Origin of the sequence: Streptomyces sp. NPDC093795, assembly GCF_044764665.1 — a bacterium.
Taxonomy (GTDB): domain Bacteria; phylum Actinomycetota; class Actinomycetes; order Streptomycetales; family Streptomycetaceae; genus Streptomyces.
In genome coordinates this window covers 235875-290735 of record NZ_JBIWIO010000006.1, presented here as the reverse complement: position 1 = coordinate 290735, position 54861 = coordinate 235875, and the positions used below count along the sequence as shown (strand labels likewise).

The 54861-nt window shown below is 70.1% G+C and carries 55 protein-coding genes, 1 tRNA gene and 5 pseudogenes (2 of these 61 running past the window's edge); 19 read left to right on the top strand and 42 right to left on the bottom strand.

Going from position 1 to position 54861, the window contains the following annotated elements; genetic code table 11:
- Positions 1-778, top strand: the 3' portion of a protein-coding gene (locus ACIRB7_RS18775; protein ID WP_403599516.1) for a LysR family transcriptional regulator. Its footprint begins 107 nt before the window's first position; only the last 778 of its 885 coding nucleotides appear in the window; its start codon lies beyond the left edge, outside the window; it ends in the stop codon at positions 776-778.
- Positions 779-788: 10 nt separating this feature from the next.
- On the opposite strand, the gene ACIRB7_RS18770 is transcribed toward ACIRB7_RS18775, so the two are convergent.
- The 5 genes from ACIRB7_RS18770 to ACIRB7_RS18750 form a co-directional block, all read right to left on the bottom strand.
- Positions 789-1304: a DinB family protein gene (locus ACIRB7_RS18770; RefSeq protein ID WP_403599514.1), complete on the bottom strand. Its 516-nt coding sequence runs from the start codon at positions 1302-1304 to the stop codon at positions 789-791.
- Positions 1305-1531: 227 nt separating this feature from the next.
- Complete coding sequence (locus ACIRB7_RS18765; RefSeq protein ID WP_403599511.1) at positions 1532-1870, bottom strand: MerR family transcriptional regulator; 339 nt, start codon at positions 1868-1870, stop codon at positions 1532-1534.
- Positions 1871-2041: 171 nt separating this feature from the next.
- Positions 2042-2377 carry an SCO5918 family protein gene (locus ACIRB7_RS18760; protein ID WP_403599507.1) on the bottom strand — a complete coding sequence of 112 codons (336 nt, stop codon included), beginning with the start codon at positions 2375-2377 and terminating at the stop codon, positions 2042-2044.
- A gap of 168 nt (positions 2378-2545) precedes the next feature.
- Positions 2546-4039: a DEAD/DEAH box helicase gene (locus ACIRB7_RS18755; protein WP_403599504.1), complete on the bottom strand. Its 1494-nt coding sequence runs from the start codon at positions 4037-4039 to the stop codon at positions 2546-2548.
- Between the two features lie 265 nt (positions 4040-4304).
- Positions 4305-4508: a cold-shock protein gene (locus ACIRB7_RS18750; protein WP_351210659.1), complete on the bottom strand. Its 204-nt coding sequence runs from the start codon at positions 4506-4508 to the stop codon at positions 4305-4307.
- A 475-nt stretch (positions 4509-4983) separates the two neighbouring features.
- On the opposite strand from ACIRB7_RS18750, the gene ACIRB7_RS18745 reads away from it, so the two are divergent.
- The gene (locus ACIRB7_RS18745; RefSeq protein ID WP_403599501.1) at positions 4984-5199 is read left to right on the top strand and encodes a DUF6243 family protein; all 216 of its coding nucleotides are present in this window, start codon (positions 4984-4986) and stop codon (positions 5197-5199) included.
- 119 nt (positions 5200-5318) lie between these two features.
- Here ACIRB7_RS18745 and ACIRB7_RS18740 read toward each other — a convergent pair whose 3' ends face one another.
- Positions 5319-6563, bottom strand: coding sequence for a PE-PGRS family protein (locus ACIRB7_RS18740; protein WP_403599499.1), 1245 nt, complete (start codon positions 6561-6563; stop codon positions 5319-5321).
- A 31-nt stretch (positions 6564-6594) separates the two neighbouring features.
- Complete coding sequence (locus ACIRB7_RS18735) at positions 6595-8745, bottom strand: McrB family protein (RefSeq protein WP_403599496.1); 2151 nt, start codon at positions 8743-8745, stop codon at positions 6595-6597.
- A gap of 330 nt (positions 8746-9075) precedes the next feature.
- Between ACIRB7_RS18735 and ACIRB7_RS18730 the strand changes: the two genes are divergently transcribed.
- Positions 9076-9942, top strand: a complete 867-nt coding sequence (locus ACIRB7_RS18730) for a M23 family metallopeptidase (RefSeq protein WP_403599493.1) — start codon at positions 9076-9078, stop codon at positions 9940-9942.
- 105 nt (positions 9943-10047) lie between these two features.
- Here ACIRB7_RS18730 and ACIRB7_RS18725 read toward each other — a convergent pair whose 3' ends face one another.
- From ACIRB7_RS18725 to ACIRB7_RS18715, 3 genes are all read right to left on the bottom strand, one after another.
- Positions 10048-10203, bottom strand: a complete 156-nt coding sequence (locus ACIRB7_RS18725) for a DUF6131 family protein (RefSeq protein WP_403599490.1) — start codon at positions 10201-10203, stop codon at positions 10048-10050.
- A gap of 155 nt (positions 10204-10358) precedes the next feature.
- On the bottom strand, positions 10359-10703 hold the full coding sequence (locus tag ACIRB7_RS18720; protein WP_403599487.1) for a MerR family transcriptional regulator: 345 nt from the start codon (positions 10701-10703) through the stop codon (positions 10359-10361).
- A gap of 822 nt (positions 10704-11525) precedes the next feature.
- Positions 11526-12209 (bottom strand): TetR/AcrR family transcriptional regulator C-terminal domain-containing protein, encoded by a 684-nt coding sequence (locus ACIRB7_RS18715; protein WP_403599484.1) that lies wholly within the window; start codon positions 12207-12209, stop codon positions 11526-11528.
- A gap of 118 nt (positions 12210-12327) precedes the next feature.
- Between ACIRB7_RS18715 and ACIRB7_RS18710 the strand changes: the two genes are divergently transcribed.
- Positions 12328-13017 (top strand): DUF4386 domain-containing protein, encoded by a 690-nt coding sequence (locus ACIRB7_RS18710; RefSeq protein WP_403599481.1) that lies wholly within the window; start codon positions 12328-12330, stop codon positions 13015-13017.
- Positions 13018-13178: 161 nt separating this feature from the next.
- Here ACIRB7_RS18710 and ACIRB7_RS18705 read toward each other — a convergent pair whose 3' ends face one another.
- The 5 genes from ACIRB7_RS18705 to ACIRB7_RS18685 form a co-directional block, all read right to left on the bottom strand.
- Positions 13179-15953, bottom strand: coding sequence for a S8 family serine peptidase (locus tag ACIRB7_RS18705; RefSeq protein WP_403599478.1), 2775 nt, complete (start codon positions 15951-15953; stop codon positions 13179-13181).
- Positions 15954-16244: 291 nt separating this feature from the next.
- On the bottom strand, positions 16245-17834 hold the full coding sequence (locus ACIRB7_RS18700; RefSeq protein ID WP_403599475.1) for a phospholipase A2: 1590 nt from the start codon (positions 17832-17834) through the stop codon (positions 16245-16247).
- Positions 17835-18001: 167 nt separating this feature from the next.
- Positions 18002-18490: a transposase gene (locus tag ACIRB7_RS18695; RefSeq protein WP_403599472.1), complete on the bottom strand. Its 489-nt coding sequence runs from the start codon at positions 18488-18490 to the stop codon at positions 18002-18004.
- A 44-nt stretch (positions 18491-18534) separates the two neighbouring features.
- Positions 18535-18705, bottom strand: a complete 171-nt coding sequence (locus ACIRB7_RS18690; RefSeq protein WP_403599469.1) for a hypothetical protein — start codon at positions 18703-18705, stop codon at positions 18535-18537.
- Positions 18706-18855: 150 nt separating this feature from the next.
- Positions 18856-19146: a hypothetical protein gene (locus ACIRB7_RS18685; RefSeq protein ID WP_403599466.1), complete on the bottom strand. Its 291-nt coding sequence runs from the start codon at positions 19144-19146 to the stop codon at positions 18856-18858.
- A 279-nt stretch (positions 19147-19425) separates the two neighbouring features.
- Here ACIRB7_RS18685 and ACIRB7_RS18680 point away from each other — a divergent pair, with 279 nt between their 5' ends.
- A complete protein-coding gene (locus ACIRB7_RS18680; protein ID WP_403599462.1) occupies positions 19426-20400 on the top strand; it encodes a LuxR C-terminal-related transcriptional regulator in 975 nt (324 codons plus the stop codon).
- 297 nt (positions 20401-20697) lie between these two features.
- On the opposite strand, the gene ACIRB7_RS18675 is transcribed toward ACIRB7_RS18680, so the two are convergent.
- The 9 genes and pseudogenes from ACIRB7_RS18675 to ACIRB7_RS18635 form a co-directional block, all read right to left on the bottom strand.
- Entirely contained in the window at positions 20698-21018 is a 321-nt protein-coding gene (locus ACIRB7_RS18675; RefSeq protein ID WP_403599459.1) for a hypothetical protein, read from the bottom strand.
- Positions 21018-22409 (bottom strand): hypothetical protein, encoded by a 1392-nt coding sequence (locus ACIRB7_RS18670; RefSeq protein ID WP_403599456.1) that lies wholly within the window; start codon positions 22407-22409, stop codon positions 21018-21020. The genes ACIRB7_RS18675 and ACIRB7_RS18670 overlap by 1 nt, the downstream gene beginning before the upstream one ends.
- Positions 22406-22846, bottom strand: coding sequence for a hypothetical protein (locus ACIRB7_RS18665; protein ID WP_403599453.1), 441 nt, complete (start codon positions 22844-22846; stop codon positions 22406-22408). Before ACIRB7_RS18665 ends, ACIRB7_RS18670 begins: the two co-directional genes overlap by 4 nt.
- 240 nt (positions 22847-23086) lie before the next feature.
- A complete protein-coding gene (locus ACIRB7_RS18660; RefSeq protein ID WP_403599985.1) occupies positions 23087-24172 on the bottom strand; it encodes a carboxylesterase family protein in 1086 nt (361 codons plus the stop codon).
- 49 nt (positions 24173-24221) lie between these two features.
- Positions 24222-26846: an RICIN domain-containing protein gene (locus ACIRB7_RS18655; RefSeq protein ID WP_403599450.1), complete on the bottom strand. Its 2625-nt coding sequence runs from the start codon at positions 26844-26846 to the stop codon at positions 24222-24224.
- Positions 26847-26886: 40 nt separating this feature from the next.
- Entirely contained in the window at positions 26887-28269 is a 1383-nt protein-coding gene (locus tag ACIRB7_RS18650; protein ID WP_403599982.1) for a non-reducing end alpha-L-arabinofuranosidase family hydrolase, read from the bottom strand.
- Positions 28270-28320: 51 nt separating this feature from the next.
- A pseudogene (locus tag ACIRB7_RS18645) lies at positions 28321-29265 on the bottom strand (endo-1,4-beta-xylanase); the annotation flags it as partial.
- Between the two features lie 332 nt (positions 29266-29597).
- A complete protein-coding gene (locus ACIRB7_RS18640; RefSeq protein ID WP_403599446.1) occupies positions 29598-31154 on the bottom strand; it encodes a sigma-70 family RNA polymerase sigma factor in 1557 nt (518 codons plus the stop codon).
- Between the two features lie 640 nt (positions 31155-31794).
- Positions 31795-32016, bottom strand: a complete 222-nt coding sequence (locus ACIRB7_RS18635) for a hypothetical protein (RefSeq protein ID WP_403599443.1) — start codon at positions 32014-32016, stop codon at positions 31795-31797.
- Positions 32017-32200: 184 nt separating this feature from the next.
- Here ACIRB7_RS18635 and ACIRB7_RS18630 point away from each other — a divergent pair.
- Positions 32201-32347 (top strand): annotated as a pseudogene (locus ACIRB7_RS18630) (pyridine nucleotide-disulfide oxidoreductase); the annotation flags it as partial.
- Positions 32348-32380: 33 nt separating this feature from the next.
- Here ACIRB7_RS18630 and ACIRB7_RS18625 read toward each other — a convergent pair.
- The gene (locus ACIRB7_RS18625; protein WP_403599440.1) at positions 32381-32740 is read right to left on the bottom strand and encodes an ArsR/SmtB family transcription factor; all 360 of its coding nucleotides are present in this window, start codon (positions 32738-32740) and stop codon (positions 32381-32383) included.
- 187 nt (positions 32741-32927) lie between these two features.
- Between ACIRB7_RS18625 and ACIRB7_RS18620 the strand changes: the two genes are divergently transcribed.
- Positions 32928-34304 (top strand): NAD(P)-binding domain-containing protein, encoded by a 1377-nt coding sequence (locus tag ACIRB7_RS18620; RefSeq protein WP_403599437.1) that lies wholly within the window; start codon positions 32928-32930, stop codon positions 34302-34304.
- Positions 34301-35542, top strand: a complete 1242-nt coding sequence (locus tag ACIRB7_RS18615; RefSeq protein WP_403599434.1) for an MFS transporter — start codon at positions 34301-34303, stop codon at positions 35540-35542. The genes ACIRB7_RS18620 and ACIRB7_RS18615 overlap by 4 nt, the downstream gene beginning before the upstream one ends.
- Before the next feature lie 206 nt (positions 35543-35748).
- Here ACIRB7_RS18615 and ACIRB7_RS18610 read toward each other — a convergent pair whose 3' ends face one another.
- The 5 genes and pseudogenes from ACIRB7_RS18610 to ACIRB7_RS18590 all read right to left on the bottom strand — a co-directional run bounded on the left by ACIRB7_RS18610 (position 35749) and on the right by ACIRB7_RS18590 (position 38009).
- The gene (locus ACIRB7_RS18610; protein ID WP_403599979.1) at positions 35749-36579 is read right to left on the bottom strand and encodes an alkyl sulfatase C-terminal domain-containing protein; all 831 of its coding nucleotides are present in this window, start codon (positions 36577-36579) and stop codon (positions 35749-35751) included.
- A pseudogene (locus ACIRB7_RS18605) lies at positions 36568-36822 on the bottom strand (hypothetical protein); the annotation flags it as partial. The pseudogene ACIRB7_RS18605 and the gene ACIRB7_RS18610, both read right to left, overlap by 12 nt.
- A gap of 36 nt (positions 36823-36858) precedes the next feature.
- A complete protein-coding gene (locus tag ACIRB7_RS18600) occupies positions 36859-37122 on the bottom strand; it encodes a hypothetical protein (RefSeq protein WP_403599431.1) in 264 nt (87 codons plus the stop codon).
- Between the two features lie 106 nt (positions 37123-37228).
- Complete coding sequence (locus ACIRB7_RS18595; protein WP_403599428.1) at positions 37229-37438, bottom strand: hypothetical protein; 210 nt, start codon at positions 37436-37438, stop codon at positions 37229-37231.
- A 4-nt stretch (positions 37439-37442) separates the two neighbouring features.
- Entirely contained in the window at positions 37443-38009 is a 567-nt protein-coding gene (locus tag ACIRB7_RS18590; RefSeq protein ID WP_403599426.1) for a DUF5994 family protein, read from the bottom strand.
- Positions 38010-38315: 306 nt separating this feature from the next.
- Between ACIRB7_RS18590 and ACIRB7_RS18585 the strand changes: the two are divergent.
- From ACIRB7_RS18585 to ACIRB7_RS18575, 3 genes and pseudogenes are all read left to right on the top strand, one after another.
- Positions 38316-38612 (top strand): annotated as a pseudogene (locus ACIRB7_RS18585) (DUF5994 family protein); the annotation flags it as partial.
- Between the two features lie 16 nt (positions 38613-38628).
- Positions 38629-38781, top strand: coding sequence for a hypothetical protein (locus tag ACIRB7_RS18580; RefSeq protein ID WP_403599423.1), 153 nt, complete (start codon positions 38629-38631; stop codon positions 38779-38781).
- Positions 38782-38898: 117 nt separating this feature from the next.
- Positions 38899-40434, top strand: a complete 1536-nt coding sequence (locus ACIRB7_RS18575; RefSeq protein WP_403599420.1) for a UDP-N-acetylmuramoyl-L-alanyl-D-glutamate--2,6-diaminopimelate ligase — start codon at positions 38899-38901, stop codon at positions 40432-40434.
- Here ACIRB7_RS18575 and ACIRB7_RS18570 read toward each other — a convergent pair.
- Positions 40340-40891, bottom strand: coding sequence for a DUF1206 domain-containing protein (locus ACIRB7_RS18570; RefSeq protein ID WP_403599417.1), 552 nt, complete (start codon positions 40889-40891; stop codon positions 40340-40342). The genes ACIRB7_RS18575 and ACIRB7_RS18570 overlap by 95 nt on opposite strands.
- 225 nt (positions 40892-41116) lie before the next feature.
- Between ACIRB7_RS18570 and ACIRB7_RS18565 the strand changes: the two genes are divergently transcribed.
- From ACIRB7_RS18565 to ACIRB7_RS18545, 5 genes are all read left to right on the top strand, one after another.
- Positions 41117-41971 (top strand): helix-turn-helix domain-containing protein, encoded by an 855-nt coding sequence (locus tag ACIRB7_RS18565; protein ID WP_403599415.1) that lies wholly within the window; start codon positions 41117-41119, stop codon positions 41969-41971.
- 456 nt (positions 41972-42427) lie between these two features.
- On the top strand, positions 42428-43762 hold the full coding sequence (locus tag ACIRB7_RS18560; RefSeq protein ID WP_403599412.1) for an ice-binding family protein: 1335 nt from the start codon (positions 42428-42430) through the stop codon (positions 43760-43762).
- Between the two features lie 248 nt (positions 43763-44010).
- Positions 44011-44622: a DUF5819 family protein gene (locus ACIRB7_RS18555; protein ID WP_403599976.1), complete on the top strand. Its 612-nt coding sequence runs from the start codon at positions 44011-44013 to the stop codon at positions 44620-44622.
- Entirely contained in the window at positions 44612-45793 is a 1182-nt protein-coding gene (locus tag ACIRB7_RS18550) for an HTTM domain-containing protein (protein WP_403599410.1), read from the top strand. Before ACIRB7_RS18555 ends, ACIRB7_RS18550 begins: the two co-directional genes overlap by 11 nt.
- Before the next feature lie 624 nt (positions 45794-46417).
- Complete coding sequence (locus tag ACIRB7_RS18545) at positions 46418-46756, top strand: hypothetical protein (protein ID WP_403599408.1); 339 nt, start codon at positions 46418-46420, stop codon at positions 46754-46756.
- A 428-nt stretch (positions 46757-47184) separates the two neighbouring features.
- Here the strand turns inward: ACIRB7_RS18545 and ACIRB7_RS18540 are convergent, their stop codons facing one another.
- Together ACIRB7_RS18540 and ACIRB7_RS18535 are read right to left on the bottom strand one after the other, a co-directional pair.
- Positions 47185-47751, bottom strand: a complete 567-nt coding sequence (locus ACIRB7_RS18540; RefSeq protein ID WP_403599405.1) for a DUF1206 domain-containing protein — start codon at positions 47749-47751, stop codon at positions 47185-47187.
- Positions 47730-48098: a DUF1206 domain-containing protein gene (locus tag ACIRB7_RS18535; RefSeq protein WP_403599402.1), complete on the bottom strand. Its 369-nt coding sequence runs from the start codon at positions 48096-48098 to the stop codon at positions 47730-47732. The genes ACIRB7_RS18540 and ACIRB7_RS18535 overlap by 22 nt, the downstream gene beginning before the upstream one ends.
- A gap of 458 nt (positions 48099-48556) precedes the next feature.
- Here ACIRB7_RS18535 and ACIRB7_RS18530 point away from each other — a divergent pair.
- Positions 48557-48988, top strand: a pseudogene (locus tag ACIRB7_RS18530) (hemolysin III family protein); the annotation flags it as partial.
- Positions 48989-49194: 206 nt separating this feature from the next.
- Here the strand turns inward: ACIRB7_RS18530 and ACIRB7_RS18525 are convergent.
- The 7 genes from ACIRB7_RS18525 to ACIRB7_RS18495 form a co-directional block, all read right to left on the bottom strand.
- Positions 49195-49371, bottom strand: coding sequence for a hypothetical protein (locus tag ACIRB7_RS18525; RefSeq protein WP_403599399.1), 177 nt, complete (start codon positions 49369-49371; stop codon positions 49195-49197).
- 77 nt (positions 49372-49448) lie between these two features.
- Complete coding sequence (locus tag ACIRB7_RS18520) at positions 49449-49604, bottom strand: DUF6131 family protein (RefSeq protein ID WP_327159851.1); 156 nt, start codon at positions 49602-49604, stop codon at positions 49449-49451.
- Positions 49605-49805: 201 nt separating this feature from the next.
- A complete protein-coding gene (amaP, locus tag ACIRB7_RS18515; RefSeq protein WP_403599396.1) occupies positions 49806-50402 on the bottom strand; it encodes an alkaline shock response membrane anchor protein AmaP in 597 nt (198 codons plus the stop codon).
- An 11-nt stretch (positions 50403-50413) separates the two neighbouring features.
- On the bottom strand, positions 50414-51082 hold the full coding sequence (locus ACIRB7_RS18510) for a DUF6286 domain-containing protein (protein WP_403599394.1): 669 nt from the start codon (positions 51080-51082) through the stop codon (positions 50414-50416).
- Positions 51079-51504, bottom strand: coding sequence for an Asp23/Gls24 family envelope stress response protein (locus ACIRB7_RS18505; protein ID WP_403599973.1), 426 nt, complete (start codon positions 51502-51504; stop codon positions 51079-51081). Before ACIRB7_RS18505 ends, ACIRB7_RS18510 begins: the two co-directional genes overlap by 4 nt.
- 14 nt (positions 51505-51518) lie before the next feature.
- Positions 51519-51746: a DUF2273 domain-containing protein gene (locus ACIRB7_RS18500; protein ID WP_403599391.1), complete on the bottom strand. Its 228-nt coding sequence runs from the start codon at positions 51744-51746 to the stop codon at positions 51519-51521.
- 36 nt (positions 51747-51782) lie between these two features.
- Positions 51783-52232, bottom strand: coding sequence for an Asp23/Gls24 family envelope stress response protein (locus ACIRB7_RS18495; protein ID WP_403599388.1), 450 nt, complete (start codon positions 52230-52232; stop codon positions 51783-51785).
- 97 nt (positions 52233-52329) lie between these two features.
- Between ACIRB7_RS18495 and ACIRB7_RS18490 the strand changes: the two genes are divergently transcribed.
- Complete coding sequence (locus ACIRB7_RS18490) at positions 52330-53106, top strand: hypothetical protein (RefSeq protein ID WP_403599385.1); 777 nt, start codon at positions 52330-52332, stop codon at positions 53104-53106.
- 241 nt (positions 53107-53347) lie between these two features.
- Here the strand turns inward: ACIRB7_RS18490 and ACIRB7_RS18485 are convergent, their stop codons facing one another.
- Positions 53348-53629 (bottom strand): hypothetical protein, encoded by a 282-nt coding sequence (locus ACIRB7_RS18485; RefSeq protein ID WP_403599382.1) that lies wholly within the window; start codon positions 53627-53629, stop codon positions 53348-53350.
- 380 nt (positions 53630-54009) lie between these two features.
- Positions 54010-54080 (bottom strand) — tRNA-Gly (locus ACIRB7_RS18480).
- 402 nt (positions 54081-54482) lie between these two features.
- Between ACIRB7_RS18480 and dcd the strand changes: the two genes are divergently transcribed.
- Positions 54483-54861, top strand: the 5' portion of a protein-coding gene (gene dcd / locus ACIRB7_RS18475) for a dCTP deaminase (RefSeq protein WP_403599379.1). Its footprint extends 197 nt past the window's final position; only the first 379 of its 576 coding nucleotides appear in the window; it begins with the start codon at positions 54483-54485; its stop codon lies off the right edge, out of view.

Sequence of the window (54861 nt, the reverse complement as noted above, 5' to 3'; positions counted from 1 at the left end):
CAGGGCGCTGGAGCGGGAGCTGCGGGCGCCGCTGTTCGTACGGACCACCCGCCGGGTGACGCTGACGGAGGCCGGGCGGGCGCTGCTGGTGGAGGCGGAGCGGATCCTGGCGCAGGTGCGGGCGGCGCACGAGGCGGTGGCCGCCGTGCAGGGCGTGCTGCGCGGCACGCTCGCGCTCGGTACCGAGCAGTGCATCGCGGGGGTGCGTACGCCCGGGCTGCTCGCGGCGTTCCGGCGGAGGCATCCGGACGTGGAGATCCGGCTGCGGCAGTCGGGCTCGCCCGATCTGGCCGAGGAGGTCGTGGCCGGTCGCCTCGACCTGGCGTTCGCGTACCGCACCCGGGCCGACTCCGACCAGCTGCGTTCGGTGTCGCTGGCGGCCGAACCGATGACCCTCCTGTGCCACCCCGAGCACCCGCTCGCGACGGCCGGTCCCGCGCTCTCGCCGGAGGACGTCGCAGGCGAGGTCTTCGTCGACTTCCACCCGGACTGGGGGCCGCGCCAGGCCACGGACGCGGCGTTCGCCGCGGCGGGGGTACGCCGTACGGTCGCCCTGGAGGTGAACGACGTGCACAGTCTCCTGGACCTGGTCGACGAGAACCTCGGCGTCGCCGCCGTCCCCCACCACTTCCGCCACAAGCGCGAGGCCCTGAGCGCCATCCCCCTGAAGGGCACGGGCCCGGCGGTGTACGAGACGGTGGCCCTGCTCCCACCCCCGGGGACCACCAGCCCGGCGGCCCGCGCCCTGATGACCCTGCTCCAGACGGGCGGGTACTGACGGGGGGCGGCTAGTAGTAGCCCTTCGTGCCGTCGAGCAGCTCGCGGACGATGTCCGCGTGGCCCGCGTGGCGCCCGGTCTCCTCGACGAGATGGATCAGCATCCAGCGGAGGTTGGCGCCGCCGGAGTAGAAGTCGGAGTTGCGGCCGACGTCGTCCAGGGAGGCCGCGGCGACGATCTCGTCACTGCGCGCGCACTGGGCCTCGTACTCCGCGAGGAGCTCGGCGAGCGGACGGCCGCCGGTGTCCCAGTCGGCGCCCTCGCCCGACTTGGCGAGCGCCGGGTTCAGCTTCGGGTCGCCGCCGAGGAACAGGACCTCCAGCCAGGTGTGCTCGGTCCAGCGCATATGGGAGACGAGACCGGCCATCGTCATGGCGGGCGAGTCAGGAAGGACCGAGCGGTGCGCGTCCTCGTCGCTCAGCCCCTCGCACTTCCAGCGCAGTATCTTCCGCTGAAGTTCCAACCAGCCGAGGATCGCGGTGCGTTCGTCCGCTTGGAGCGGGGGCCGTTCCAGGTTCGAGGTCATGCCCGCGGACGCTACCGGAGAAGCCCCGTCGACCGCCTTCCCGATTCCCGCATGCCCGCATGCCCGCCCGGCGGCCGCAGCGAGCCGGAGCCCGGGAAGCCGACTCCGCAACTCACCGTTTCGTGACGGCCCGTCGGTTCACTCCGGCGGGCCGTCAAGCGTCCTGGGGGAGGGGCTGGGCACCCGTGCGATACCTGCCCGGCGGGGTGACCGCGGGCGGACCGACCTCAAACCGAGGCGGGTGGCGCGTCGGGTTCGGCGGCGCGGCGGTATTCGGCGTTGATGCGCTGGGCTTCTTCGAGCTGGTCTTCGAGGACGATGATGCGGCAGGCGGCTTCGATGGGTGTGCCTTGGTCGACGAGTTCGCGGGCGCGTGCGGCGATGCGCAGTTGGTAGCGGGAGTAGCGTCGGTGGCCGCCGGCTGAGCGGAGCGGGGTGATGAGGCGGGCTTCTCCGATGGCGCGGAGGAAGCCCTGGGTGGTGCCGAGCATCTCGGCAGCCCGGCCCATGGTGTAGGCGGGGTAGTCGTCGTCGTCGAGACGGCCGTACGAGTCATCTGCTGTCATTTGCACCTCTTTGTGGAACGCGTGGAGGGGCCCTGGCGCCGTACGGCACCAGGGCCCCGAAGGAACTACTACACCACTCCTGCGAATACCGCTCACGGGGAGACCCGCCCATGGATACGCGAGAGGGCCCGACCGGCGGGTGCCGGTCGGGCCCTCTCGGGTGTCCGAGTGTCAGCTCACGTTCGCGGGGGCCATGGTCAGGCCCGCCGGTGCGCCGAGCATCGCGGAGGCGTGCTGGAGGGGGTTGAGGGCGCGGGCGGGCGCGGTGTTCTGGGCAACGCCGCGGCAGGTGAAGCCGAGCTTGGTCATGGCCCGGAGGACCTCACCGGCGCTGAAGTCGCGACGGTCCTGGCGGGTGATGACCTGACCGACCTGCATGACCGGGTAGGTCCGGCGGCCGATGATCACGGAGTCGCCGACGACCTCCTCGGGCTTGACGCCCTTCATGGAGTCCAGGACGCCGTTCTTGGTGAGGTCGAAGGGGAAGCGGGCGATGACACAGCGCACGATGCCTCACAGGGAGAGAAGGGGGATGGTTCCGCCGTGGTGACGCGGTTCACGCGAGGGCGAGGGCGAGGGCGAGGGCGAGGACGAGAGCGAGGGTGGGGCTGGGCGCGAGGGGCGCCCGGGGCCACGGCGCCCGACGCCCGCGGGCGTCCTCTGCTCACGTACGGCTCAGGCCGCCGCGCCGGTGGCGGGGCGCCGTCCGCCGGCACGCCGAGCGGCCGAGGCGGTACCGCGTCGACCTCGGGAGGTCGTGCTGCGCTTGCGCTGCTCGGTGGGCGGCGCGGTGATCGTCACGGGGATGCCGGAGGGGGTCCGCGCGCCGGTGATCCGGGTGAGGGCCTCCTCGCCGGAGCGGACCTGGGTGGTCTGGGGCACGATGCCGGCGGTCGCCATGAGGCGGGTCATGTCGCGGCGCTGGTTGGCGGTGACCAGGGTGACGACGCTGCCGGACTCGCCGGCCCGGGCGGTACGGCCGCCGCGGTGGAGGTAGTCCTTGTGGTCGGTCGGCGGGTCTACGTTGACGACGAGGTCGAGGTTGTCGACGTGGATGCCGCGCGCGGCGACGTTGGTCGCGACGAGGACGGTGACGTGCCCGGTCTTGAACCGGGCGAGAGTACGGGTGCGCTGCGGCTGCGTCTTCCCGCCGTGCAGGGCGGCCGCCCGGACACCGCAGTTGAGGAGGTCCTCGGTGAGGCGGTCCACGGCGTGCTTGGTGTCCAGGAACATGATGACCCGGCCGTCGCGCGCGGCGATCTCGGTCGTCAGCCGCTGCTTGTCGGCACCGTGCACGTGCAGGACGTGGTGCTCCATGGTGGTGACCGCGCCCTGGGAGGGGTCCACGGAGTGGACGACGGGGTCGGTGAGGTAGCGGCGGACCAGGAGGTCGACGTTACGGTCCAGGGTCGCGGAGAACAGCATGCGCTGGCCCTCGGGGCGGACCTGGTTCAGGAGCGCTGTGACCTGGGGCATGAAGCCCATGTCGGCCATCTGGTCGGCCTCGTCGAGGACGGTGATGGCGACCTGGTTCAGCCGGCAGTCGCCGCGGTCGATGAGGTCCTTGAGGCGCCCGGGGGTGGCCACGACGACCTCGGCGCCGCTGCGCAGTGCGTTCGCCTGCCGGCCGATCGGCATGCCGCCGACGACGGTGGCCAGGCGCAGCTTCACGGCGCGGGCGTAGGGGGTGAGCGCGTCGGTGACCTGCTGGGCGAGTTCCCGGGTGGGGACCAGGACCAGCGCCAGCGGCTGACGGGGCTCGGCGAGCTGTCCGGCGGTACGGGCCAGCAGGGCCAGGCCGAAGGCGAGGGTCTTGCCGGAGCCGGTCCGGCCGCGGCCCAGGACGTCACGGCCCGCCAGGGAGTTCGGCAGCGTCGCGCCCTGGATGGGGAACGGGACGGTCACGCCCTGCGTGGTGAGGGCGGCCAGGAGGCCCTTGGGCATGTCGAGGTCGGCGAACGCCTCGACGGCGGGAAGTCCCGGAGTGATCGTCTTCGGCGGGGCGAACTCTCCCTGGACGGCGGCGGGACGCCTGCCGTATCCGCCGGACCGGCTCGGGGCGGACGAACCGGGGCGACCGCCCCTGCCCGTACCGGGGGAGGAGTCGTACGTGTGGCCACCGCTGCGGCGGGTGCGGGAGGAACGGTTGTTCGTGCGTGTGGGGTTCATTCAGAACCTTCCTTGATACGGCGCGTATCGAGGAATTCCGGCAGCGCATGAACGGCGCTGGAATCACAGGCACGGGCCGAATGAATGACGAAAAGCGAGCAGCTCGCCTCAGGAAAAGAAACTGTCGACGTAACGGGGACAGCGGGCGAGCCGGCAAGCGAAAAAATACGAGAGACGCAGGTGCATATGAAATTCCTGCGAAATGCATGCAGCTGGGGCCCGCACCCCGAGGGATGCGGGCCCCAGCTACGATTACGCGTCAGCGTCAGGCGGAGACGATGTTCTCGGCCGTCGGGCCCTTCTGGCCCTGCGCGATGTCGAAGGTCACCTTCTGGCCCTCCTGAAGCTCACGGAAGCCCTGGGCGGCGATGTTCGAGAAGTGGGCGAACACGTCGGGGCCGCCACCGTCCTGCTCGATGAAGCCGAAGCCCTTTTCCGCGTTGAACCACTTCACGGTGCCAGCAGCCATGTCATATCTCCTTGGGGCAATACGCCGGCATCCGTACCTTACGGATGCCCGTGTCGCCGCGATGATGCCCTGCCCGGAAAATGACCGGAAATACAAAGCGCTTCCGTACGGCGAACGGCCGATGGGAGGCGCTTGAAGTCTTTGGGTACCAAAACTGCAACTGCTTTCGACAGTAGCACGTCGCCGCAGCCTGCGTGCGTCGAATATTTCCCCCTGCGTGTTGCCGACAAGAACTCTCCGAGCGGGGACGGCTAAATCCTCAGGCCGCGAACACAGGTATTCATTCACCGCGAATGAACAGGCGGGCCGCCACCGCCGACCTCGGCCCCCGTCACACTCGCCTGGACGACGGCCCGGCCCGGCCACCGGGGCCCTCCCGCTCCCCGGCGACGCGGGGGAACCGGGTAACGTCTTGTCCTGTTCTTCCAGCACCGATGAATCCGTAGAACACTTCACATCACCACCGGGAGAACCCGTGACCGTGAGCAAGAACATCAACAACCCCGTGGGCCAGGGCGGCGGCCAGCGCAAGAGGCAGTCCCGCGCCGAGCGCCAGAACAACGGTCCGCACCGCAATCTCGACCGCCAGGGCGCCGCCGCCCAGAAGGCGGAGCTGGTGCGCAAGATGCGCGAGAAGGCGGGCACAGCCGAGGCCGCCGGTCAGACGGGCGACGACACCACACAGAGCTGACGCCCTCGGCGCCGCAGGGCGACACCGCACGAGGCTCAGCCAACGACGCAGCCCCAGGCCACTGACCTGGGGCTTTCGTCATGGAGCGGATGACGGGAATCGAACCTGCCACAAGCTGGTCAGCTCGTGGCCACGGACGCGGCGAAGCCGGCGATCGCCTTCCGCAGCGGTTCGGCCGCGGCCCGCGGATCGGAGCGGGTGTCCAGGCCGAGCACCAGGATGCGGCCCACCAGGCCGCGCGGCCCGCGGAATTCCAGCTGGTGGCTGGACGGGCCCCGAGGGTCGGGGTGGACCACCAGGGCGAGGGGATTCGCGGGGTCGGTGTAGCCGGCGATGTACGTGAGGAGCTGGTGGCGGTCCTCGCGGGAGACGTTCCTCTTCGCATAGTTCTTGTACTTCGCGTCCACAGCCAGGCAGGGCGCGGACGATGCGCCGGGCGGGGCGAAGGACAACAACGCGTCGGGCAGGAAGGGCGGGGTGCTGCTCCCGTGCCTTCCGTGGGTACGGATGTGGTGGCTCGCGTCCCGGGCCCACCGGCCTCCGACAGCGGCCGCTGCCTCTGCCGCCATCCGCCGGACCACGCTCTCCCAGAGACCGTCCAGCTTGAGCAGCAGCCCTTGCGCCCCGAAGCCGTACGGGTTCAGCAGATCGTTGGGTCCGCCGCCGCCGAGCACCATGCGTGCCCATGCGTGGGCGGGCCGGTAGTGGGCGTTGAGTGCGGAGTACTGCGCACGGGCGAGCAGCGGCAGCACGTCAGGGAGCCGGAGGGAGGTCGGGAAGTCCTGTGCCGTGAGGTCCAGTTGGCGCTTGAGGAGCGGAGAGGTCACTCGCCCGGCCGCGGCGGCCAGGGCGGCTCCGCACACGAGGTTCTCCCAGCCCCCGTCCTCGTACTCGAAGGTCCTGACGTGCAACCGGTCGACGGCGCCGAAACACCTGGTGGCCTGTGCTTCCACGTTCAGCCGGCCCCGCAGGGTGGTGTCCACGCGCTGCCGGCGCACGTAGTCCCGGCGCAGGCCGCGGCGCAGCAGCAGGCGGCACTCGTGCAGCAGGGCGGCGGGTACCAGTCCCGCGTACCCATCCTCGCCGAGAGGCCAATCGCGCAACTCCTCGTCGGTGGTGCTGCTCTGTCCGTTGGCGTACGAGAGCCAGTTGATCAGGCGGTTTCCCGCGATCGGCAATTTGGGGCGGAGCACCAGCCGGATGCGGCTGAGCTCCAGAACCCCGGTGACCGTCCGTGCGGTGAGGACATAGTGGTCCTGCCTCTCCACCACACCGACGGACTTGAGAGAACGGAGCCTGTCGAGATCGGCGGAGCTCAGATCGGATTTCGGCACTTTGTCGGACGTGTACTCATCGAGTGTCACTTCCCTCCTCGCGGCTCCCCGTGGCACTCGGCTACTCCTCGTTCCATTCGGGCTCGACCGACGTGCCGTCCTCTTCGGTGATCCCGGCGCTGACGAAGACCTTCGCCAGCATTCCCGGAAGGTCCTGCGGGTTCGTCTGGACGACCCGACCCGTCTTGTCGTCCACCAGCTCGCCCAGGACGGCCCGCAGCATCTCGGGACGGCCGAGGCAGTAGTCCGTCACGAGCGGCACGATCTCGTGGTGGAAGGCGTGGGAGAGCTGCTCGACGGTGGCGAGCGGGCGGTCGTCCGCGAGGAGGTACGCCTGGCCGAGCAGATGGTCCGGGCCGAAATGCGCGTCGAGCCGCTCGTTCAGTCCCTCCAGCAAGGTGGCCAGCCCCAGCCCTTCGACCTCGCCGTCCAGGGCGTCCAGGTCCGGCGGCACGTCGAGGAACGCGAATCTGCGTCGGATCGCGGAGTCGATGTGGTGCACGCTGCGGTCGGCGGAATTCATGGTGCCGATGATGCGGACGTTCGGGGGAACGGTCAGCTGTCGCCCGCTGGTCGGCAAGGTGATGGAGACCGACCCCCGCTTGTCGAGCTCCAGCAGGGTGATCAACTCGCCGAGAATGCGGGGGAGATCACCGCGATTGATCTCGTCCACGACAATGAGGAAGGTCTCGTTCGAAGACTTCTCGGCGGCCGCGCAGACCCGGAGGAAGACCCCCTTCTTCATCTTCAGATGGAGGCCGGCCCCCTCCGCTGCCGTGTCCGGCCTGAATCCCTCGACGAAGTCCTCGTACCCGTAGGACGGATGGAAGGTCACCATCGTGAGCCGTGCGGCGCGCTCCTCCAGGGGCTCACTCGCGTGCTCGGGCACTGCGGACAGTTCCGCGAGAGCAGCGGCCCGCTCTGCCGGAGTCGCCTCGATCAGGTCCGCGCGTCCCGCGAGCGACAGGGCGACGTCGAGCGCCAGCCGGGTCTTTCCGGTGCCGGGTGGCCCCTGGAGTACGACCTGCCCCTTGTGCTCCAGCAGCTCCCGTACGGTCCGCACGCCGTCGGGGAGCTCGTCATCGGGCAGCACGGCTCCCTCCACCGCGCTCCTCCCCAGGGCGCCGGTCTCGTCGGCCCCCTCGGCCCCGCCTGCCGGGTCGAGAGCTTCGGCGGTGCCGCGTCGGCCTCGCCCGTGCCGGATCTCCCGCATCAGGGTGGCGGGCACCTTGGCAAGCGTCTGCTGCCAGGCGTGCCGGGGCGTATCGAAGCTCTGGGCGTACGAGGTGTCCCACTCCACGCCTACGGTGTGGCGGTAGGCCCGCACGCCGGATTCGTACGCGTACCCGCCCACGACGGTGCCCACGGCCAGCACCTCTGATTTTCCTCGGTTGGCGACGATGAGATCGCCCCGCTCCATGTCGCGGAAAGCCAGCATCTGCCGTGCGAGCCGCAGGTTTCCGCCGGTGCTGTGCGGCCAGTGCTGGTCCAGTGCGGCCCTGAGCTCCTGGTCGCTCTCGTACTGCCCCAGACTGCCCACCTCGTCCCAGCCGATCCGGATGCGACGGTTCTGGAGGCAGTCGTCCCAGAGGCTCGCGCGCTCCCCGGGCGCGATCTTCCAGACCACTCGGTCCTGCGGGCGCGGATCGTGGAAGGTGTACAGGAAGTCCATCACCTCATGCGGACTCCACCCCTTGAGCTCCTCGTACTCATGCAGGAGTTCGAGCAGCTCGCGGTTCGCCCGCCACGTACGTACCCCGGAGGAGTACGCACGTGGCTTGCCGCCCAGCAACGCGGTGAAGTGCCGGACGTGCGCGGCCGAGAAGATGGGCAGGAACTCACCGGGGAAGTAGACCGCCAACGCCTTGGTGGTCAGTGCCTGGCCGTACGACAGCGACTCGAGATCGTCCAGCCGTTCGTACGTCCCCCGGCCCGCAGCGGCGAAGGCCGTCACGAACTCGGAGCGCACCTGGGCCCAAGCCGCTTCCACCTCGAGGCCGCGCAGTGCGCTGGGCACGACTCGCCACTCACCCGACCGGTGCTGGTAGACGATGTGCTTCGCCGCGCTGCCGCCGCGGATGCTGCCGAAATGATCGGTGCCGTACTCCATCAGCCGGCAGAAGGAGAGCCCGTTCCGGCGGCTGTCGGGCCCCAGCGCGTACCGTTCCAGCTCCAGGTCTCCCCAGCCCGAAAGCGGAAAGAAGGACAGCACCCGCTGCCGCTCCTTCTCCGCCAGACCGGCGGCCCGTCGCGCTCCCTCCCGATCGAATCGCGCGATGCGCGCAGCGAGCCCTTCCCGGAATCCCCCAGCATCAGCCATGGGCTCATTCTTCGGCATCCGGCCGGACGGGGGCACCCCTTGCCGAACCCGGGGCAACGAAGCTCACGAGTCCTTCCGCCGGTCCCGCGCTACCCGTCCTGACCGCTGTTCACCGCCCCGAGGGCGCGGATGGGGAACGGTGTCAGGGGGGCTCGGCCGCATAAGCCGAGGCGCGTTCAGCTGCCGGGCCGGGTGAGGCGGACCACGGCGCGGTAGAGGGCCGTGGGTGCGGGGGCGTCGGGCATCGGGCAGTGGGTCGTCTGGATCGACCTCACCCTCGATCGCGGTCAGCGGGTGCCCAAGGTCCTCGAACACCATCTCTCGGGCGCCGTCCTCAATGCCTCCGGGGGTTCCTCGGCGTTCGAGGAGACGGTCCAGGTCACCCCGACGGACCGCACCGCGCCGCTGAACTTGAACGCGCCCGTCCGCCCCGGCACCTGGTACTCCAGCGAGTCGTGCTGCGGCAACACCCACCACCGGCGCGGCCTCGGCCCGATCAACGGTCGCTTCTACGTACCGCAGCGCTTCGCGATCGACTGGTACCGGGTCGGCGAGCAAGGGCAGACCTGGGAAGGCGACCCCGCGCGGCTCACCAGCTACCTGAGCTACCGGCAGCCGGCCGTCGCCGCGGCCGGCGGCAGAGTGGTGGAGGTCCAGGACGGGATCCCGGACAATACGCCGCCTGTCACGCCGCCGGTCCCGCCGATCGAGGAGACCGTCGGCAACCACGTCACCCTGGAGGTCGCGCCGGGCCGCTACCTGCTCTACGCCCACCTGAAGCCCGGCTCGCTCAAGGTCAGGGAGGGCGACCACGTCGAACCCGGCCAGGTTCTCGGGCTGATCGGCAACAGCGGCAACTCGACCACGCCGCACCTGCACTTCCAGGTGATGACCACGGCCGAGTTCTTCCCGACCGACAGCCCGCCGTTCACCTTCCGGAAGTTCCGCGTCGTCGGACAGGTCGAACCCCGCATCTGGGACGACAACGTGGGCCTGCAGCCGACCGGCGTCCTGCCGATCACACCCTCACCGCACGAGGGCCTTCACCATGCGCGGTATCCGCTCGACCGCGAGGTGCTGGAGTTCTGACCGGATCCCGCTCGAGCCGGCCGCCGGCGTGACCGGCGGGCCGGCTCGGATGGTGCGGGCGTGAAGACTCGGCCACGGGGCCGCGTCGGCTCGGAGCCGAGCCGCCTACCAATAATGACGGCGTCCGCCGACCGCGTGGCCGACCGCCCCGAGGATCCACAGGATGACCCCGATCACGACGAGAACGATCCCGATCGTCCACAAGATGGAAATGCTGGCCACAAATCCGATGACGAGCAGGATGAGTCCGAGAATGATCATGCTGACCTCCGGCCTCGCAGGTACCTCCCTTCCAGAGTAGGCGCCACGCGCCGAGCTGGCCTGTCAGGCCGGCTGTCGCCCTGCTCTTCACAGCAAAACGCCCACGCCGAAGGCGTGGGCAAAGGGAGCTCGAGGCACGGCGGGGCCGCACCGTCTCAGGCCGCAGCCGCAGCCGCGGGTGCGTCGGGTTCGGCGGCGCGGCGGTATTCGGCGTTGATGCGCTGGGCTTCTTCGAGCTGGTCTTCGAGGACGATGATGCGGCAGGCGGCTTCGATGGGTGTGCCTTGGTCGACGAGTTCGCGGGCGCGTGCGGCGATGCGCAGTTGGTAGCGGGAGTAGCGTCGGTGGCCGCCGGCTGAGCGGAGCGGGGTGATGAGGCGGGCTTCTCCGATGGCGCGGAGGAAGCCCTGGGTGGTGCCGAGCATCTCGGCGGCCCGGCCCATGGTGTAGGCGGGGTAGTCGTCGTCGTCGAGACGGCCGTACGAGTCATCTGCTGTCATTTGCACCTCTTTGTGGAACGCGTGGAGGGGCCCTGGCGCCGTACGGCACCAGGGCCCCGAAGGAACTGCTACACCACGTGCCGACCCTGATACCGCGCCGGCCTTCTGTGTCCGCGTACCCGACCCAGTTGCTGTCGGGCGTGCGGGGATCGCGGTTGCTTGACCGGAGACCACCTCACTATCGATGTCCTGCGGTACCCGGACTCAAGACTTCCGTCCGGGCGATCCTGATGGTGCCTCGTTCCTCCGTTTTCCCTCGGTGATCAACTTCCTACCATCGGGTACTGCGTACTGCGGGTGATGCGTACTGCTCTGTGACCTGTCGCAGCGCCACTCTTCGGCAGCCAGCCCCGTTGCCCGTCCTGCGTCTGCTCTGGCTTGGAACCCCACTGCCGAACTTCCCGGTGCGCGCGTCCGCAGCCGACGCCTTCACCGGGGGTACCGCTCGTTGACTTCACTGCTGGATTCTGCGTACTGCGCTCGCGGGTACCGCTTCTGTCATGACCTCGGTCCCGCCGTCGGTCGCCCCTGATCACTGCGGGCCACCCGGTCCGGCCGTCAGTCCCGTCGCCGTCCTGCAACAACCCTGGCTTCGAAACTCCACCGCCGTACCGTCCTGCGACTGCAACTACCTGTACTGCTGTTACTGCTTGCCGGCAGTTCGTCTCTGCCAGGCCCTGCGGTCTTTCTGGGCTACGAGAGAAACCATAGCCACGCCGCTGCCCAATGTCTACTCCAGCCGACACAGATTTTTGTGCATCCAGCGACGAGGTAATCGGCCTCGAACAGTGACGCGGGCGGCGGCTTCGCGACCCCCACCCGCTACGTCTTCCGCGCGGACGTCCAGCCCTGGCGGCGGAGGTTTTCGAAGCCGTCCAGGAGGAGGTCCAGGGCGAATTCGAACTCGAACTGGTCGTCGCAGCCGCCACCGACCGTGGAGCCCCCGTCGTGCGCGGCCATCGCGGCCAGTTCCGCGATGTGCGGGTAGCGCGCCGCAAGGCCGGGGTCCGGTGGGCCGGAGGGGCCCGAGGTGTCGAACAGTTCCTGGCTGAAGCCGAGGAGGCGGCTGCCCATCGCGTGCATGACGTGGTGCGTGAGGTCGGCGGAGAGGCCGCCGTCCCGGAAGCTCCCGGCCATCGAGTCCAGGTACGCGAGCACGGCCGGGGTGGGGCCGGTCCGCGACTCGATGACCCGGACCGCCCAGGGGTGGCGCAGCAGGACCCGCCGGGCCGAGAGGATCCGCCCGCGGACCACGCGCTGCCAGTCGGGGCCCGCGGCCGGCGGGTCGATCTCGCCGACGACGACGTCGGCCATGCCGTCGAGCAGCTCCTCCTTGTTGGCCACGTGCTTGTACAGGGCCATCGGTACGACGCCCAGCTCCTGCGCGAGCCTGCGCATGCTGAGCGCGTCGATGCCGGTGGCGTCGGCGAGCGCGACGGCGGCGCGCAGGACGCGGTCCCTGTTCAGGGGGATCCGTTGCGTGCGCGTGGCTTCCTGCCGGGTCATTCCGGTTCGGCCCCTTCCCTCCTCGACGGTTTTCTCCTTGACGAGTGTACGTCGTACACCTATGGTCACTGGCAGGTGTACGGCGTACACCACCACCGAGCGAGGGGTACGAGAGAAGATGAGTCCGGACCGGAGAACCGCGGTGGCCGCCGGGTCGCTGTTCCTGTTGACCGAGGCCGCCGCGATAGCCGGGGCGATCCTGTACCGCCCCTTGCTGGGCGCCGCGGACGGCCGGCTCGCGCACGGCGCCGACACGCGGGCACTGCTCGGCGTCCTCTGCGAGGTGGTGCTGGTCGTGGCGGTGACCGGCACCGGGGCGGCGCTGTTCCCCGTCCTGCGGCGCCACGGCGAGGGGCTCGCGCTCGGGTACGCCTTCGGGCGACTCCTTGAGGCGGCTGTCATCGCCCTCGGGATCGTCGCCGTCCTCGCGCTCGTCACCCTGCGGCGGGACGCGGGGGCGGCGGACGGCGCCGATGCCGCGCTGGTGGCCGTGCACGACTGGACGTTTTTGCTCGGGCCCAACATCGCCCTCGGCCTGAACACCGTCCTGCTCGCGTACCTGGCGTACCGCGCACGGCTCGTACCGCGCTTCATCGCCGTGCTCGGGCTGGTCGGCGGGCCACTGATCTGCGCCTCGGCCGTCGCCGTGATGTTCGGGGCGTACGCGCAGCTCTCCGTGGCGGGGGCGGCCGCCGCGCTCCCGGTGTTCGCCTGGGAGCTGGGTCTGGCCGGGTGGCTGATCGTCAGGGGGTTCGGGCCCGGCCCAGGCGCCGCGTCCCGGGCGGACGCCCTCGCCGCGAAGGCCTGAGAGATCTGGACCACGAACAAGCCCCAGGTCTGTGACCTGGGGCTTTGTCATGGAGCAGTTGCCCACGACGGCACATGCTGGGGATGAAGGGGCGGTGGCCCGGGAGGGGATCCTCCCGGGCCGATGTCGAGTGGCTGGATCGCGACCGGGTCGCGCTGCGGTCAGCCGATGGACCAGCCGAAGGCGCCGCCGGCGGCCGGGAGGCCGTTCTGGCCCGGCTGGTGAGTGGTGACCGTGCCGGCGGGGCCGGTGCGGCCGGCCGTCGTGTTGCCCCACGGGAGGGAGTGGACGGCGCCGAAGGGGGTGGTGTTGGCCACGCCGACGTGGAGCGCCGACGTGGTGGCCGCCAGGTGGGCGCCTACGGCGTGGCCGGCCGTCGGGGTGCCGCCCAGGCCGGAGGCGTCGCCCGCCTGGATCCACTGGTCGGTGTCCCCGGGGACGCCGAGCGGGTCGAAGGTCTGCACCGCGCCCGCGTCCACGACGCCGCCGATGTCCTTGCCCGGAATGCCGACCGCGAGGACGAGGGTCGACGCGGTGGCGGGTGCCTCGGGGGCGAGGTTGACCAGGGACACGCTCTGACCGAGCTGGTCACCCGCCGCGGCCGTGCCGGCCACGCCGGCGACCTCGGCGGTGATGGAGGCGACCTTCGTGATGACGCCCGCCCCGGTGATGCGGAAGGTGTAGGCCTGGCCGGCGTGGTCGACGGGGGCCGAAGCGACCGTCAGGCCCTCGCCGGGCACGCCGACCGCGATGACGGTGTCGGTCGCGGCGCTCGCGCCGGACGGTGCGTAGGCGGCGGCGGCGAGGGAGCCGCCGAACAGGTCGCCGGCCTCGGCCAGGCTGCTGACCAGGGGGTCGTTCTGGTTGAGACCCGCGAGGGGGGTGGGCAGGCCGCCGGCGTTCAGCTCGTGGTTGAGCACCTGGATGTTGCCGGCGTCGGTCGCGGTGCCGATGGCTTCGTTCGGGGAGCCGATGACGATGTGGTTCGCGGAGGCGGCGATGGTCGTGCCGAACCGGTCGCCGGCCTCGCTGTCGCCGTCCATGCCGGGCTTGTTCTGCTCGGTGGCCACGTTGGTGGCACCGCGCAGGTAGTACGCGATGCCGGCGTCCGCGGCGGTGCCGACGTCCTCGCCGGGCACGCCGATCAGCAGGTAGGGCTGGCCCTGGGCGGTGTGGCCGGCGGCGACGGCGTGGCCCAAGCGGTCCCCGGCCTCGGGCACCGAGGACTTGACGGCGCCGTCGCCCGTGCCCTGGATCAGGTTGAGGGCGGCCTTGCCGGTGGACACGCCACCCGCGGCGCCGTAGAGGACGTTGACGGCGCCGGCGTCGGTCGCGGCGGCGACGTCCTCGCTCGGGACGCCCACGACGAGGTCGCTGCAACCGTCCTCGTCGTGGTCGAACGTGGCCAGGTTCTCGCCGAAGGAGTCGCCGGGTTCGGCGTCGCCCGGGATGGCGGCGAGGTCCTGGTGGAGCTCGGCGGTGCCCTTGCCGCCGCCGTAGATCACGCGGACCACTCCGGCGTCGGCGTGACCGCCGACGGCGGCCTTGGGGTCACCGACGACGGTGTCCTCGACGGCGTCACAGTTGAGGTCGGTGAAGCGGGGACGCGGCGGCGGCTGCGGGAGGTCGATCCGGAGCCGGGGGGTGACCGCGCCGGTGTACGTGATGGGCGTCCCGCCGTCCTTCAGCAGGGCCTCCAGCTCGACGAGGGTCTTGCCGGGGTGGGCCTGTCGGAGGATCGCGAGGGCACCGGCCACGTGGGGGGCGGCCATCGAGGTGCCGTTCTTGGAGGCGAACCCGCCGCCGGGGACGGAGGAGACGATGCCGGTCCCGGGCGCGAGCAGGTCGAGGAGCGGGCCGCGGTTGCTGAAGGTGGAGAGCTGGTCGTCATCCGTGGTGGAGCCCACCGTGAGGGCGGAGGGCACGCACCCGGGGGCGTTGACCGCGTTCGGATAGCCGTTGTTGCCGGCCGCGACGACGGTGGCGACGCCCTGGTTGAACAGGGTGTCGATGATCGGCTTACGGGGGTCCGCCGCACACGCGGCAGTCCAGCGGCCGCCGCCCAGGGACATGTTCGCGGCGATGACGTTGGTGCCGGCGCTCTTCAGCGCCGCGACCTTCTCCAGCGCCTTGATCTGCGAGCTGGTGAAGCTGAGGACGCAGGGGCTGGCTCCCGGCCCGCAGTAGGAGTCGGAGGTGAACTTGGAGAACACCTGCATGGCGATGATGTCCGCGCCGGGGGCGACACCGCGGGTCGGAGCTCCGGTCACGCCGGTTCCGTTGCCCGCGGCGATGCCGGCGACGTGGGTGCCGTGGGAGCAGCCGGTACCCACCGTGGTGCACGGGCCGCTGTCGGCGTCGGCGCTGCCGGGGCCCTCCTGTTCGGCCGCGCCGTTCGGGCACAGGCTGGTGGCGCCGTAGGCGGCGTCGGTGACGGAGAAGCACGCCTCGGCCTTGACCCGGCCGGCCAGGAACGGGTGCCCGGTCGCGACGCCGGTGTCGAGGATCGCGATCGCGCTGCCGGCGCCGGTCTTCCCGGCGGCGACGGCCGCGTCGCTGCCGATCTTGGCGGTGGACTCGTTCAGCGTCGGCTCGACGGGGATGTCCTCGCTGACGCTGACGACACCCGGCATGGTGCTCAGCGAATCCAGGCCGGCCCGGTCCACGCGCAGGGTGACCAGCGGCAGGGTGTCGTAGGAGACGAGGACCTCACCCGCTTCGGAGGCCGAGGAGAGCTCCGACTGCCCGTCGAGGAGAACGTTGACGCGGACGGTGCCGCCGTCCTGGGTCTCGTCGAACAGCGGCGGGTCGACCGGGCCGTTTTCCTCGGCGAACGCCGGGCTGGTACCGGTCAGGGGGTTGGTGCCGACCGGTATCGCGGTGAGCACCACGGCTACCGCCGAGGCGGCGAGCGCGACCCGCGTGGATCTCTTCACTTCGTGTCTCCATGGAGGGCAGGGGGAACGGGGGGCGGCCATCGGGCGCGGGGGGACAGCGCGGCGAAGCCGAAGGGTCAGGCAGGGGGTCAGGCAGGGGGTCGAGCGAAGGGGTCGAGCGAAGGCGCGGACGACGGCGAAGACGCAGGCGCGGGTGAAGCCGGAGGGTGGGGCGAGGCCGCAGTCGAGAGCTGCGGGCGGGAGACGCGGGGCCGGGCGGCCGGAGATGTCGGGCGCCCGGCTCCTGCGGTGTCCGTCGAACGGGTCCGTCAGAGGTGTCCGCCGGACGGATCAACGGGTCGCGTTGGCGCCGTTCTTCGGGTTGCCGCCCCAGAGGACGCCGATGTAGTAGCTGTAGGCCAACTTGTCGCAGGCACCCCGCACCCACCAGGAATAGGCCGGGCAGGTGTTCTTCTTCATCAGGTCGTAGAACGCGCCATCGGCGGCGTAGTCCTTGCTGCGGTCCAGGTAGCGGCTGTAGCCCTTGTAGGTGTTGCCGATGGTTCCGTAGGCGTAGTCGTGCGCGTCGCACGCGGAGCGGAAGTCGAAGCCGCCGGGCCGGTCGTACGAGTCGGTGCAGTGGTCGTAGAAGACACCGCGGACCCAGTAGCCGGTGGGCGTCTGCTTCCAGGACGGCCACCTCCAGCCGTAGTGGGCGACCGCCGTGGTGCAGTCGCCCCACCACCGGATCCACGACTCCGGGGAGGAGCAGGCACGGGGGTTGGCCTGCGGGTCGGTGATGTCCCCGCCGATGAACTCCGAGGAGGGCGGGCTGACCCCGTCGGGCTGTTCCTGGCCGGGCGCGATGGAGCCGGCGTCGGGGATGACACCGCTGGTCTCGACGGCCTGCGGGGCGGCGGCGTCGCCGCTGAACGTCAGCTCCCAGTCGCCGCCGGCGCCGCTCGTCAGGGTCGAGAGACGGTCGTCGCCGTCGTAGGTGTAGGAGCTGAGCTCGCTGCCCTCGGCCGGGTTGGTGACCTCGCGGAGCAGACCTGAGGCCTCGTAGGAGTAGCGGGCCAGCGTCTGGACGGTCTGGCCGCTGGTGACCGTGATGTCCTTGACCTGGCCGGCCACGTCACCGAGGGTCGCGCCCGTCGCGGTGGTCGCGGTGGCGTAGGTCACGGCGAGGGACAGCGCGGGGGACTCGCCGCGGGAGGGCTCGCTGACGGTGGCGACGCGGCCCTGGGCGTCGTAGGAGACCGCGGTGGGCTTGTACGCCTTGTTGCCGACGCTCGTGACGCGCCAGGTGTCACCGGTGCCGGACGTCTGCTTCCAGGTGTACGTGGGCTTGAGATCGGCCTCCGGGATGGGGTTGCCGTCCGCGCCGACGGGGCCGCTGTCGCCCTCGGCCGCGGCGCCCATGGAGATGTTCAGCGTCTCGGTGATGCTCGACTGCATCTCACCGGCGAGGTCGTCCCACGTCACGTGCTCGACCAGGGTCGAACCGTCGGACGCCGTGTAGGTGTTGATGCTGCCGCCGCCCGGACCGTCCATGGACTCGGTCAGTTCGTAGCGGGTGAACGAGTTGCTGTCCAGGTCGGTGGTGGTGATCGCCCCCGAGTCCTGGGCCAGCTTGCGGTTCAGCTGGCCACCGACGAACTCGGCTTCCCAGCTCGGACCGAAGACTCCGAGATCGGAGCGGGTCTCGGGTGCGTCCTGGGCCTGCGAGATCCCCTGCGCCTGGCCGGCGACGGTGTGCGTACGGCCCATGAGGCCGATCGGGACGTCGTTCTCGGAGACCTGGTAACTGTCGGTCGCGGACTGGTACATGCCGGGGCCGATGTTCTGGATCTCGCCCGCGGCGAGGGGCGCGCTGGGCGCCTCTTCGGCGGAGGCCGAGAACTGCTGCGGGAGCAGCATGGCCATGGATATGGCGGCCACGATGGGGAGCGCGGATCTACGCACGCTAAGCCTTTCAGAGGGAAATCGGGAAGGTGAGGAAGTCTGCGCCGGTGCTTGCGGGCAGGGCTCTGCCTACGGGCATGGCTGTGCCACGGGCACGGCAGGTGAGGGGGAGGGAGCGGGGGTGGGGGCGCGGTCGGGCGCGGTCAGGCAACCCGGGCCGGGAGGTCCGTTCGGGCCGTCCGGTCCTGCGGGTCCCTTCGATGGGGGAGACCGGAGAGGTCGAGTCGATCGGGAAGACCGGGTCGGTCCGTTCGGCGGGACCGTGCCGCCTCGGCGACGCGTTCGGCCCAGTCGCGTACCGATGCGGAGATGTGGGGCGTGGCCCGGGCGGTGGCTGCCATCCGGTTCCACAGGTCTTCGTCGCACCACTGGCCGAACCGCCGGTGGGCGTTCTGCCAGGAGACGGGAAAGGACTTCGGCAGTGCGCGCCAGGACTCGCCGCTCACCAGGACGTACAGGACCGCGGCGAACACGGCCTCCTCGTCCGCCCTGCGGGTTCCGCCCCCCTGGGGTCGGGCCGTACCGGTGGTGAGCAGGTGCCGCGCGAGCGGCCAGAGGACCATCGGTGCCAGCCACGAGAATCGGCCGGTGGTCCGGTGAAGCGCTCCCCGGCGGGCCGGTGCGGTCACCATCAGTGCCTCATGGACCCTGTTCGCGCCGGACCGGAGGCCGGCGGTCAGCTGTCCGCTCCGTCAGCGGTCAGCGGGGCGGAGTCCCAGCGCCAGTCCGCCTGGTACGTCGCACCGTCCGAACCGATGGATTCCGAGACGGCGCCGGTGACGGCTCCCGCGAGGAGCGTGGTGGCGGTGACGGCAACGAGCGTGGCGGCCTTGAGACGGCTGAGCATGATCGGAGTCCCCCGAGTGGTGCGGCGTTTCCTGCTGACGTGTTCAAGGTTGCCGCAGGTGAGAGGGGTGATCCAGGGTTTTCGTTGTCCTGGACCCGACATGTCCTACACACGACAGCTGCGCTCGGAGCGTGCGCTCGAGGGCGTCCGTCAGGCCAGTTCGTCGACGACAAGCAGCGGTACTTCGGCCTTCAGCAGCGTCCACGCGCCGGCCCCGAGGATCCGGCGCGCGGCGAGGCGCCAGGCCGCCGCGGCCCAGTACTCGGCGGTGTGCAGATCGGGGGCCCGCATGTAGAGGGCGACCACCGGGTCGGCCTCCGCACGGACGTGTCGGACGGCCAGTTCGACCGCCGGCTGGACCTCGGAAAGGGCGGCCTCCACACCGCGCGGCAGGTCGCCCGCCCCCGGGGGGGCGTTCAGGTGCAGGTGGACCAGATACATGAACCCTCCTGGTTAACTGTCGTGCCCTCAACACATGAGTCCTCGCCCGCGGGACGGAAGCCCACACGTGCGGAGAGGTGGGACAAACCGGCGAGCTGTCATCGCCGCGTTCGTCGGATCGGCCGGAAAACTCCGCCCGATTCCGTATCGCCTGCTCTTCGATCAAGCCGCCGGGCAAGCTAGCCTGACGCTCGTACGCAGGGCCTTTGATCTGCGGCAACATGCAGGTCTTCCATGGGGGAGTGGGCGGCTGTGTTCGATCGGCGTGAACTTGATGACGTGACCGCATCGGTCTACCGAAGCAAACTGGCCTACCCGCAGGACGGTGTTCTGGAGATGGCCCAGCGTCTGGGGCTGCCCCCGGACGACGTACGCCACTCACTGACCCTGCTCAGCGAGATGGCGCTGCTGCGCGGCGGCGGTGCCGACGGGCAGGGCCGCGCCATTGATCCGCAGCTGGCCCTCCAGCTCCTCCAAGCCCGCCAGCAGGCCGAACTCGCCGCCCAGCAGCAGCGCATGGAGGCGACTCGGGCCGCCGTCGTCGGCCTGATGGCCGAGATCGCCGACTCCTCGGCGCAGGAATCCTCCAAGGCCGGAGTCCGGTACCTGGATGGCATCGACGCGATCCGGGACCAGATCGAGCTCCTGTCCGCGGAGACCCGCTTCGAGGTGCTGACGTTCGCCCCCGACTCGCAGATGTCGCAGGCGAGCATCGAGGCGGCCCGCCCGCTGAGCCTGCGCAACATCGAGCAAGGCATCGTGATGCGAACCATCTACCTCGACAGCATCCGTCACGACAGCCACGCCCGGGAGTACGCGACCTGGCTGGAGAGCGCCGGGGCCCACGTCCGCACCAGACCGGTCCTGCCCAATCGCCTCACCATCGTGGACCGCCGCAGCGCCCTGGTGGCCGTCGACGCGACGAACACCGCGGCCGCGGCCGCTCTGGTCACCAGCCCTGGCCTCGTCTCCGTGCTGGTCACGCTCTTCGATCACATGTGGGAGACCGCGACCCCGCTCGGCCAGACGGCAGCGCCCTGCGAGCCCGACTTCCTCACCCGGCAGCAGGCCGCGGTACTGCAGCTCATGGCCGAGGGGCGTACGGACGAATCCATCGCCCACAGTCTGGGCGTCTCCACGCGCACCGTGGGCCGGGTGATCACCGGGCTGCTCACCCACCTGGGCGCCCGCAGCCGATTCCAGGCCGGAATGCGAGCCGTCCAAAACGGATACCTGTCGCACTCCCCCCACTGACACGCCTTTCCCCTACTGGTCACCGCCGGCCTCCGACGATAGGCCGCCGCCCTCCCGGCGGGTCAAGAAAATGTCTCGGGTGGTCCCCGAGAACACACGAACACCTGACCCGGAGAAGTACTCACCAGGACGCCGGGAGACCGAACTCGGAATCCAAGACCGCCCGGCGCCGCGTGGCCGTGGGTGACGATTCCGGGCACGAACTGACGCCTCGTCACAGGCTCGTGGGCACCCGCGTAGACCCCTGTTGTCCGTCCTGAGGGGCACGGTCGGGGCGCGCGGCGCCGACGACCGCCCTCACCCTCCGACTGCCCACCGTGTGGCCGCGATCGCGCCCAGAAGGAGCGGCGGAGCGAGCCACCTCGGTCCCATGGCGCGACGGATCGACGGAAGGAACGTGATCAGCAGGGCGAGACCGCTCGTGGCGATGGCGAGGACACAGGACAGCACGATTCCTCCCCGGGCCTCGTCGTCCCAGCTGCCCGCGGGCCGGATGGTGAGGGCCGTGTACACGAACCATGCGGCGATCGTGTGGAGGAGCACCAGCGGGACCGCCATGACCCACCGCAGACAGCCGTCGTCGCCTGCGGCCCCGGCGGCGTCGGGCCGATCGGACATCACTGGAGAGCTCCCTTCGCATCGTCGAGGTTCGTGGTGAAGGCCCGTCCGTATGCCTGGGCGTCATCGCCCTGCCAGTACGGTCCACCGTTGTATCGTGCCGCCAATTCCTGGCGCTGCTCAGGCGTCATCTTCTCCGGGGGAACGTCGGCGAACTCGCTCTCCGCCTTGAGTTGAGCCAGGTACTCCGCCGCGATGAAGATGTTCTGCCCCGGGTCCTGGAGGGACTCCTCCACCACCGCCCTCTGCTGTTCGGTCATGTTCTCCGGGTCGTAGCCGAGTACTTCGGCTCCGCGGCGCACCTGAATGGCGATGGGGCCGAAGGACGTCTCGTCAGGGGTCCCGCCGAGGCGCCAGGGAAGGTTCTCCGGGGAGACCGGGCTCAGCCCCCAGGGCGCGTCGGCCTGCTCACGAATCGTGTCCGTGAGGTCGTCGAGGATGCCGGGCTGTCCACCGATCTCCTGCCAGGCGATGCCGGCGACCACGTCCGCCGGTAGTCCCGAGTTCTTCGCCGCGGCTTCGATGATCTCCTTGTTCGCGCTGATCCAGTCCTTCCGGTCCTGGCCCGACGAAGGCGGACTCCAGTAGCTGTCCTCCGCGCCCGGCAGGGCGGACAGCCGCGTGCGGATGTCGTGAAGCGTCGGTGAGACGGGGTGGGTGCCGACTCCTCCGGCGTAGTCCTGCTTGGGTGGGCTGCCGGGCAGGTGGGTGAGGGGATTGCCGCCGGCCTCCTTGGCTTCGCTCCTCATGGACGCGATGGCCGCCACGATGTCCACTCTCTGGACGGAGCCCATGCGGAACTCGGGCAGGAGCTCGTATGCCTGCTTCAGCCCGTGTACGCACACGTCACGGGCTTCCTTCTCGGTCGTCCCGGCGAGGTGGAACGCGCTTCCCGCCGCGTCGTGGAGTTTGTTCGCCTCTTCCCGGATGTCATCGACGTCCATGGTGAGTTCGGCGAAGAAGTCGAGGACACCCGTGGTGGCTCTCATGTCCTCCCACTGACGCATGGGTTCGGCGTCCTGTGCCTCGCGAGTGATTGCGGTGCCCTTGGTACCGATGAGGGCGGCCAGGCTGCGCTCGTTGGCCTTGCCGTCCGAGTAGTGACTCTTCGCCGTCTCCAGTGCCCACGCATAGCTCCGCAGGGCGCCGGCAGCGCGGCCGTAGCCCTCGGCGATGTGCTGCATGAGCTCGCGTGCCTCGACGAGCCGGGACACGTAGTGCTGACTCCCTTCGCTGTGCCAGTGGGTCCGCTTCTCCGCGCGCTCGGCGGGTGCGTCGACCTCGACCAGCATGTCGTGGAGGCGTTTGAACTCGTCGGCGTTCCGCTCGACGAGGGCGGGGTTGCAGCCTTCGAGGTACGCGACGTCCTTGCGGTAGCTCAGGCCGCTCACCTTCCCTCCGGCGCCACGTACTGGCCGTTGCTCAGGACGCTGTCGAGGAAGCGGCGGGTGTTGGCGTCGTCCACGGCGACGAAGTCGGTCCCGGTGGTCTTGAGACGGGTGGCGAGCGCCGCGAGGAGCGCGACCGTGTCCAGGAACTGATCGTTGGCGAAACGTCCGAAACGTTCGACCTGGGCGGCGACTTCGGCATGGGACCTCGGCGCGCGCGCCATGGTTCCGAGGTCCCCGTCGGGCCTGCCCTCATGGAGAAAGCCGGCGATCTCGATCAGCAGGTTCGCGTTCCCGTTGATGGAGTCCGTGTTGTAGTCGAGCGTTCCGCTCGTGGTCGCGCCGCCTTGATCGACGGGCAACTGATTGAGCCGCATGGCCGTCGGGCCGGCTAAGGGCGCATCGGCTTTCGCCTGGGCCCATTCGTCATCGAACGACACGCATACCCCTGCGACTGTCGGTCTGTTGTGCGAGTGACCGTCGAGGCTACCAAGGATCGGCAGCGAGGCCGTGGTGCCGAGGTGACGCTCAGGCCAGGGCAGGAGTCCTGGCCCACGAGTTCCGGGGCCGGCGGACTCCCCGTGCTGACCGCTGTTTACCGCCCTGACTGGCACGTAGTGGTACGAGTCGTGCGCTGCCCAGCGTTCCAGGCGCCCCGGTCGGTGGGACGGCGCCTGGTGTTAGCCGAGGTTCTTCCAGAACGCGTAGTCGTGGTCCTTGGCGAACTCGGTGCGCTTCCACGGACCCGAGGTCAGCGACTGCACGTAGCCGCCGCTGCGGAAGCTCGGCCAGTCCGTCTTCCCGGACTCGGCGAAGTCCACCCAGGTGTCCGTCATCCGCTTGCCGAGGCGTTTCTGCTTCTTCGTCAGCTTCTCGAACAGGGGCAGCTTGAAGTCGAAGAGGTAGGACAGCTCCGACATGTGTGAGGCGCGGAGCTCGAAGCTGAGCTTCGGGTCGCCTGCCCACGAGGGCGTCTCGCGCTCGCTGAACTCGAACATCCGGGTCGGCGTCCACCGTGACAGCAGCCGGGCGGTGTCCAGGGTCGGCACCGACCACGTGTGGTCGGTCCGGACGGTCGCCAGGGCCTCGCCGGCGGAGCCGAAGCGGCTCAGCGGGTAGCGCGTCAGCACCGCGTCGGCCTGAGCGCCGAACTCCGTGCGGATTTCGGGCTCGTACGCTTCGGGCGGCATGGGCCCGACCGTCAGCTCCTGGCCGAGGATCCGGCCGCGCTCCTCGTCATGGTTGACCCCGATGAGGACCGGGACGCGGTTGAACCTGCCCGTGCGCAGCGCCTCGGCGGGGGCCAGCGGCATCAGTTCGGTACCGGCGATCGGGCGGGGCTCGTTCCAGGTCCCGTACGCCTTCATGAGCGTGGCCGCGTCGGTGCCGCGCAGGCAGGACTCCGCGTCTTCGCAGTCCTTGCCCTGCTCGGACTTCAGCTCCCTGAGCTTGGAGAGTGTGGCCTTGGCCTCGGCTTCGGCTTCCTCCCGGGTGCGGGAGCCGCCCGTGGCGCAGGGCGCGCTCTGCAGGATGGCGCGGTCGAACAGCCCGGCCGACTTCGGTGAGGCGAGGTGGCCGCAGACGCTGTAGCCGCCGCCGGATTCACCCATCACCGTCACGTTGCCGGGATCGCCGCCGAAGGCGCCCGCGTTGGCGCGGACCCAGCGCAGCGCCGCCTGCTGGTCCTCCAGGCCGAGGCCGCCGGAGGTCTTGAGTGCCGGGTCGGACAGGAAGCCCATGACACCGAGTCGGTAGTTGACCGACAGGCGGGGCCACGGGCAGTTGTGCCTGCGGCCCCGCTCGGGTGTGCTGGGGTCAGGACGGGTCGCCGTACTGGAGGCCGCGTCCGTTGGTGCCGATGTAGACGCGCCCGAAGGTGTCGGGGTCGCCGGTGATGACGCCGCTGCCGCTGATGTTGCCCCACTGGTGGGCGTCGTCGTTGACGCGGAGCCAGGTGGTGCCCATGTCGGTGGAGCGGAAGACGCCGGTGACGTCCTTGACGGTACCGATCAGGTACAGGGCCTGGTAGGAGGCGCCCGGCGCCGCCTTGCCGAAGCCGAGGGCGGAGGCGGACTGCACCGTCGTGAGCGTGGTGAAGGTGCGGCCGCCGTCGGTGGAGTGCAGCAGCCCCTTGTCAGCGCCGGCGATCCACAGGTCCCCGGCGATGCCGGGGGCGGCCGTGAGCCGGCCGGTGGGCAGGTTGCCGGTGCGGGCGGTGAAGGTCGCGCCGCCGTCGGTGCTTGCATGGAGCGTGCCGCCGGACAGGGAGTAGAAGGTCCTGGCCGAGGAGCGGTCGGCGACGACTGCGGCGTCGTCGCCCAGGCCGTTGACCCTCGACCAGCTCGCCCCGTTGTCGGTCGAGCGGTACGGGGCCTGACCGGCCTCGGTCCAGACGATGGTGGAGCCGTCTGCCGACAGCGCGATACGGCCGTCCCGGGCGCCGGGCACAGGCTCTGCCTTGAAGCCGGTCCAGTTGCTGCCGCCGTCGGTGGAGTAGGCGCCGTCCTGCTCGCCGCCACGGCCGACGCGGACCATCATCGAGGGCTTGGACTGGGCGAAGTCAATATCGGTGCTGTTGGTCATCAACGGGTTTTTGAGCCGCCCGGAGGGCACCTTCGTCAGGGAGTCGTGCCGGAAGCCGCCCTGGTCGCCCATGGAGGTGATGACGGTGGCGCCGCCGGGAGGGGCGATCGCGTCAAGCAGCGCGGTCTCCTCAAGCCCTCGGGCACCCATGCTCCAGTGGCTGGTGCCGCCGCTGTCGGAGGCATGGGCGTCCTTGCTGCGCAGGATGCCGTTGCCGGTGCCGTACAGCACGTGCCCGGAGTCGAAGGGATCGATGGCCAGGGCGGTCATCCAGTGCCCGGTGTGAGTGCCGACGTAAGGAGCGCCGGAGGCGTCCCGCACCGACTTGTCGGCCAGTGCCTTCCAGTTCGAACCGCCGTCGGTGGTCCGGTAGATCTCGTCCTCGGGCCACCAGCGGCCGAGGGTGGTGACCATGACCGTGGACGGCTTCTGCGGGTCGACCGCCAGACCGGAGAAGCCGTAACTGCCCTGGGACGGGGAGATGTTCTTCCACGCCCCGCTGCCCGGCGTGTACTTCCACACCGAACCCGCCGTCACGCCGTTGGGTCCCAGATTGTCGGTGTACGTCAGGTACAGCGAGCCGTCACCGGAGAGCACGCCGTGCTGCGGCATCTGGCCGGCGGGCTGCCCGGAGACGGCCTGCCAGGTACTGCCGCCGTCGGTGGAGCGGTACAGGGAGGTGGATCTGTCGGCGACGCCGACGTAGACCGTCCTGCTGCCGGCCGGGCCGTACGTCACGAAGGAGATGCCGCCGCCGCTGCTCGCCCCGTCCTTGACGGGGAACGAGGAGACCTGGCTCCATGTGACGCCGTGGTCGGTGCTGCGCCACAGGCCGTTCTTGCGGCTGCCGAGGAGCAGATTGGCGTTGTTCGCGGGGTCGACCACCAGCCGTTCGCCCGCCCCGCGGCCGTCCTCGTTGGCGCCCAGCTTGAAGGGCAGGTCGGTGCGCTCGAAGGTGCGGCCCTTGTCGGTGGAGCGCAGGATCGCGCCGTTGCCGGCCCACTCGTTGGTGTAGGTGCCCGCCGCGAGGTAGAGCCGCTCGGGGTCGACGGGGTCGGTGGCCACCGAGTCGATGCCGAGCAGGTTCCAGTCCTTCTCGCCGACCCAGTCGGTCAGCGGGATCCACTGCTCGGCCGCGGTGTCCCAGCGGTAGGCGCCGCCCATGTCTGTGCGCGCGTACAGCAGGCCCTTCTCACGCGGGTTGAACACCAGCCCGGTGACGTAACCGCCGCCCACCACCTGGGCGTTGTTCCACACGTACGGTCCGGTCCCGGCCGCCGGGGACTCGGCCGTCCTCACCAGCTTCCACTGCTGGTTGGTGCTGCCCTTGCCGGGGTACTGGATGACCACCGCGCCGTCGGCCGTGGAGCCTCCGGAGACGTCCAGGACCTGGCCGCTCCTGCGGGAGGTGAAGGTGACGGCGTCGGAACCGCTCACCTCGTCGATCCGCCACTCCTGGGAGGCGGAGGCGCTGTCGGTCTGCTGCTCGGCGGCGGCCGCCTGGGCGGACGAACCGCCCGCTATGCCCAGCACTTTGCCGCTGTTGCGGTTCACCAGCTCGTAGTGGCCGTCCCCGGTGGGTCGGAGCCTCCACTGCTGGTTGGCGGTGTTCTGGTCGGTCCACTGCTGGATGCGGGTGCCGTCGGCGGTGGAGAAGGCGTTGACGTCCAGCGCCTTGCCGCTGCGTACGGAGACCAGCCGGTAGTAGGCATTGGCGTCGACCGTCGCGGCCTGCGAGTCGTCCTGCACGAACAGGAGATACGGCACGACGAGGGCGGGCGCTCCGAGCAGCAGTCCGGTCGCGGTCCAGCGACGGCGGTGACGCCCGCGGCGCCCACGGTTCGTGGGGTTGTTCATGGGGGGTTGTTCTCCTTGCGTATGACCGTGGATCGGGCAGTCAGCGCTGCAGGGTGAGGACACCCGGCCGGTACGGCAGCCGGTCGTAGGGACCGCCCGCGGTGGGGGACTTGCCCTGGTAGAGGAACCGCAGGTGGCAGGGGTCGATGGTCATGGTCTGGTCGGGATTGTCACGTACCAGGTCACCGTGGCTGATGTCGTTGGTCCAGGTGGCACCGCTGTTCGCCTTGCCCGCGAAGGGGCTGCTCTCGCTACCGGCCTGCGGGGTCCACGAACCGCTCAGGCTGGAGGCCGTGAACGAGCGGAAGTAGCGCCCCTGCGCACCCTTCGCCTCGACGATCATGAGGTACTGCTGCCGGCCCTGGACCTTGTAGACCTGGGGGGCCTCGAACAGCTTGGCTTCCGTGTCGCTCATGACCGTCGTGTACGACGAGCCGAAGTTGCCCGGGAAGTTCCCGATCGGCATGCTCGCCCGGTAGATCTTGCCGTTGTCAGCGGCGAAGAACAGGTACATGTTCTGGTCGTCGGCGATCAGGGTCTGGTCGATCGGGCCGGTGGGGGAGTCGGTGCGGGGGATGCTGCCGGTGAACAGCGGCTGCGGCGCGGACCAGCCGTTGGGGTCGGTGGGGTCGCTCGACGTGCGGTAGATGAAGGGCCACTGGCCCCACTGGTACGCGAGGACCCAGATCTTCTTGGGCGCGAAGTAGAACAGCGTGGGCGCGACCGCGGGCTGGTTCATCGCCTTCTGTCCGGCGGACGCCATGTCCGACCAGTGGGTGAAGGGGCTGAACGTCATCGAGCCGTACTTCGATCCGTTGAAGTTCGACCCGTAGACCAGGTGCTTTCCGCCCAGCACCACGTGGGTGAAGTCCTTCAGCGAGGCCCACCCGTTCGCAGGCTGCGCCAGGGCACCCGTCGAATTCCACTTGTACGTCGACGGAAGCGCGCACGTGCCGCCGCCCGATCCGGACGGGCCGGTCCACTTCTGGTTGCCGACGCCCCCGCAGGCGTGCAGCTGGATCTTGGTGCCGTTGGCGGTGGCCGCGCCGACGGCGTCGAGGCACAGCCCGGACTGGACGCCGGTGATCGTGCCGTTGGTGTGGATGTTCCACTGCTGGTTGGCGCCGCCGTTGCAGTCCCAGATGACCACCGCGGTGCCGTTGGTGGTGCCCTTGCTCTTGGCGTCCAGGCACTTGTCGCCGTGGATCTTCAGCTGCTTGGCGGCGGTGTGGGTCCAGCGCTGGTTGGCCTGGCCGCCACAGTCCCACAGCTGCGCCTGGGTGCCGTTGGCGGTGGTGGAGGCGGGGATGTCGATACAGCGGCCGGAGGATACGCCCTTGATCTCCCCCGTACCGGTACCGGTACCCGTACCGTCGGACGGCTTGCTCGGGGTGGTACCCGGGCCGGAGCCGAGGGCGTTCATGACGGCGGTGTACGCGGGCTTGGGCTTGCCGTTCCTGTCGAACAGCAGCGGGTTCTCGCCGCTGCGCCAGGAGTCGCTGTCACGAACGCCCCACACCGTGATGCCGGTGCAACGGGCCACGGACAGGCAGGCTTTGACCGCGTCGGCGTAGTGGACGGGCGATGCCTGGGCGATGTCCAGCTCGGTGATCTGGACGTCGACGCCCAGGGCGGTGAAGTTGGCCAGGGTGGTCTTGAAGCTCGCCGGCGGGCCGCCCGCTCCGAAGTGGCTCTGGAGCCCGACGCAGTCGATGGGAACGCCGCGGGACTTGAAGTCCTTGACCATTCTGTAGACGCCCTGGGTCTTGGCGTCCGACCAGTTCTCGATGTTGTAGTCGTTGTAACAGAGTTTGGCCGAGGAGTCGGCCGCACGGGCGGTGCGGAACGCCTCCTCGATGAAGCCGTTGCCCAGGACCTTCTGGAACACCGAGCCGCGGAGCCGGCCGCCGGGGCCGTCCTCGAACGCCTCGTTGACCACGTCCCAGGCGTAGACCTTGCCCTTGAAGTGGGTCATCGTGGTGGTGATGTGGCGGTTCATCACGCTGCGGAGCGTGTTCGCGTCGCCGATCGAGCCGACCCAGGCCGGGAGCTGCGAGTGCCAGACCGTGGTGTGGCCGCGCACGCGCTGGCCGTTCGCCTTCGCACGGTCGACGATCCGGTCGGCGGGGCCGAAGTTGAAGTTGCCGCGGGACGGCTGGACGGCGTCCCACTTCATCTCGTTCTCCGGGGTGATCATGTTGAACTCCCGGTCGGCGATCGCGGTGTACGCCGAGTCGCCGAGCCTGCCGGCGGCCACCGCGGTGCCGAAGTACCTGCCCGAGGGGGCCGCCTGCGTACCCAGGTTCGCGGCTCCGGCGGAGCTGGGGAGGAGCGTCACGACTCCGGCCACCACCGCCGCGGCCGACAGCCCGACCGTCACTGTTCGGCGACGCCGGCTGAGCCGGTGCAGGCCCTTCATGATTCTCCTCGGGGGTCGCGGGTCACCCTGGGTGCCGTGATCGTGGGGGCGTGTCGCGTCATGGGAGGGGCTTTCTTCCGGGGATACGGGGATACGTCACAGGGGGATATCGGGGAACCCGCCCGCCTGCCCGTCTTGGTGAGCGGCGGGAAGAGCACCCCATGCAATGGAGGCCTTCGCACGCGCGGTCTCGTAACGGAAAAGTCGCGCCGTCCGGACGATTGCTCAGTGATGCATCTCGCGGGCAGAAAGCGTTACGCCGTGCCCTGCGGTCCGGTCGTCGCTGGGGAAAGGGCGCGCCGCCCTGATCACCGGTGAAGGTGGAGCGGTACTCAGGCCCCGGGCCTGCGCAGGATGAAGGAAGCCTGGCCGGCGAAGGCCCGAGTGCCGTCGGAGCCGTCGAGCCAGACGCCGCCGTCGCGGTGGCGGATGACCGATCCCGGATAGTTGTGCGCGTGCAGGGTCACCGACCCGGCGACCGCCCCCGGGCGCGGACAGAAGGTGGCGTCTTCACGGAAAAGCTCGCTGCCGTCGTCGCCGCTCAGCCGCAGCCGCAGGTAATGGTGGCGGAGGTACCGGCCGTCGGCGGCGCGGAAGGTGACGCACCGTGTGTCGGCCAGCCCCCCGACAACCGTGAACGTGGCCGGCTCTCGGCCGAGCGTCGCGAAGTCGCCGGCGTACGTGAGGTACAGGGCGGGCTGGTCCACGGACTCCAGCGACTGTGCGCCCAGCGGGACAGTGCCCGCGGAGGCGGACGGACTCACCGGGGGCGGTTCGGCCGACGTGGTGGTGCGCGACGGGATCGGCGTGGGAGTGCCGACCGTGGGGGTGCCGACCGTGGGGTTGCCGATCGTAGGAGTGGCGATGACCCCGGGCTCCCGATGCGCCGGTTCGGGCCAGGTCGCGTAGGTGGCGGTCCCGGCGATGAGCACCGCGCCGGTGGCGAGGCTCACCAGCGGATGAGCGGTCACCGCGCTGAGTTTGCCGATCAGCGCACTGTGGAGACCGCCTCCCGCCGTCGCCGTCGCCGTGCCGACGGCGGCGTGTGCCGTGGCCACCCCGGCGGCGCTCGCGACCGTACCCGACAGCAGGCCCTTGGCGGCCAGCGCGGCGACGAGCCCCGCAGGGACGGCCAGCGGCGCGAGGCTGAGGAGCAGTAGTTCGGCCGGAACCCGTTCTGTCGTCGTCGCCACGCAGACCGGGCAGCCGCGGGTGTGCCGCGCGATCCGCTTGCGCCACACCGATGCGGGGAGACCGTCCCAGCCGGCGACGGTCTCGTTCAGCTGCGGACAGCGCGGGTCGGCCTCCAGCGCGGCGACGATCGCCCGGCTCAGTTCCAACTGCTCGCGCATGCGTTGCAGGCGTACGCCGACGTGGGCGACGGTGAGTCCCGTCGCGGCGGCGATCTCGTCACGGCTCAGCGAGCCGGCGCGTTCTTGCCACCACAGCGACAGCAGCGCCTGTTGGTCCTCGTCGAGCCACCGGCCGGCTTCGACGGCCTGCCGGCGCTCGTCCGACAGATGCAGACGCAGGATCGTGACGTCCTCGGGTTCGGCCCCGGCGTCCGGTATCTGGCGTGCCTCGTCGATGACCGTGGTCCGGTCGGCGAAGGTGCGTTGCCGGTGCCAGTGGGTATTGATCTGGCGGAGCGTGATCGACACCAGCCAGGACCGGAAGCTCTCCGGGGCCCGCAGGGCAGGCAGGTCGCGCACCACGCGCAGCAGGGTCTCCTGGACGACGTCGTCGACGTCGGCGTGTCCGCTCAGCGCTCGCCCGACGATGTTGTAGACCAACGGCAGGTACGCGGCGATCAGCTCCTCGCGCGCACGATCATCACCGGCCTGCGCCGCGACGACCAGCCCCGCGTGGTCCGCGTCCATGAGCCCCATCCCCACCTCCCTCAGGGGAGCGATCTTCCCGCAGGGAAGCGATCCGCCGAGTACGGCGCCTCACCTTAGCGTCGGCAAGGTACGCGGCCAAAGCCCGTGCCGTGGGCCAACGGAGCGGCCCGTGCGGACTTCGGAGGGCCCGGTACGCGTGTTGTGGACTTGTCGGTGGTGCTCCATGGCGTGGCCTCCGCATCGGTCCGGACGACGAAGAACCCCAGGTCTCTGACCTGGGGGTCTGTCGTGGAGCGGATGACGGGAATCGCGGTGCGACGGTGGGAGCGGGCCAGCTGGCCGGCCGCTGAGCTTCCCGTCCGGCGCACGCCGTGGAGGGAGACGGAAGCGGATACGCCTCCTGGCCCGATGCCGAAGCCGTCGTCACGAGTGGGAGCTAGCCTGCCCCGCGTCGAGCCGCACTCGTGCCAGAGGCTGACGCTTGCGCGTCCTCGTCGAACAGGAAGGTGTCGATCTCCCCGAAGTCGGGCGCCTGGAAGGGATGTGTGGTGGGCTGCGGTGATGCTGCGGCGGCGCAGGGGGACGCCTCTTCCGGAGCGGAGAACGGCGAGGTCAGGTCGATGAGAGGGGTCCTCTCCCTTGTGGGTCCGTGAATGCGTCTGGGGTGCCGTGACCCGGCACGGCGGTCCTACAGCTTGCTCATCTTGGCGTACGGACTCAGGATCCGCTGTTGCGCCAAGCCGAAATCCACGACGGCCGCGATCCCGTCCTCGATGCCGACGACCCGGCCGAGGCCGTGCACGTCGTGCGTGACCTGGTCGCCTACGGCGAACTGCTTGGGAGGCAGCGCGACTGGGGCTTTGAAGGGGCTGGTGGGCAAAAAGCGCTTCGGTGCACTGGGCTTTGTCATTGTTGCCAGTATGCGCCCGCACGTATCCGCTGTCGCCGTTCGCGTCCGCAGCGCGATGGAGCTGAGAAGAGTCTCGCCGAGAAGCAGCAGCCCCAGGTCGCTGACCTGGGGCTTCGTAGAAGAGCGGATGACGGGAATCGAACGTTCCTGCCGAAGATCGGCCCGTGGGCGCTCTACGGCCTGTCTCTTCTCCCCGGCCGCGTACTCCTCGCTGCCGGGCCGCCTCATGCCGCCCCAGCCCGGCGAGACGTACCCGGACGCCGCCCACGTCGTCGCCTACCTCACCGACTGCGAGCAGCGGTACGAGCTCCCCGTCCACCGCTCCGTACGCAGGCGGTGAGCGGGACGGCCAGGGGGGAGGCGGTCACGCGGCTGCCTTGGTCAGCAGCTGTCCCATGGCGGCGAGCACGGCGGGCTCGACGCGGTAGTAGACCCAGGTGCCGCGCCGCTCGGAGGAGAGCAGCCCCGCTTCCTTGAGCTTCTTCAGGTGGTGGGACACGGTGGGCTGGGAGACGCCGACGTCGGAGATGTCGCAGACACATGCCTCCCCGGCCTCGTGCGAGGCGACCGCCGAGAACAGGCGCAGGCGCACGGGGTCACCGAGCGCCTTGAACATCTTCGCCGTTCGTTCGGCCTCGTCCGCGGTGAGCGGGCGTTCCGTCAGCGGCGGGCAGCACGGCGCGACCTCGGACTGGAGCAGCGGCAGCACCCTCGCATTCGACATATGTCTATGTTGACACATGTCGAACCAGAGGCAAGGGGCTACGGGCGACGCAGCTGCCCGAGCGCCTCCAGGGCCAGGGCGGGAAGACCACTCCGTTTCGATGAATGTCTATGTTGACGTCTATCGATATGCGGTGCATGCTGAGAGCACAAGAGATCGACAGACGTCGAAACACAAGGGGTTCGTCATGAACGTCACCGCCACCGACCAGCTGCCTGTCCTCGTGATCGGGGCCGGCCCCGCCGGTCTGGCCGCCGCTGCCCACCTCGTCGACCGGGGCCTGGAGCCGCTGGTCCTCGAGGGCGGCCCGCAGGCGGGCGCGGCGGTGCGCGAGTGGGCGCACGTGCGGCTGTTCTCCACGTGGGGCGAGGTCACCGACCCGACCGCCGAGAAGCTGCTCGCTCCGACCGGCTGGGTGAAGCCCGACACGAAGACGTACCCCACCGGCGGCGACTGGGTCGAGAAGTACCTCCACCCGCTCGCCGAGGTCCTGGGAGACAAGGTCCGCCTCGGCGCCCGGGTCACCGGCGTCTCCCGTGCCGGCCGGGACCGGATCGTCGACGCCGACCGCGAGACCCAGCCCTTCGTCGTCCACGTCGCCCACGCAGACGGCCGGGAGGAGCGAATCCTCGCCCGCGCGGTGATCGACGCCTCCGGCACGTGGTCCACCCCGAGCCCGGCCGGCGCCTCCGGTCTGCCGGCCCTCGGCGAGAAGGCCGCAGCCGACCGCCTCGCCTACCGCGTCCCCGACCTCAAGGACCCCGCCGTCCGCACCCGTTACGCGGGCCGGCGCACCGCCGTCATCGGCTCGGGCGCCTCCGCCTTCACCGCGCTCGCCTCGCTCGCGGACCTGGCCAGGTCCGAGGGCGGCGAGGGCACCAAGGCCGTGTGGATCCTGCGCCGGGGCATCTCCGGCTCCACCTTCGGCGGCGGCACCGCCGACCAGCTCCCCGCCCGCGGCGCCCTCGGCCTCACCGCCAAGGCGGCGGTCGACGAGGGCCACGCCGACGCCGTCACCGGCTTCCGCACGGACGCGATCGAACGCGACGGCGAGCGCCTGGTCCTGGTCGCCGAGGACGGCCGCCGGCTCGACCCCGTCGACGAGGTGATCGTCCTGACCGGCTACCGCCCCGACCTGACGTTCCTCGACGAACTGCGCCTCGGCCTCGACGACCGGCTCCAGGCCCCCGTCGCCCTCGCGCCGCTCATCGACCCCAACCAGCACTCCTGCGGCACGGTCTACCCGCACGGCGTGAACGAGCTCTCCCACCCCGAGGAGGGCGTGTACCTCGTGGGCATGAAGTCCTACGGCCGCGCCCCGACCTTCCTCGCCCTCACCGGCTACGAGCAGGCCCGCTCCGTCGTCGCCGCCATCGCCGGCGACCGAGAGTCCGCCGAGCGCGTCGAGCTCGTCCTCCCGGAGACGGGCGTGTGCGGCGGCGCCGGCCTCTTCGACCAGCCCCAGGACGACGAGGCGACCGATGGTGGCGGCGGCTGCTGCGCCCCGGCCCCGGCGCTGATCCAGCTCGGCACCACCAGCCCGGCGTCCTCCTGCGGCTCGTGACCGACTTCGACACCCCGACGGCCGGGGCCGCGACCGGGACGGGGGTCCGGTCGCGGCCCCGCGCCGTCCTGCCCGCGCTGTGCGCGACGCAGATCACCAGCTGGGGGATCGTCTACTACGCCTTCCCCGTCCTGCTCTCCCGCATCACGGCCGATACCGGCTGGTCGGCGGGTGCCACGACGGGCGCGTTCTCCCTGGCACTTCTCGTCTCCGCAGCGGCAGGCGTACCCATCGGCCGCATCCTGGACCGGCGCGGCCCGCACTTGATCATGACGGGGGGCTCTGCCCTGGCGGTCATCGGCGTGCTGGCCGTAGCAGCCGCCCCGAACCTCCTTGTCTTCTACGCTGCCTGGGCGCTGACCGGCATCGCGATGGCCGCCACCTTCTACCAACCCGCCTTCGCGGCTCTCACCCGGTGGTGGGGCCCCGACCGCGTACGCGCCCTCACCGTCGTCACCCTCGCCGGCGGCCTCGCCTCCACCGTCTTCGCCCCGCTCACCGCCGCCCTCGCCGAGCACCTCGACTGGCGCGCCACCTACCTGGTGCTCGCAGGCGTGCTCGCCGCGATCACCCTCCCCGCCCATGCCCTCGCCCTGCGGGCTCCCTGGCCGCCCGCCCCGCAGCCCCAGAACCCCGAACAGCCGACAGGGGCCGACCGGACGGCGCGGAGTGGGCCGTTCGCCCTGCTCGCCACCGCGTTCACGCTGTCCGGCTTCGCCATGTACGCGGTCGTCATCGGGCTCGTACCGCTCCTCGAAGAGCGCGGAGCGAGTTCGACCACCGCCGCGTGGGCACTCGGTCTCGGCGGCGTGGGGCAGACACTCGGCCGAACCCTCTACTCCACCCTCGCCACCCGCGTGACCGTCACCTGCCGAACCACCGTCCTGATCGCCCTCGGTGGCGCCACCACCGTGGCCCTCGCGCTGGTTCCAGGCCCGATTCCTCTCCTCGTCCTGTTCTCGGTCCTCGCCGGAGTCGTACGGGGAAACCTCACGCTGCTCCAGGCCACCGCCGTCACCGACCGCTGGGGGACCACCCACTACGGCCAGCTCTCCGCCCTCCTCACGGCCCCGGCCACCATCGCCGCGGCCCTCGCTCCGTGGGCCGGAGTCGCCCTCGCCGGCCTGCTCGGCGGTTACGGCGGCCTGTTCCTCGCCCTGAGCGGAAGCTCGTTCGCGGCAGCCCTCCTGGCGACGCGAGCCGCTCCCCGAGAGAAGGCCGGGCCTACGGGGGTCTGATCTCCACGAGCACGCGCCGGTCGAACCCGTCCGCACTCGACCGGCGCCGAGCTGAAGGACCTCACGGTCCGCGCCGGCCAGTCCTCGGAGGACGGGCAGCTGAAGTCGGTGGATCGGGGCGCGCACCCGTCCCTGACCGCGTACTTCAACGCCGAGGACGTCAAGGACGCGTACAACGCGGGCGAACCCGCCGACGACTGGGCCACCTACCGCGAGCCGTGGGCCGAGGTCTCCTCGACGTCTCGCCGTTTCTCCTGTCGTCCGCTGTTCACCGTCCCTACCGGCACGTTGTGGCACGCGCCGCCGTGGGGCGTCAGGCGTCGAAGATCGGCTCGGCGGACGAGGGTCTCCTTCTGGTGGGAGAGCAGGGTTCCTCGACCTGGGCGGCGCCGTCGGGGGTGGGAACTTCCAGGCCGTGAGGGTGGCTCCGCGGGGTCCTTTCGCGGGGTGCGGTGTTCAGGGGGTGACGATCGGGAAGCCCGGTCGGGCTGGGTGACGTACGAGAAGAGGCGGGTCAGCAGGGCGGGGTCGCCGTCGGTGGTGACGCCGTCGAGGCCCTTGCCGGCGAGGACGCCGAGGAGCTGCGGCTTGGTGAGGGTGAGGGTGAGGCCGGCGGGGGTGCGGGGTTCGCGGCGGAGGGTGCGGTGGGTGAGGGCGCCGTTGTGGAGGGTGAGGCGGTGGCGCTGGTCCTCGTCGGTGAGGACGAGGTCGATGGTGAGGTCCTCGTGCCAGGCGCGCGGGCCGTCGATGCGTACGGCGATCGAGTCGAGGAGCATGCCGGTGGTCAGCGCCATCACCATCTCGGGGTTGGCGGCGTTGAGCAGGGCCGTGTTCTCGCCGTGGCGCAGTTCCATGGCGGAGGTGAGGTAGAAGTTGCGCCAGGTGCCGTTCTCGGCGCCGTGGCCGAGCCGGTCGTAGACCCCCGCGAGGGTCTCCTTGGCCTCGGTGTCGCCGGCGTCGGCGAAGACGAGCCAGGACGAGCCGCCCTCCGGCGCCGGAGAGGGTCCGGGCGTACCGGTCGAGGATTCCGCCTCCATGCGCCTGATTCCCTGGTGGGTCAGGGAGACCATCGCGGGCGTGTTGCCCGGTTCCCAGTCGACGGTGAGCAGGCCCTCGCCGGCCAGGTAGGTGCAGGCGGCGGCCAGGTCTTCCTCCGGGATGCGCAGGTCGTTGCGCAGCTCGCGCCCGGGGACTCCGAGGAGGCGGTTGCCTTCGGTTGCCTCGTAGAGGGCGGTCAGGACCCGTTCGCGGTAGACCTGCCGCTCGCGCAGTGTCGCCATGGCCACTCCTCTCGTGCGTACGGGTCTGACTACTCCTCAGGCTTCGTCCGCGTGGGCGGCGCCGGTGGGCGGCCGGCTTGTGGTCAGCCAGGAGGGGGTGGGCTCAGCGGCGGTTTCGGTGTCGACGGTGAGGTGGAGCCGGGTGCCGCCTTCGGGTGCCGGGTAACTGCGCTGTTCCGCTCCGGCGAAGGCACGGCGGATCGCTTCGGCGACCGCGCGGGCGGCCTCGGGGGAGGCGGCGACGATACGGATCTCGGCGCGTCCTGCCTGCGGCAGGGTCTCGTGCTTGATGGGATGCAAGGTGGGTGGTCCCTTCAGGGGACGGGCGAGAGGCCGGCGGGTGGGTTGTCCCGGGTGTCGGGTGCCCCACCCGCGGCCTTCGGTCGGAGGAGTGGTCTGAGGTCGGTCAGGGCCAGGTGCCCGTGAGCCTGCGGCTGGGGACTTGCCCTGTCGGCGTGCGGTGGCTGTTGCCGGGCGGCCGGATGAGGACCGGGTAGGGGTCGCCGAAGTGGTGGGCAGCGATGCGTGCGGCGTGCTGAGCGTTGAGCCGGTGGATCAGGCGCATGCCGAGGGCGATCAGCACGGCACCAGCCACGAGCGCGATCAGGGTCTCCATGACGTCACCTCCGCGGGTTCCCGCGCAGCAGGATCATCCGTGCTCCGACGACCGGGTGCCTGAGCGGGGGCAGGGCGGGCCCTCCGTCCGTCTCCCGGGCGTCCTCGCCGCTTCGTGCGTCCCGCACGCGACGGCCTGTCGCGGCTTCGTCGGTGGCTTCATCGGTCATCAGAGCGCCGGCGGTGAGGACGCTGCCGGGGTTGGCGGCGGCGGTCATGAGCCGGGCGGCTGCGGCGGGTTCGGTCTCGGGCGGGATCACCAGCAGGTCGCAGCGGCCGACGGTGTAGGAGAGCAGGATCATCTTGTCGGGGTCCTGTTCGGTGAACCAGCCCACGTGCACGGTGTGCCCGGTGACGGCGACCTTGTGCGGGACGACGGGCCAGCGGGTGGGGTTCACCGTGACGCGCGTGATGCGCCCGAAGCGGCCCTCCAGCGCGTCGATCAGTGACGGAAGCTCGGCTTCGAGGTCGCGTGACTCGGGCCACCAAGCGCCGTCCAATTGGCCGACGAGGCTGGTCTCAGGTGTCAGCGACAGGCGCGCAGAGAGCAGGGGAGCGGCGAGGGCGATCATGATCGCGGACCCGTCTCCGGGCCGCCCTGCAGGGCGGCCCAGTGTATTGATCGCCGGAAACGACGTCCGCGTGGGAGCGGGTGCTCGACTTACTCCCGGTACCTTCAGCGTACTCCGCGCCGTGGTCGGACGAGTGGGTTCTGACCAGGCGATTTCCGACCGGTAGCAGTACCCGGCCGATGCTCGCGGGCGTGACCGCAGGTGCGCGGAGCACCCGTGAGATCACGGCGGTGACTCGTCGGCCATGAGGTGTCGGGGCCCCGCGGAGGCAGGCGGACCACCCATGGCCGAATCTGACACCCCCACGATGAGGTCCCGACGCGCCTCGTCATCGACGACCAGGTCGTCCGCCTGGACTCGTTTCCCGTCGGTGACGACACCGTCCTCATCACCCCTGGCGACAATGACCACTTCGCCCTGTTGGTGGTCCCGCCGCACACCACGGCGGATGCGGCCCGCGCGGTCGCCGCAGACAACGTCACCCAGGCCGCCGAGAACCTGCTGTCTCCTCCCTCCCTCATCACGTACGGGCACGGCTGGTCGCCCTCGTGGACCGGTGGCCTTCACCCGCCCGGCAGCGGCGGTCTCCGGGTCTCTGGGTGAGCCGTACACTCGGCCCATGGGTCGCAGACGTTCCCCGAGGCAGTGCCTGCGGCAGGCCGCCTCCGAGATGCGCCCGGCCGCCGGGGTTCCGACCGCCGTCGACCCGACCGGCGCGGCCCTCGCCGCAGCGCCCAAGACGCGCCGTACCGCCCTGCACGGCCACGGCTAGCGCATCGCGCCTCCGGCTCCTCCGCTCCACATCACCACAGCAGCTTCCCGGCATGCCGCCGGCACTGCCGCCTGGCTACGGCCGCACGCGGGCCCGAGCCCCCTCGAAGGGATCATTGTGAAGCTGAGCGCATTGCTGGCCGGGCAGGAGCACCACGTTCTCCAGGGTGATCCGGACACGACGTTGATCACCGCGGGAATCACCTTCGACGCCGACCGGGTGAAGCCGGGCTCGCTCTTCATCGCCGTGCCCGGACACCGTGAGGGCGGCCCCGGCTCCGTCTCGCCCGCCCTGGCCCGGGGCGCCGCCGCCGTACTCGTCGACAGCGGCGAACCCGCCCTGCCGGCCGGGGTGTGGCCCGCGGGCACCTGCGCCGTCCGGGTACCCGACGCGCGGACGGCCGCCGCGGTGGTCACCTCCCGTTACTTCGGCGAGCCCGGGCGGCAGATGGAGATCGTGGCGATCACCGGCACCAACGGGAAGACCTCCGTCTCGTACATGATCGAGTCCGTCCTCCGCATCGCCGAGGGTGCCAAGGTGGGGGTGATCGGAACCGCCGGAAGCAGGATCGGCGACGAGCCGATACCCATGCCGCCATCGGTGCTGACCACGCCGGAATCCCCCGACCTGCAGTACCTCCTGGGCTTCATGCGCGACCGCGGGGCGGCCGGCGTGGTGCTGGAGGCCACGTCGATGGCGCTGCTTACCCACCGGGTGGACCGTACGTTCATCGACGTCGGAGTCTTCACCAACCTGACGCAGGACCATCTGGACGACCACGGGACGATGGCGGACTACCGGGACGCCAAACTGCGGCTCTTCCAGGGCCTGTGCCGGCGCGCGGTGGTCAACGCCGACGACCCGGTGGGCGCGTCCATCGCGTCGATGATGCCGGGTGACGTGACCACGTACGCCCTGGACCGCCCGGCCGACTACCGGGCCACCGACCTCGTGGTGAGTGCCTCGGGTACGCGATTCACCCTCCACCACGACGGACGCGCCTACCCGGCCTCGATCCCCGTCCCCGGCCGGTTCTCGGTGGCCAACGCGCTGGCCACGGTGGCAGCCTGCCACGTGCTGGGGCACGAGCTGGGCCCGCTGGTCGACGCGCTCGACCGGATGCTGCCCGTCCCGGGCCGGATGGAACGCTTCCGAACCCCGCTGGGCACGTCGGTGATCGTGGACTACGCCCACTCGCCGGACTCCCTGGACAAGGTCCTGGCCGCCATCCGGGGCTTCGCCCGCGGCCGGGTGATCACGGTCTTCGGCTGCGGCGGAGACCGCGACACCACCAAACGAGCCGAGATGGGCCAGATCGCCGGGACCCATTCCGACCTCTGTGTCCTGACCTCGGACAACCCCCGCAACGAGGACCCCGAGGCCATCCTGGACCAGGTCGCCCCCGGTCTCACGGCGACCGGCACCCCCTTCCGGCGCTACACCGACCGGCGCCGGGCGATCGCCTTCGCCTTGTCCGCAGCGGGCCCCGACGACACGGTCCTGATCGCCGGCAAGGGCAGCGAACCACACCAGATCGTCGGCGAGAAGCTGCTCCCGTTCAGCGACATGGCCACGGTGCGCGAACTGGCCCGGACCCAGGCCGTACGCAGTACCGGGCGTCCGGCGGCCGGACCGCCGCCGCTGTCGAAGTGAACCCCGTGCGGGCGAACGCGCGCGGCACCTTCGACGGCGCCGGAACCGGACGATTCGTCGCCGACGAAAGCGGCGTGGCCGACCCCACCGGCCACGCTGTGACCGCTTGCTCGTCGTGCTGGGTGGAAGCGATGACGCCTCCACCCAGGACGCCTGTGGGACGTCTCGTCACCCGGACGGCCCCGGAGGAGCCGCCGACCAGCGCCGTCCGCACCACGCCGACACAGATCACGGCGTAGAACACCGCCATCCCCAGAGAACCCAGACGACGAGACCACTTCTCCCCGCCCACCACTGTCTGGCCGAACGCCGCCTCGCACAGACGCCACAGCGTCATCGCCGCCAGCCCCACCACCAGGGCCCACAGCAGAGCCCGGCCGAACGGCTGCTCGCCTCGGAAGTCACCACCCACGTGCGGACCGTCCTGCACACAGGGCCGCTTCGCCCGCTGATCCATCCCCCGATCCTGGCCGCCGTCCCCTCCCCGCGACCCGACTTGCGCGCCGTAGGGCTCCGTGGGCCGCGTGGAGCGCTGGTTCGTGCGGGCGACGCCGGGCACGTTACATCGGCACAATCCTTTTCTCGACGCACGACACCGGCGGCACGGCGGGTGATCAACAACCGGTTCTCCGTGCCAATCTGCTCGGGCACGTAGTGGCTTGGAGCCGGAGGTACACCGCTCATGGCGGCGAACAACAACCCCACCGTCACAGGACGACGACTGGGGGCGGAGCTGCGCCGGCTCCGTAAGGACCGAGGTATGACCGGCACGCAGGTCGCGGCGGAACTGCTGATCTCCCAGGCCAAGGTCAGTCACATGGAGACGGGCCGCCGTGCGGTCAGCCCCCGCGACGTACGCGATCTCTGCGCGCTCTACGGCGTCACCGACCAGCATCTCGTCGACCACCTGACGACACTCGCCAGGGAGTCGAGCCGACAGGGCTGGTGGCACTCCTACGGCGACATCCCCCACAGCGTCTATCTCGACCTGGAGGCGGTCGCCGCCTCCATCCGAGCCTACGAGTCCACGGTGATCCCCGGCCTGCTGCAGACTCCCGCCTACGCCGCCGCGGTCATCGAGGAAACGATCCCCCTCGTCACGGTCGACCAGGCAGCCGCGCGACTGAAGGTGCGACTTCGCCGTCAGTACCGGATCTATGACCTCGCCCGCCGGTTGCATCTGTGGGTCGTCCTGGACGAATCGGCCCTGCGGCGTGTCGTCGGCAGCCGGGAGATCATGCGCGAGCAACTGGAGCACCTGCACGCGCTCAGCGCCGAGCCGCACATCACCGTCGAGGTGCTCCCTCACAGCGCAGGCGCTCACCCAGGGCTGACGGGACAGTTCTCCATCCTGGAGTTCTCCGACACCTGTGAGGCGGTGGTGTACCTGGAGAGGTTCACCAGCGGCCTCTGCCTGGAGAAGACGTCCGACGTACAGCAGTACAGCGCGACGCACGCCCGGCTGCGGGCGCTGGCCCTCGCCCCGGAGCAGAGCCGGCACTTCATCACCGACGCCATCAAGCTCTACGCATCCTGAGCCCCAAGGGTGACGCGCCGGGTTGCGACGACGCCCCGGAACCGGCACTCACCCCGCACGCGGCCGGCTTCGGGAAGAACCTCCCGCTGGTGCTGCGCCTCCTTGCGCTTTCGTCCCGGGCGCCGCGCCCATGGCGCGGCGCTCTTGATTTGACCCGGTCGGCGTACACCCGTGTTCACATCGGGTCGGCTTCATGGACAGGTGTGCGGTGCCGCTTCGTGTGAGCTGATCAGATTTCACCTATTCGGCGATTTTCTGGATGGCTGGAGGCGTAAGGCTGCATATTTTCATCACGGCCAGAGGTATGGAAATACTTTTATGTCCATTCCCCCTCCCCGTTTTGCCCGGTATGGGTGCGTAAATTTTCATGCGTAATATGCGGCCACAGCTAGAAGGCGTCCCGGGCGATCGGTAGGCCCGGTGCGCGCCATGGCCCCCACAGGAAATGGCCTCTTGATGAAGCTGCACATCCCTCGAACGACTCGCCGCCGCATTCTGTCCGGCGGGCTGGCATCGACCCTCGCCGCAGCAGTCGCCGCCGTCATGGTCGCCGTGACGCCGACGCAGGCGCTTGCCATCGCGACACCCGTCCCGCTGGGCACGACCGCCAGCTACTCCGTTCTGGCAGGGCAGGGAGTCACCAACACCGGCAACTCGGTGCTCGACCACGACCTCGGGACGCACCCGAACGGGGCCATCACCGGCTTCCCGCCCGGCCTGGTGCTCGGCGCAGTGCACCCCGCGGACGACCCGGCCAGGCAGGCCAAGATCGATCTGATCGTGGCGTACAACAACGCGGCCGGCCAACTGACCGGTCAGGCACCGGACTTCCCGCTGGCCGCGGGCATCGGCGGGGGCCAGGAGCTGCTTCCCGGTGTCCACAGGGCCACATCCGGCGTCGGCCTCACCGGTGATCTGATCCTGAACGCCGGGGGAGACCCCAACGCGGTCTGGGTGTTCCAGATTCCTGAAGCCCTGACGACGGCATCCAGCAGCAGGATTCTCCTCACGAACGGCGCTTCGCCGTGCAACGTCTACTGGCAGATCGGGAGTTCTGCGACTCTCGGCACCACCTCCACCTTCGTGGGCACCATCATGGCTCTGACCTCGATCTTCGTGAACCAGGGGGCAAGCGTCGAGGGTCGGGCGCTGGCCCGTAACGGCGAGGTGACGCTCAACAACAACAGGATCTTCCTCGGTGGATGCGCCACCGGTGGGACGACGACCGGCACGACGACCGGCACGACGACCGGTACGACGACGGGTACGACGACCGGCACGACGACCGGCACGACGACCGGTACGACGACGGGTACGACGACGACCGGCACGACGACCGGTACGACGACAGGCACGACGACGGGCACGACGACGACCGGCACGACTCTGGGTCTCATCGGCGGCACCCTCATCGGCGGGCCCAGCGTCAACCTGGTGGGCGGCGGCACCTCGGGGAACGTGGCGGGCAACACCTCCGGGAACACCGTGGGCAACACCGCCGGGAACACCACTGGTGGTAACACGTCGGGCAACAGTGCCGGCAACACGACCGGGGGGCCCGTCACCGGAGGGAACGGCGGTAAGCCGGACCACGGCAAGCCGGACCACGGCAATCCCGACCACGGCAAGCCGGACCACGGCAAGCCCGACCACGGGAAGCCGGACCACGGCAATCCCGACCACGGCAAGCCCGACCATGGGCACCACGAGGGGCCTGGGAAGCCGGACCACGGCGAGCAGGCTGACGAGCACCACGGCTACGCCGACAAGCCCGCCGGCTACGAGGGCTGAGCAGCAGGCCGCATCAAGACCGTTCATCGGATGACGGCGCGCGGCGGAATCCTCAGAGGTTCCGTCGTGCGCCGCCGGTGAGATACGCAGAGACTCAGGCGCGAGCAGCGCGTACGTGAAGGACAGGGTGGGCGGTGTCGAGCGGAATCGAATCAGCGGCCGTGCAGGAACTTCAGCAGTCCGGTTCCGGTCCGGCGGCCGCCCTGCCACCAGAACACGGCAGAGCGACCCCGCCGGACAGACGGCCCATGAGGGTCCGCGCACTGAGAGCAGGGCTGCGCACGGCCGTGGCCCTGTGTCTGGTGACCGCGCTGGTCCATCTCGTCATGGTGTTCCTTCACGTAGCCCCCTCCAACCCCGTATCAAAGCGGTACGGCCCACAGATCAACGGATGGGTGTACCCCCTTTTCGAGCAGAATTGGCGACTTTTCGCGCCGGACCCCGATTCCTTCAACCGGAAGGTCCTGGCGAGAACTGCGCAAACGGCCTCCGACGGATCGGTACGAGTGAGCCCCTGGTTCGACCTGGCCGCCGTGGACAATGCCGCGGTCGACCACAACGCATTTCCGAGCCACACCGCTCAGAACCTTTTGCGCCGCGCCTGGAGCTCCTATGTCGAGACGCACGGAGGAAGCGACACGGCACGCTCGGAACGGGCGGTGATGATGCAGAAGTACCTGCGCAATATCGCCGCGGACCGCTTCGCCGCCCACCACGGTGGCGACACGTTCGACTTCGTTCAGCTTCGGGTCGTCACGACGCCCGTCGCCGCTCCCGGCACCGCCGCCGGTGACCGCCCGCCGGCTCCCACCGAGAACCGGCTCCTGCCCTGGTGGAAGGTGACCCCCCATGGGAAATGAGCAGCCCTCCCGGCCCTCCCCTGCGGCAGCCGCACCACAACGCCCCCAGGGGCCGGGGACTTCGCTCGTCGGAGCCGCCCATCAGTGGCTCCTCGGCCAGGTCAGCGCTCTGTGGGCCCTCCTGACCGGCCGCCCGGTGTCCCTGTACGCCGCTTCGGTGCTGCGCATCGGCTACGGGCTCCTCTACCTGGCCTTCCTGCTCCGCGAGTTCCCGCACCGTGCAGAGATCTGGGGACCCGACTCCCCTTGGACGCCCGCGCTGGCGGAACAGCTCTTCGAGCAGACGGGCTGGAACAGCATCCTGACCCTGTCCGACAGCCCTGCCTACTTCGAGTTCTGCTACGCGCTGGCCGTCGTCACGTCCGTACTGTTCGTGCTGGGCTGGCGGACCCGCGTCATGTCCGTCCTCTTCGCCGTCGTGGTGATCTCGTTCCACGCGAGGTCGATCTTCATGACGGACGGGGGCGACAACTTGGTCCTGCTGATGGCCATGTACCTCGTTCTGACCGCGTGCGGTCGGCGTTGGTCCCTGGACGCACGTCGCGACCGGCTCAAGTCGGCTCGTGCGGGCGACGTGCCGGAGCCGGTGCGGGGCCCGTACGCGCAGGAACTCCGCCATGCCCGCGTCACCTTGACCACGGTGGTGCACAACTGCGGCGTCTTCGTCATCGCCGCACAGGTCTGCTTCCTCTACGGATCAGCAGGCCTGTACAAGGTCCAGGGTTCCACCTGGGGCGGCGGCACCGCTCTCCACTACGCGCTGAACCTCGAACTGTTCCAGCCCTGGCCCGCGCTCTCCCACCTCGTGGACGACTTCCCGATGGTGATCGCGATCACCGGGTACGTCACGGTGCTCGTCCAGGTCGCCTTCCCGTTCGTACTCTTCGGCCGGCTCAAGTATCCGGTTCTTGCCGTGCTGCTCGGGATGCACATCGGCATCGCCGTACTCATGGGGCTGCCGCTCTTCTCCGGCGCCATGATCGTCGCGGACGCCGTGTTCCTGCCCGACCGCTTCTACACCTTCCTGCCCCGCCTGTGGCGACGTGCGGCACAGCACACCGGTATGCGGCAGGCGGCACCTGACCGGGCGACGGGATCGGGATTTGTACCCGCACAGGAAAGACCAGAGGTATCCGCGCCGCAGGACCGGGTCGTCCGGGGTGGTGGGTAGGAGCAGTTCGGTCGACGGGACGGGCCCCGCGACCGAATTTTCCGGGGGGCGACCTTCGACGGGAGCCGCTCCAGGCCTGCCGATTCCCGTGCGCGTGCGCGGGCGAGTCCCGGGTGTCGTCCTTGTCCGTCCAGGGCAGGTCCGCCCACGGCGAGCGCGGTGACGCCCCCGTGACGGTGGTCGTCACAACGGCCCCAGCGCATTCACTCCGCCGAGGCCGCCCTTCCGGATCGTCACACGTGAGAGTGCTCGATCCACTTTCAATTCTACGACTGCCGACCGAGACGGGCCAGGGGGTATCGGGTGCCCCGCCCGCGTCCTTCGGCCGGAGGAGTGGTCCGGCGTGGTCAGGGCCAGGTGTCCGTGAGCGGCGGGCGGCTCGCTCCGTCGGGGTGGGGCGGCTGTGGCCGGGCGGACGGATCGAACTCGCGAGGCGTCGGCGTCGGTGTCGGTGTCGAGCGAGCCGTGAAGTGGCCGTCGCGCAGCGGTCCTTACCGGTGGGTTCATCGCTCTTGTGACGAGATGCCGTAGGGGGCATTCGAGTGGAGTACGTCGTGTGCCGCAACTGCCCCCGCTCCGCTTGCAGTCGTCCTGCACAGTGGCACGACGACCGAGGAGGCATTCGTGACTGGTTTTCAGGCTTTCATCACCGGCACCGTGGCGCTGCGGGATCTCGACCCGTACCGCTTTCCTGCCGCGCTCGTCGACGATCTGCCGGAGCAGACGCCGACGGCCTGCGGTGACCTGGAGCCCGGCGATCGCCTCCTGCCCGCGCCGGAGCCGACGAGCTGCCCGTCCGCTCGTCTCGAGCCGGCCGACCGTCGCCGTCTGGAGCTGCATGCCGCTCTCACCACCGCGGGTATCGCACCCCTGCCGGGTGACCTGGACGCCATCGAGGCCTTGTGCCGACTGGGCGACACCACCCACGTCGCGCTGCGGCGATGGATCAGCCACGCCGGGTGACCCTCGTGATCATGTGGAGGCGCCCTGGGCGAGGCGGTACTCAGCCGGCATGTGGATCAGCGGCTGATCTGGCGCCGCATGAGGTCCCGTATGGCACGTGAATGGAACGCGGCCCCAGAGAGGTGCCGGGCAACGACGAAGCCCCAGGTCGCTGACCTGGGGCTTCGTTCACGAGCGGATGACGGGAATCGAACCCGCGCTATAAGCTTGGGAATCACCGGCGCCGACGCCGATCATAAGGTGTCTGACCTGGGGAAACATCCCTCCTTGCGGCTCCTTTCGGCGGTCCGTCGATACCCGTGCTGACCGCTGTTCACCGTTCCGAAGGGCACGGATGGGGCACGGTTGTCATTGCCGCGATCGTGCTGGGCATCATCGGCGCGGTCGCCGAAGCACTCTTCTGCCTGCTGATCGTCGACCTCGTCTTGCTAGGGCGCACCGGGACGTGTTCCCGGGCCCGCAGCCCCGGTCGGCTGTTCCGCCGGAGTCCCGTGCTGGGCGGCCTTGCGCCAGCGGGCTTCGCAGAACGAGTACAGGCCGAACAGCAGGAGGCCCACAGCGGCGGCGATCAGCAGGGCGGGCCCTGCGGGCGTGGCGGCGAACGAACGCAACGTCTCGTCCAGGCCCTTGGCCTGGTCGGGGTCGTACCGCACCGCGGCCAGCAGGACGGACAGGCCGGCCCCGGCCGCGACCACACCGCACGCCGCGCCGCCGACGATGCCCAGTACCGCGACGACCCGCCGCGTCGCCGGGCGCATCTCGTCCGTCCGGAGATCCTTCTCGAACCTCCGCATCAGGCTGCGCACCAGGATCACCACGCCCACGACGATCAGCACGGCTCCGAAGACGCCGACGATCACCCGGCCGCCTGGCCAGTCCAGCACCCTGGCGGTGTACTCCTTCGACGTCTCGTCACCCGGACGGCCCCCGGAGGAACCGCCGACCAGCGCCGTCTGCACCACGCCGACACAGATCACGGCGTAGAACACCGCCATCCCCAGAGAACCCAGACGACGAGACCACTTCTCCCGCCCTCCACTGTCTGCCCGAACGCCGCCTCGCACAGACGCCACAGCGTCATCGCCGCCAGCCCCACCACCAGGGCCCACAGCAGAGCCCGGCCGAACGGCTGCTCGCCGAGGGTCCCCACCGCGCCGGACCGGTCGGCCTCCTGGCCGCTGTCGCTGCCGAGGCCGATCCGCACGGCCAGAATCCCCACCAGCACGTAGATCACTCCCCGGGCGCAGAGCCCGACCCTGGACGCGACCTCCACCGCACGACTGTCGGCCACACGCCGCCCCTGCGACTTGGGCTGAGCCGGACCATCCTGCCTGCGCTCCATGTCTGGCACCTCCATGTGCCGGGCCCCACTGAACAGCGCACCGTCGGTCGGGATGGGCGTCGCGGGTCAGAACCAGAGTCCGAAGGCGTCCCAGCGCGCCCGCTGTCTGCGGATCGCGGTGCCACGTCGGCCGATGTGGCGGCGAGGTTCGGGTCTCCGAGTCTGACTGGCCTGACGCCACCCCGGGTCTGTTCCCCGTCTTCCACGGCAGGGCTCTTTACAAGTGTCCTCGAAACCATCCTGCGGGGCGACGGTTACGTGGCTGGCCTCGCTCTCCTGCGGACCGTCGGGAGCATCCTGGGTGGCGACGCGCGCGCCTCACCGGTTACGTGAGTACCGAATGCCCGCGCAAACACAGACACCGCTCGGTGGCCCGCCGAATCCGCAACTTCCACAATCGCAGCCGTCGGCAGGCAGCCGGGACCGGAATCGTGAGGTGACTGGACCGACTACGCGCGATGAGGTGGACCTCTCCAGGCTCCCGTTACGGGCGGTTTCCTAGCATGTGCACATGGTCGCCCGCGATACCCCGCAGTCCGATTCGGGAGGGGAAGCAGTGTCCGGAGACAACGCCGAATCCCGCAGTGTCTCTTCCCCACCGACGGTCAAGGGGCGCGACTCGACCGGCCTTTCCTCGGGATCGCAACGAGACGTGGCCGCCGAGGACTCCCGCCCGGTGGCTGGCCGACCTGGTCGAGCGGGCAGCCGATCTGGTGGACCCGATCAAGCCGAGGCTGCGCGGCTGGCTCCACGCCGGCATGGTCCCCGCATCGCTGGCGGCGGGCGTCGTCCTCATCTGCCTGGCAGGGACGCCACAGGCCGTGCTGGCCTGCACCGTGTACTCCGTCACGGCCTGGCTGCTGTTCGGGACGAGCGCCGTCTACCACCTCGGCACCTGGGGACCGTTCGGTGAGGCCGTTCTACGCCGCCTCGACCACGCCAACATCTCTCACCGCCCACTACATCGCCATCTTTCTCGCCGCTCACTGAGCGGTCGAGGTGCGGGCCGCCTCACCCACTCGCCGGCCCTCCGGAGGACCGCGACGCGAGGGCCGGTGGTCCACTCCCACGGAACGTGGTGGGCCGGCCCTCACCGTCAGAATGCGGTGGGCCCGCGTCGGCGCGAGTGCCGTATCGAGCGCACCAGCAGGTACATCACGGCGACGACGAGAAGCAGCACCCCGGTGGAGAGCAGGTACATCATTCCGTCCACGACAGCGCCGATGACGATCAGTGCGATGGCGCTGCCGAGCAGAATCAGGAAGAGGGCCATCGCTTTACGCCTCCCTGAGGCGGGACGGCCTGGTGAAGACTCGACCACGGGGCTGCGTCGGCTCGGAGCCGAGCCGCCTACCAGTAATGACGGCGTCCGCCGACTGCGTGGCCGACCGCCCCGAGGATCCACAGGATGACGCCGATCACGACGAGAACGATCCCGATCGTCCACAAGATGGAAATGCTGGCCACAAACCCGATGACAAGCAGGATGATCCCGAGAATGATCATGGTGACCTCCGGCCTCGCAGATACCTCGATTCCAGAGTAGGCGCACCCCGCCGAGGCGGCCTGTCAGGCCGTCAGTCTCCTGCCCTTCCCGTGGGCATGAACAGAAGCCGTCTGATCGGCAAGCCGATCAGGTGCGACGTGACGGCCGTGGCGACCGGGACAGACGGGTGCTATTCCGTCCCTGGACACGGCGGAGAATTCTCAGTCGACCCGATGGGCGCGGTGACGGACTTCCCTGAGGCTGACCTCCGACGGGAGACGGTCGAGGCCTGTCGAGTCCCGTGCGTGTGCGACCACGTCCCGGTCGAGTCGGTCCAGGATCCGCTCCGGTTCGGCGTGAGGCTCCAGCCACAGCCGCACTTGCGCGACCGGGGCGGTACGCCGGCCCCCCAGGCGCACCCGTGCCCGTGCGACTCCGTCCATGGCTTGTGCCTCTTTCTCGATCACGTCCTCCAGGGCGCGGCCCTCGAGTCGGGCCGCCGTACCGTCCTGGCTGTCGACGAGGACCTGGTGCAGCCGGTCTTTGCGCAGCAGTGTCCAGAGCCACCACAGCAGCAGCACCAGCAACGCGGCGAGCACCGCGATGACGGTCGGCCACCACCAGCCCTCCGCCCGCCACCGAAGGCGTCCCTCGTCGCCCAGGACGACATCGGCCGGGCCGCGGAAGGGCCACCAGCCCGGCACGTCGAAACCCCATCGGCGCTGCAGGTCCAGACCGCCCAGGAGCACGCCGCCGCCCAGTGCGAACAGCCCGAGGCCGAGCAGCCCCAGCAGCACCCGGTTCACTGTCTTGATCATCGGGATCAGCGTCAGCCTTTCTTCGGGCGTCGGACATGGACGGTCAGCGAGGGCCGCCGGGCGAGACCCAGAGCCGCCACGGCTTCGCCCAACGCCGCATCGAGGTCGGCACGGACCTCGTCGAGATCGCGGAAATGCACCTGCGCCCGGGCTTTGATCTTCCGGCGACCGACATCGACCCGAGCCGACTCCACACCGGACACCCGTACGGCCCGGTCACGCAGGATCAGGGCCACCGCCCGGCGGTCGAGACCGGCGCGGACCTCGCCTGTTCCTCGGGTGCCGGTGGGCTGCCGCATGGGAAGCAGCCTGCGCAGTCCCGGTGTCACCGCCAGCAGGACGAGGCACAGGCCGAGGGCCATCGCCACCGCGGCCCCGACGATCACCCAGACGTCGTCCAGCGGCCGCGTGGCCAGCTCATCCGCGAGCCGGCGTCGCCAGCCCATGCCGGGCCGGCCCGCCCGCACCGAGACCACGTCGTACAGGAGCAGCCCGACGGCAGCGAGGGACAGCAGAGCCACGATGACCGCAGGAACCCGCCGCGCGGACCAGAAACGACGCGGCGATGCCCGGACTGCCGATGTCGCGCCGGTGTCCGGGTGCCCTGCGGAGGAATCCGACTTCGCAGGCTCCGAGGGAAGGCCGCTGTCGCCGGGTGGCCGACCCGTGTGCGCGCTCATCTCACCCTCTCCCGTTCCGTCCGCCGCGAGTGAACCGAGTGCAGCCTCTCGACGGCCACCACGAGGTCGGGCACTTCCACACCGGCCCATGCCTCAAGTCGTTCGATGACCTCTCGGCGCACCGCCGCGCACTGCGCCCCGATGTCCGACGGGTAGCCCAGTTCCACGGCGATGCGCATCCGCACCTGGCCCAGCACCGGTCGGCTCCCGGCAGGACCGCCTGCCCTCTCAGATCCGTTCCGCTCCGCTGCCCCTCGCACCACCGCCGTCACGTGAGGTGCGCGGTGGCCCGGTGGCACGCGACCGGTCGCCTCGGAGAAACGACTCAGCGCCTCGCGCGCCACCTGGGCAGCGATCTTCGCGACGACCCGGTCGGCTACCGAGGTCGCACCCCGCTCCCGGCGGGGCACTGCCGGGCGCATGTCGGCTTCCCTGGTCACTGCCGCCAGTCTCTCCGTGCCCGGCGCTGGTCGTCACGAATACGTTGCTGATCGTCCCGACGGCGGACGAAGTCACCCGGTTCGAGATCACCTTCCGACAAACGCCCGACCACGAGTCCGACGACACCCAGCACCAGCACCAGCAGGAAGGCCCAGAAGCCACCGAAGTACGCGGCGAAACCCAGCGCCATTCCGGCGGCCAAACCCACCACGGATCTGCTCATCACACGCTCCTTCACCCGGTAGCCGACTCCGTCCGGCTACCGGAGCCGCTGCCGCTCCTGCCCCTCGCCCTCCTCGTTCTCCTCGTTCTCCTCGTCGGGCAGCTTTACATCACCGACCATGATGTTGACTTCGACGACTTCCCGACCCGCCATCCGTTCCACCGCGGAGATCACGTTCTCCCGCACCGCACCGGCCACGTCCGTGATGGAGAAGCCGTAGTCGACGACGAGCTCCAGATCGATGGCCGTCTGCACCTCTCCGACCTCGACGCTGACCCCGCGGGTGACGGACTTGCCACTACCGGCGCCGGGCATCCGCTCCCGCACGGATCCCATCGAGCGCGCGAACCCGCTGCCCAGGGCATGGACGCCGCGCACGTCCCGTGCCGCCATCCCGGCGATCTTCTCCACCACCACGTCGGCGACGGACGTCCGGCCTCGAGAACCGGGCGCGCCGCCATGCTTTGCGCCGGTGTGCTCAGTCATCGGGCACTCCTCCCTCGAGAAGTCAGCCGTGCACCCTTTATTCGAATTATATTCGTTATGGACCGTTTTGCGCGGTCGTGGTGAGACGAGGGAGAGGGTGGAAGAGGTGAAGACCGAGGCGTTGATGCAGTCCGTACGCGGTCGGCTCGGCCTGGGCCGACTGCTGCCTCTCGGAGGGCCGGACGACGGCACGTGGATCACCGAGCAGGCGGCCGTCCGTGCTCTCTGGCGCAAGGCCGCCGGGGTTCCCGGCGTTCGACTGGAGAGCATGCGCATCGGTCCGGTCCCGGACGAACCCGTGCTCGAACCGGCCGTCCGCCCGCCTGCCGGCGCGCTCCCGCCCGGCCCGCTCAGGATCGAGGCGGCCCTCACCGGGTCCGTGACACTGCCCGTACCTCAAGCCGCCGAACAGTTGAGGACGACTCTGCTCAAGGCGGCCGACGAAGAACTCGGCCTGAGCACCGTGACAGTCGATCTGCGCGTCACGGATCTCCACGAGGGCACGGAGACAGACGGGGGATCGCAGACCGCGGAGAACGTCATGACGCCCCCGTCCCGAGAAGCGCCCACGCGAAGCTCGGCCCCCGCGACCGGGACAGAGCCCCTGCGGGGGCCGATCGGAGAGCTGGCCGACGTCGCGTCGGCCGTGCCGGGCGTCGCCCGCCTCACCGCCCCACTGGGCGGCCACCCCGTCAGGGTGACGCACCAGGACGATCCGCCCGCCCAACACATTCAGGTCCAGCTCGCGGTCGTATCCGGCCGCCGTCCCCTGGAAGTCGCCCGGGCCGTCCGGGACGCCGTGACCGTCGCGGCCACGAGTGACGTCCGGGTCCCGACAACCGCTGCCGCCCTCATCACCGAGACCGAGGCGTAGCCGCGTCGACATGGCGGTCGCACCGGGTTAATCGCCACGTGTCGGGGGGTGATCCGGAGACCAGGGGGACCTGATGGACACGATGAGCGTCGACGTTGCGACCGACCGCCCTGCCGGTTCCGTCGCCGTGGCACGTGACAGCGCCCGGTCCTTCCTCGAAGGGCTCCCACAGGATCGTCCCTCCGCTCAGGGATCCTGCCGGAGCTGCTCGGCCGAGGTGACGTGCAGGGGTGCGGGCCGGCTACTTGCTGACGACGTAGAGGGAGAAGTCGGGGCCGGGTTCGTCCCCGGCGGAGCCGACGAGCTGGACCGGTCCCTGCAGCGTGTAGGGCTGCTGGTTCTTGGGCGGGAAGTCGTGGAGCCCCGAGGGGGCGGTGAGCGTGCGCGGGACGATCACCCCCTCGCCGTCGACGTGCACTTCGCTTTCGAGTCCTTGCTCTGCCGCGAGCGCGGTGAAGATCTCCGCGACCTCCTCGACGCTCTGCCCGTCGGCGGGAATGACGTGGATCTCGTTGTCGCTCAAAGCGGCCTCCCAGGGTGCGTGCCAGCTGCGTGGCGGGTGGTCCCATGCTCTCGGGCCGGCCAGGCACTTCCGGACCGGTACTGCGGGGACGAGCCGCACTTCACCCAAATGGGAAGGGCCCCGTGGTCTCGAAGAAGGCGGATGCCCTTCGGTGGGTCGTGCTCAGACCGCGCCACCCTGCGCACCACGCGCATGGTGCGCAGGTCACTCGAAGCGCGTCTCGCTATTCGGCACCCCTCGGCGCCCTGGGGTAGCGGGTGGCGATCCGAGGTCGAATCTGACGCCCCGTGAAGGCGCTTATGGACGGGAATGGCACGCGGCACCCGACAGGTCTAGACAACGACGAAGCCCCAGGTCGCTGACCTGGGGCTTCGTTCACGAGCGGATGACGGGAATCGAACCCGCGCTATAAGCTTGGGAAGCTCATGTTCTACCATTAAACTACATCCGCGTAGCGGCCGGGTGATCCGTGCCGCATCGTTGCACACTGTACCCCATGCGCCACTTGAGGCGAAGCTGCTGACTTTTCGGGTGCGGAGTGCCGTCTGGAGGGTGTCCCCTTCATCCCCTAATGTGGCTGCTCGTCCAGCATGTGTGTAGGGGAAGGGACTTGATGGGTCCGATGGAGCGCACCGTCGTCCGTTGTGCCGAAGGGCATGTGTTCAGTACCGCCTCGTTCCCGTTGCAGCAGCTCGGGGCTGCGCGGATCGGGCCCGGGCGGCTCATTCGGTGTCCGCGTTGTGCGCGGCTGCGGCACGCGGTGCCGGTGGAGCTCGGGCGGCGCTGACGGGGTGCCGGGGCGCGGGTGCCTGCCGATTGCGGCAGGTCCGCGCCCTCTGCGTATCGTGGGGGCGTGCTTCTCTCAGACAAGGACATCCGGGCCGAGATCGATGCCGGACGGGTGCGCATCGACCCGTACGACGAATCCATGGTGCAGCCCTCGAGCATCGACGTGAGGCTTGACCGCTTCTTCCGGGTGTTCGAGAACCACCGCCACCCCCACATCGACCCCGCCGTCGAGCAGCTCGACCTGACCCGTGAGGTCGAGCCCGAGGGCGACGAGGCGTTCATCCTCCACCCCGGCGAGTTCGTGCTCGCCTCGACCTACGAGGTCATCACCCTCCCGGACGACATCGCGTCCCGGCTCGAGGGGAAGAGTTCTCTCGGGCGGCTCGGTCTCGTCACCCACTCGACCGCCGGCTTCATCGACCCCGGTTTCTCCGGGCACGTGA

Coding starts and splice junctions, on each gene's coding strand:
- ACIRB7_RS18510 (WP_403599394.1), bottom strand. CDS start 51,082: ATGAGCGCGCACACGGGTCGGCCACCCGGCGACAGCGGCCTTCCCTCG.
- ACIRB7_RS18685 (WP_403599466.1), bottom strand. CDS start 19,146: ATGTATCTGGTCCACCTGCACCTGAACGCCCCCCCGGGGGCGGGCGAC.
- ACIRB7_RS18710 (WP_403599481.1), top strand. CDS start 12,328: ATGAGTCCGGACCGGAGAACCGCGGTGGCCGCCGGGTCGCTGTTCCTG.
- ACIRB7_RS18495 (WP_403599388.1), bottom strand. CDS start 52,232: ATGACTGAGCACACCGGCGCAAAGCATGGCGGCGCGCCCGGTTCTCGA.
- ACIRB7_RS18555 (WP_403599976.1), top strand. CDS start 44,011: ATGAGGGTCCGCGCACTGAGAGCAGGGCTGCGCACGGCCGTGGCCCTG.
- ACIRB7_RS18560 (WP_403599412.1), top strand. CDS start 42,428: ATGAAGCTGCACATCCCTCGAACGACTCGCCGCCGCATTCTGTCCGGC.
- ACIRB7_RS18590 (WP_403599426.1), bottom strand. CDS start 38,009: ATGATCGCCCTCGCCGCTCCCCTGCTCTCTGCGCGCCTGTCGCTGACA.
- ACIRB7_RS18675 (WP_403599459.1), bottom strand. CDS start 21,018: ATGTCCGATCGGCCCGACGCCGCCGGGGCCGCAGGCGACGACGGCTGT.
- ACIRB7_RS18610 (WP_403599979.1), bottom strand. CDS start 36,579: ATGGAGGCGGAATCCTCGACCGGTACGCCCGGACCCTCTCCGGCGCCG.
- amaP (WP_403599396.1), bottom strand. CDS start 50,402: ATGATCAAGACAGTGAACCGGGTGCTGCTGGGGCTGCTCGGCCTCGGG.
- ACIRB7_RS18755 (WP_403599504.1), bottom strand. CDS start 4,039: ATGAACCCCACACGCACGAACAACCGTTCCTCCCGCACCCGCCGCAGC.
- ACIRB7_RS18765 (WP_403599511.1), bottom strand. CDS start 1,870: ATGACAGCAGATGACTCGTACGGCCGTCTCGACGACGACGACTACCCC.
- ACIRB7_RS18625 (WP_403599440.1), bottom strand. CDS start 32,740: ATGTCGAATGCGAGGGTGCTGCCGCTGCTCCAGTCCGAGGTCGCGCCG.
- ACIRB7_RS18595 (WP_403599428.1), bottom strand. CDS start 37,438: ATGGAGACCCTGATCGCGCTCGTGGCTGGTGCCGTGCTGATCGCCCTC.
- ACIRB7_RS18715 (WP_403599484.1), bottom strand. CDS start 12,209: ATGACCCGGCAGGAAGCCACGCGCACGCAACGGATCCCCCTGAACAGG.
- ACIRB7_RS18695 (WP_403599472.1), bottom strand. CDS start 18,490: ATGGTGACCGCACCGGCCCGCCGGGGAGCGCTTCACCGGACCACCGGC.
- ACIRB7_RS18500 (WP_403599391.1), bottom strand. CDS start 51,746: ATGAGCAGATCCGTGGTGGGTTTGGCCGCCGGAATGGCGCTGGGTTTC.
- ACIRB7_RS18570 (WP_403599417.1), bottom strand. CDS start 40,891: ATGGATCAGCGGGCGAAGCGGCCCTGTGTGCAGGACGGTCCGCACGTG.
- ACIRB7_RS18635 (WP_403599443.1), bottom strand. CDS start 32,016: ATGACAAAGCCCAGTGCACCGAAGCGCTTTTTGCCCACCAGCCCCTTC.
- ACIRB7_RS18655 (WP_403599450.1), bottom strand. CDS start 26,846: ATGAACAACCCCACGAACCGTGGGCGCCGCGGGCGTCACCGCCGTCGC.
- ACIRB7_RS18640 (WP_403599446.1), bottom strand. CDS start 31,154: ATGGGGCTCATGGACGCGGACCACGCGGGGCTGGTCGTCGCGGCGCAG.
- ACIRB7_RS18720 (WP_403599487.1), bottom strand. CDS start 10,703: ATGACAGCAGATGACTCGTACGGCCGTCTCGACGACGACGACTACCCC.
- ACIRB7_RS18690 (WP_403599469.1), bottom strand. CDS start 18,705: ATGCTCAGCCGTCTCAAGGCCGCCACGCTCGTTGCCGTCACCGCCACC.
- ACIRB7_RS18520 (WP_327159851.1), bottom strand. CDS start 49,604: ATGATCATTCTCGGGATCATCCTGCTTGTCATCGGGTTTGTGGCCAGC.
- ACIRB7_RS18725 (WP_403599490.1), bottom strand. CDS start 10,203: ATGATCATTCTCGGACTCATCCTGCTCGTCATCGGATTTGTGGCCAGC.
- ACIRB7_RS18750 (WP_351210659.1), bottom strand. CDS start 4,508: ATGGCTGCTGGCACCGTGAAGTGGTTCAACGCGGAAAAGGGCTTCGGC.
- ACIRB7_RS18770 (WP_403599514.1), bottom strand. CDS start 1,304: ATGACCTCGAACCTGGAACGGCCCCCGCTCCAAGCGGACGAACGCACC.
- ACIRB7_RS18650 (WP_403599982.1), bottom strand. CDS start 28,269: ATGAACGCCCTCGGCTCCGGCCCGGGTACCACCCCGAGCAAGCCGTCC.
- ACIRB7_RS18535 (WP_403599402.1), bottom strand. CDS start 48,098: ATGGAGCGCAGGCAGGATGGTCCGGCTCAGCCCAAGTCGCAGGGGCGG.
- ACIRB7_RS18565 (WP_403599415.1), top strand. CDS start 41,117: ATGGCGGCGAACAACAACCCCACCGTCACAGGACGACGACTGGGGGCG.
- ACIRB7_RS18540 (WP_403599405.1), bottom strand. CDS start 47,751: ATGGCGGTGTTCTACGCCGTGATCTGTGTCGGCGTGGTGCAGACGGCG.
- ACIRB7_RS18620 (WP_403599437.1), top strand. CDS start 32,928: ATGAACGTCACCGCCACCGACCAGCTGCCTGTCCTCGTGATCGGGGCC.
- ACIRB7_RS18525 (WP_403599399.1), bottom strand. CDS start 49,371: ATGGCCCTCTTCCTGATTCTGCTCGGCAGCGCCATCGCACTGATCGTC.
- ACIRB7_RS18580 (WP_403599423.1), top strand. CDS start 38,629: ATGGGTCGCAGACGTTCCCCGAGGCAGTGCCTGCGGCAGGCCGCCTCC.
- ACIRB7_RS18550 (WP_403599410.1), top strand. CDS start 44,612: ATGGGAAATGAGCAGCCCTCCCGGCCCTCCCCTGCGGCAGCCGCACCA.
- ACIRB7_RS18505 (WP_403599973.1), bottom strand. CDS start 51,504: ATGCGCCCGGCAGTGCCCCGCCGGGAGCGGGGTGCGACCTCGGTAGCC.